The organism is Streptomyces sp. NPDC057137, assembly GCF_042670825.1.
Classification (GTDB): domain Bacteria; phylum Actinomycetota; class Actinomycetes; order Streptomycetales; family Streptomycetaceae; genus Streptomyces.
Window position 1 is genome coordinate 1 of the sequence record NZ_JBHUUW010000064.1, and the last position, 43,355, is coordinate 43,355.

The 43,355-nt window shown below is 72.1% G+C and carries 38 protein-coding genes and 1 rRNA gene; 8 read left to right on the forward strand and 31 right to left on the reverse strand.

Translation table 11 applies throughout. The features are described from left to right. Positions 1-34: 34 nt before the first annotated feature. The 5 genes from der to aroH all read right to left on the reverse strand — a co-directional run bounded on the left by der (position 35) and on the right by aroH (position 4,690). Entirely contained in the window at positions 35-1,495 is a 1,461-nt protein-coding gene (gene der / locus ACFT9I_RS33035) for a ribosome biogenesis GTPase Der (protein WP_382570476.1), read from the reverse strand. Positions 1,496-1,546: 51 nt separating this feature from the next. Beyond that, the gene (locus tag ACFT9I_RS33040; protein ID WP_382570551.1) at positions 1,547-2,197 is read right to left on the reverse strand and encodes a lysophospholipid acyltransferase family protein; all 651 of its coding nucleotides are present in this window, start codon (positions 2,195-2,197) and stop codon (positions 1,547-1,549) included. Between the two features lie 83 nt (positions 2,198-2,280). Further along, a complete protein-coding gene (gene cmk, locus ACFT9I_RS33045) occupies positions 2,281-3,006 on the reverse strand; it encodes a (d)CMP kinase (RefSeq protein ID WP_382570479.1) in 726 nt (241 codons plus the stop codon). A 239-nt stretch (positions 3,007-3,245) separates the two neighbouring features. Next, complete coding sequence (locus tag ACFT9I_RS33050; RefSeq protein WP_382570482.1) at positions 3,246-4,331, reverse strand: prephenate dehydrogenase; 1,086 nt, start codon at positions 4,329-4,331, stop codon at positions 3,246-3,248. Next, positions 4,328-4,690 carry a chorismate mutase gene (gene aroH / locus ACFT9I_RS33055; protein WP_382570484.1) on the reverse strand — a complete coding sequence of 121 codons (363 nt, stop codon included), beginning with the start codon at positions 4,688-4,690 and terminating at the stop codon, positions 4,328-4,330. Before aroH ends, ACFT9I_RS33050 begins: the two co-directional genes overlap by 4 nt. Before the next feature lie 135 nt (positions 4,691-4,825). Here aroH and ACFT9I_RS33060 point away from each other — a divergent pair, with 135 nt between their 5' ends. Further along, positions 4,826-5,593, forward strand: coding sequence for a DNA polymerase beta superfamily protein (locus ACFT9I_RS33060; protein WP_382570486.1), 768 nt, complete (start codon positions 4,826-4,828; stop codon positions 5,591-5,593). Here the strand turns inward: ACFT9I_RS33060 and ACFT9I_RS33065 are convergent. The 14 genes from ACFT9I_RS33065 to ACFT9I_RS33130 all read right to left on the reverse strand — a co-directional run bounded on the left by ACFT9I_RS33065 (position 5,525) and on the right by ACFT9I_RS33130 (position 22,407). Then, on the reverse strand, positions 5,525-6,445 hold the full coding sequence (locus tag ACFT9I_RS33065; RefSeq protein WP_382570489.1) for a DNA polymerase beta superfamily protein: 921 nt from the start codon (positions 6,443-6,445) through the stop codon (positions 5,525-5,527). The genes ACFT9I_RS33060 and ACFT9I_RS33065 overlap by 69 nt on opposite strands. 3 nt (positions 6,446-6,448) lie before the next feature. After that, positions 6,449-7,495 (reverse strand): ADP-ribosylglycohydrolase family protein, encoded by a 1,047-nt coding sequence (locus ACFT9I_RS33070; protein WP_382570492.1) that lies wholly within the window; start codon positions 7,493-7,495, stop codon positions 6,449-6,451. Next, positions 7,492-8,247, reverse strand: coding sequence for an NUDIX domain-containing protein (locus ACFT9I_RS33075; RefSeq protein WP_382570494.1), 756 nt, complete (start codon positions 8,245-8,247; stop codon positions 7,492-7,494). The genes ACFT9I_RS33070 and ACFT9I_RS33075 overlap by 4 nt, the downstream gene beginning before the upstream one ends. After that, the gene (locus ACFT9I_RS33080; RefSeq protein WP_382570497.1) at positions 8,244-9,326 is read right to left on the reverse strand and encodes an AAA family ATPase; all 1,083 of its coding nucleotides are present in this window, start codon (positions 9,324-9,326) and stop codon (positions 8,244-8,246) included. The genes ACFT9I_RS33075 and ACFT9I_RS33080 overlap by 4 nt, the downstream gene beginning before the upstream one ends. Continuing rightward, on the reverse strand, positions 9,323-9,976 hold the full coding sequence (gene pnuC, locus ACFT9I_RS33085; protein ID WP_382570499.1) for a nicotinamide riboside transporter PnuC: 654 nt from the start codon (positions 9,974-9,976) through the stop codon (positions 9,323-9,325). The genes ACFT9I_RS33080 and pnuC overlap by 4 nt, the downstream gene beginning before the upstream one ends. Positions 9,977-10,132: 156 nt before the next feature. After that, a complete protein-coding gene (locus ACFT9I_RS33090; RefSeq protein WP_382570501.1) occupies positions 10,133-11,353 on the reverse strand; it encodes a pseudouridine synthase in 1,221 nt (406 codons plus the stop codon). Then, positions 11,353-11,988 carry an SMC-Scp complex subunit ScpB gene (gene scpB / locus ACFT9I_RS33095; RefSeq protein WP_382570504.1) on the reverse strand — a complete coding sequence of 212 codons (636 nt, stop codon included), beginning with the start codon at positions 11,986-11,988 and terminating at the stop codon, positions 11,353-11,355. The genes ACFT9I_RS33090 and scpB overlap by 1 nt, the downstream gene beginning before the upstream one ends. Continuing rightward, the gene (locus ACFT9I_RS33100) at positions 11,985-13,160 is read right to left on the reverse strand and encodes a segregation and condensation protein A (RefSeq protein WP_382570507.1); all 1,176 of its coding nucleotides are present in this window, start codon (positions 13,158-13,160) and stop codon (positions 11,985-11,987) included. Before ACFT9I_RS33100 ends, scpB begins: the two co-directional genes overlap by 4 nt. 49 nt (positions 13,161-13,209) lie before the next feature. Further along, complete coding sequence (locus ACFT9I_RS33105) at positions 13,210-13,800, reverse strand: hypothetical protein (protein WP_382570509.1); 591 nt, start codon at positions 13,798-13,800, stop codon at positions 13,210-13,212. Beyond that, positions 13,797-14,921 (reverse strand): ParA family protein, encoded by a 1,125-nt coding sequence (locus tag ACFT9I_RS33110; protein ID WP_189111708.1) that lies wholly within the window; start codon positions 14,919-14,921, stop codon positions 13,797-13,799. The genes ACFT9I_RS33105 and ACFT9I_RS33110 overlap by 4 nt, the downstream gene beginning before the upstream one ends. A 369-nt stretch (positions 14,922-15,290) precedes the next feature. Next, complete coding sequence (gene ald / locus ACFT9I_RS33115; RefSeq protein WP_382570554.1) at positions 15,291-16,406, reverse strand: alanine dehydrogenase; 1,116 nt, start codon at positions 16,404-16,406, stop codon at positions 15,291-15,293. Positions 16,407-16,548: 142 nt separating this feature from the next. Continuing rightward, positions 16,549-18,897 carry a tetratricopeptide repeat protein gene (locus ACFT9I_RS33120; protein ID WP_382570512.1) on the reverse strand — a complete coding sequence of 783 codons (2,349 nt, stop codon included), beginning with the start codon at positions 18,895-18,897 and terminating at the stop codon, positions 16,549-16,551. Positions 18,898-20,018: 1,121 nt separating this feature from the next. After that, complete coding sequence (locus ACFT9I_RS33125; protein WP_023542672.1) at positions 20,019-20,645, reverse strand: NUDIX hydrolase; 627 nt, start codon at positions 20,643-20,645, stop codon at positions 20,019-20,021. A 103-nt stretch (positions 20,646-20,748) separates the two neighbouring features. Then, positions 20,749-22,407, reverse strand: coding sequence for a CTP synthase (locus tag ACFT9I_RS33130; protein ID WP_382570515.1), 1,659 nt, complete (start codon positions 22,405-22,407; stop codon positions 20,749-20,751). A 741-nt stretch (positions 22,408-23,148) separates the two neighbouring features. Between ACFT9I_RS33130 and ACFT9I_RS33135 the strand changes: the two genes are divergently transcribed. Both ACFT9I_RS33135 and ACFT9I_RS33140 read left to right on the forward strand, forming a co-directional pair. Next, positions 23,149-24,957 (forward strand): glycoside hydrolase family 15 protein, encoded by a 1,809-nt coding sequence (locus ACFT9I_RS33135; RefSeq protein WP_382570556.1) that lies wholly within the window; start codon positions 23,149-23,151, stop codon positions 24,955-24,957. A 102-nt stretch (positions 24,958-25,059) separates the two neighbouring features. Then, positions 25,060-26,691: a PucR family transcriptional regulator gene (locus ACFT9I_RS33140; RefSeq protein WP_382570517.1), complete on the forward strand. Its 1,632-nt coding sequence runs from the start codon at positions 25,060-25,062 to the stop codon at positions 26,689-26,691. An 85-nt stretch (positions 26,692-26,776) separates the two neighbouring features. Here ACFT9I_RS33140 and ACFT9I_RS33145 read toward each other — a convergent pair whose 3' ends face one another. From ACFT9I_RS33145 to ACFT9I_RS33165, 5 genes are all read right to left on the reverse strand, one after another. Next, positions 26,777-27,886: a glycosyltransferase family 4 protein gene (locus tag ACFT9I_RS33145; RefSeq protein WP_382570518.1), complete on the reverse strand. Its 1,110-nt coding sequence runs from the start codon at positions 27,884-27,886 to the stop codon at positions 26,777-26,779. A gap of 213 nt (positions 27,887-28,099) precedes the next feature. Beyond that, positions 28,100-29,821 carry a DNA repair protein RecN gene (gene recN, locus ACFT9I_RS33150; RefSeq protein WP_382570559.1) on the reverse strand — a complete coding sequence of 574 codons (1,722 nt, stop codon included), beginning with the start codon at positions 29,819-29,821 and terminating at the stop codon, positions 28,100-28,102. Positions 29,822-30,036: 215 nt separating this feature from the next. Continuing rightward, positions 30,037-30,945 carry an NAD kinase gene (locus ACFT9I_RS33155; RefSeq protein ID WP_382570561.1) on the reverse strand — a complete coding sequence of 303 codons (909 nt, stop codon included), beginning with the start codon at positions 30,943-30,945 and terminating at the stop codon, positions 30,037-30,039. Between the two features lie 80 nt (positions 30,946-31,025). Then, positions 31,026-31,841, reverse strand: a complete 816-nt coding sequence (locus tag ACFT9I_RS33160) for a TlyA family RNA methyltransferase (RefSeq protein WP_382570521.1) — start codon at positions 31,839-31,841, stop codon at positions 31,026-31,028. A 7-nt stretch (positions 31,842-31,848) separates the two neighbouring features. Continuing rightward, a complete protein-coding gene (locus ACFT9I_RS33165; protein ID WP_382570524.1) occupies positions 31,849-32,172 on the reverse strand; it encodes a hypothetical protein in 324 nt (107 codons plus the stop codon). Positions 32,173-32,214: 42 nt separating this feature from the next. Here ACFT9I_RS33165 and ACFT9I_RS33170 point away from each other — a divergent pair, with 42 nt between their 5' ends. Further along, a complete protein-coding gene (locus tag ACFT9I_RS33170; protein WP_382570527.1) occupies positions 32,215-32,562 on the forward strand; it encodes an SCP2 sterol-binding domain-containing protein in 348 nt (115 codons plus the stop codon). 18 nt (positions 32,563-32,580) lie between these two features. On the opposite strand, the gene ACFT9I_RS33175 is transcribed toward ACFT9I_RS33170, so the two are convergent. From ACFT9I_RS33175 to ACFT9I_RS33185, 3 genes are all read right to left on the reverse strand, one after another. Beyond that, positions 32,581-33,396, reverse strand: a complete 816-nt coding sequence (locus ACFT9I_RS33175) for an ABC transporter ATP-binding protein (RefSeq protein WP_382570529.1) — start codon at positions 33,394-33,396, stop codon at positions 32,581-32,583. A gap of 119 nt (positions 33,397-33,515) precedes the next feature. Then, positions 33,516-34,640 carry a FecCD family ABC transporter permease gene (locus ACFT9I_RS33180; RefSeq protein ID WP_382570531.1) on the reverse strand — a complete coding sequence of 375 codons (1,125 nt, stop codon included), beginning with the start codon at positions 34,638-34,640 and terminating at the stop codon, positions 33,516-33,518. Then, positions 34,637-35,695 carry a FecCD family ABC transporter permease gene (locus ACFT9I_RS33185; RefSeq protein WP_382570533.1) on the reverse strand — a complete coding sequence of 353 codons (1,059 nt, stop codon included), beginning with the start codon at positions 35,693-35,695 and terminating at the stop codon, positions 34,637-34,639. The genes ACFT9I_RS33180 and ACFT9I_RS33185 overlap by 4 nt, the downstream gene beginning before the upstream one ends. Positions 35,696-35,759: 64 nt before the next feature. On the opposite strand from ACFT9I_RS33185, the gene ACFT9I_RS33190 reads away from it, so the two are divergent. Genes ACFT9I_RS33190 through ACFT9I_RS33200 form a run of 3 tightly spaced genes read left to right on the forward strand, consistent with a single transcriptional unit; the run spans position 35,760 to position 38,673 of the window. Then, positions 35,760-36,803, forward strand: a complete 1,044-nt coding sequence (locus tag ACFT9I_RS33190; protein WP_382570536.1) for an ABC transporter substrate-binding protein — start codon at positions 35,760-35,762, stop codon at positions 36,801-36,803. Continuing rightward, complete coding sequence (locus ACFT9I_RS33195) at positions 36,803-37,837, forward strand: ABC transporter substrate-binding protein (protein WP_382570538.1); 1,035 nt, start codon at positions 36,803-36,805, stop codon at positions 37,835-37,837. Before ACFT9I_RS33190 ends, ACFT9I_RS33195 begins: the two co-directional genes overlap by 1 nt. Continuing rightward, a complete protein-coding gene (locus tag ACFT9I_RS33200; RefSeq protein ID WP_382570540.1) occupies positions 37,837-38,673 on the forward strand; it encodes a siderophore-interacting protein in 837 nt (278 codons plus the stop codon). The genes ACFT9I_RS33195 and ACFT9I_RS33200 overlap by 1 nt, the downstream gene beginning before the upstream one ends. 70 nt (positions 38,674-38,743) lie before the next feature. Here the strand turns inward: ACFT9I_RS33200 and ACFT9I_RS33205 are convergent, their stop codons facing one another. Then, on the reverse strand, positions 38,744-39,772 hold the full coding sequence (locus ACFT9I_RS33205; protein WP_382570543.1) for an HAD-IIA family hydrolase: 1,029 nt from the start codon (positions 39,770-39,772) through the stop codon (positions 38,744-38,746). An 82-nt stretch (positions 39,773-39,854) separates the two neighbouring features. Between ACFT9I_RS33205 and ACFT9I_RS33210 the strand changes: the two genes are divergently transcribed. Beyond that, complete coding sequence (locus ACFT9I_RS33210) at positions 39,855-41,174, forward strand: DUF1015 family protein (RefSeq protein WP_382570546.1); 1,320 nt, start codon at positions 39,855-39,857, stop codon at positions 41,172-41,174. An 86-nt stretch (positions 41,175-41,260) separates the two neighbouring features. On the opposite strand, the gene ACFT9I_RS33215 is transcribed toward ACFT9I_RS33210, so the two are convergent. The 3 genes from ACFT9I_RS33215 to rrf all read right to left on the reverse strand — a co-directional run. Next, positions 41,261-41,998 carry a hypothetical protein gene (locus ACFT9I_RS33215; protein ID WP_382570547.1) on the reverse strand — a complete coding sequence of 246 codons (738 nt, stop codon included), beginning with the start codon at positions 41,996-41,998 and terminating at the stop codon, positions 41,261-41,263. Continuing rightward, positions 41,998-42,846 (reverse strand): hypothetical protein, encoded by an 849-nt coding sequence (locus ACFT9I_RS33220; protein ID WP_382570549.1) that lies wholly within the window; start codon positions 42,844-42,846, stop codon positions 41,998-42,000. Before ACFT9I_RS33220 ends, ACFT9I_RS33215 begins: the two co-directional genes overlap by 1 nt. 421 nt (positions 42,847-43,267) lie before the next feature. Next, positions 43,268-43,355 (reverse strand): 5S ribosomal RNA (rrf, locus tag ACFT9I_RS33225); the annotation flags it as partial.

The window sequence follows — 43,355 nt, forward strand, 5'->3', positions numbered from 1 at the left end:
GCCCACCGGCTTCTTCACGACAGGTCGGAGACCGTCACTTCTTGCGGCCGCGCTTCTCCCGCACCCGCACCGAGATATGGATCGGCGTGCCGTCGAAGCCGAACTCCTCGCGGAGCCTGCGCTCCACGAAGCGCCGGTAGCCCGCCTCGATGAAGCCGGACGCGAAGAGCACGAAGCGCGGCGGCCGGGTGCCCGCCTGCGTACCGAACAGGATGCGCGGCTGCTTGCCGCCGCGGATCGGGTGCGGGTGGCCGGCGACCAGCTCGCCGAGGAAGGCGTTGAGCCTGCCGGTCGGCACGCGCGTCTCCCAGCCCGCGAGCGCCGTCTCGATCGCCGGGACCAGGCGCTCCATGTGGCGTCCGGTGCGCGCCGACACGTTGACGCGGGGCGCCCACGCGATCTGCGCCAGCTCGGTCTCGATCTCGCGCTCCAGGTAGTAGCGGCGCTCCTCGTCGAGGGTGTCCCACTTGTTGAAGGCGACGACGAGGGCGCGGCCCGCCTCGACGGCCATCGTGATGATGCGCTGGTCCTGGACGCTGATGGACTCGCTGGTGTCGATCAGGACGACGGCGACCTCGGCCTTCTCCACGGCGGCGGCCGTACGGAGCGAGGCGTAGTAGTCGGCGCCCTCCTGGAGGTGGACGCGGCGCCGGATGCCCGCCGTGTCGACGAACTTCCAGACCGTGCCGCCGAGTTCGATCAGTTCGTCGACCGGGTCACGGGTGGTGCCCGCGATCTCGTTGACGACGACGCGCTCCTCTCCCGCGACCTTGTTCAGCAGCGAGGACTTGCCGACGTTCGGGCGGCCGATCAGCGCGATCCGGCGCGGGCCGCCGATGGTGGTGCCGAACGTCTGCTCGGGGGCCTCGGGCAGCGCCTCCAGGACGGCATCGAGCATGTCGCCCGTACCCCGGCCGTGCAGCGAGGACACCGGGTGCGGCTGGCCGAGACCCAGCGACCACAGCGCCGTCGCGTCGGCCTCGCCGCTCTGGCCGTCGACCTTGTTGGCGCAGAGCACGACGGGCTTGCCCGCCTTGCGCAGCAGCCTGACGACGGCCTCGTCGGTGTCGGTGGCGCCGACCGTGGAGTCCACGACGAAGACCACCGCGTCGGCGGTCTGGATCGCGTACTCGGCCTGGGCGGCGACGGACGCGTCGAGTCCGAGGACGTCCTGCTCCCAGCCGCCGGTGTCGACGAGCTTGAAGCGGCGCCCGGCCCACTCGGCCTCGTAGGTGACGCGGTCGCGGGTGACGCCGGGCTTGTCCTGGACGACCGCCTCACGGCGGCCGATGATGCGGTTCACCAGGGTCGACTTGCCGACGTTGGGCCGGCCGACGACGGCGAGGACGGGCAGCGGGCCGTGACCGGCCTCGCCGATCGCGCCCTCGATCTCCTCGGGGTCGAATCCCTCGTTGGCGGCGAGCTCCATGAACTCCGAGTACTCGGCGTCGCCAAGCTCTCCGTGCTCGTCGCCGGAGTCAATGTGGTCGTTCATGAAGTCCGTACCTCGTTCATCGTGATCGGTGCGCCGCGACTGCGCGGTGCACTACTCAAGTCCTGCCCGGCGCCCGGTGAGGCGTCTGGCGTTGTCCAGATGGGCGGTCAGCCGCTTCTGGATCCGCAGCGTGGCGTCGTCCATCGCCTGCCGCGTGCGCCGGCCGCTCCCGCCCGCCCGTCGCCCACCACCACCCTTGGCCGAGCTTCGCACCTCTTCTTCTTGCGCGTCGAAGGCGTCCCCGAAGACGACGTCGATACGGCTGCGCAGCGGTGGCAGCGCGCCTATCAGCCGCCCGCGCCGCTCCGTGCTCCCCAGCACCGCGACCGGGACGATCGGCGCCCCCGTGCGTACGGCGAAGTACGCGAGCCCGGACCGCAGGGAGGCGAAGTCGCCCTCTCCCCTGCTGCCCTCGGGGAAGATCCCCAGGACCCCGCCGCCCTGGAGCACCCCGAGCGCGTCGGTGACGGCCGCGCGGTCGGTGGTCGTACGGTCCACCTTCAGCTGTCCGATGGACAGCAGGAACGGGTCGAGCGGACCGATGAAAGCTTCTTTCTTGATCAGGAAGTGCACGGGCCTGGGCGCGGTGCCCATGAGCATCGGCCCGTCGATGTTGTGCGAGTGGTTGACGGCCAGGATCACCGGGCCGGCCGCGGGGACCCGCCAGGCGCCGAGCACCCGCGGCTTCCACAGGCCGTACATCAGTCCGATGCCGATCCCGCGGCCGACCGCCGCGCCCTTCGGGGAGGGTGAGCGGGTCGGTGCGCCCTTCCGGGAGGGTCCGGTCACCGGGCCGCCCGCTTCTCCTCGACAAGGGTGACGACGCACTCGATGACCTGCTGGAGCGTGAGGTCGGTGGTGTCCACCTCGACGGCGTCGGCCGCCTTGGCCAGCGGGGACGTCTTACGGCCGGAGTCGATCGCGTCCCGCCTGATCAGGGCTTCCTTGGTGGCGGCGAGGTCCGTGGACTCCTTGCCCTTGAGTTCGCCGCTGCGGCGGGCGGCGCGCGCCTCGGGCGAGGCGGTGAGGAAGACCTTCAGGTCGGCGTCGGGCAGCACGGTCGTGCCGATGTCACGGCCTTCGACGACGATGCCGGTCGCGGCGCCGGCGGCGATGGAGCGCTGCAGCTCGGTGATGACGGCCCGTACCTCGGGGACGGCGCTGACCGCGCTGACCTTGGCCGTGACGTCCTGCGTGCGGATGGGGCCCGAGGCGTCCACGCCGTCGACGGTGATCGTCGGGTTCGAGGCGTCGGTGCCGGACACGATGACCGGCTTGTCGGCCGCCATGGCGACGGCCGAGGGGTCCTGGACGTCGATACCGTTGCTGATCATCCACCAGGTGATCGCCCGGTACTGCGCGCCCGTGTCCAGGTAGCTCAGTCCGAGCTGGGTGGCCACGGACCGGGACGTGCTCGACTTGCCGGTGCCCGCGGGCCCGTCGATGGCGACGATCACGGCGGCCGGGGCGGTCCTGGCGTCGGTTGCAGCGGTTTCCACGGGGGCGGACACCTTCCTGGTTCACGGGGCGCGGAGTCGTACGCGAAGTGGTTCGCGGGACAGTCGCGACAGTCTCGGGACGTTCGAGGGGGCCGGTTCAAGACGCCCAGACGTCAGCACGCCCCCGCACTAAGGTTACCGAGTACTGGGGCCGTCCCTTACACCCCCGCGAAAGCCCGCCCGCGCACCGCCGCGCGAGCCGCCGCGGTCACCCCGCCGTCACCACGCGTCACCACGCCGTCACCGCGCCGTCACCGCCGGATCGACCAGCCGCGCTCGCGCAGCGCCGCGCTCAGGACGGGGGCCGACGCGGGCTCGACCATCAGCTGCACCAGACCCGCCTCCTGCCCGGTCGCGTGCTCGATCCGGACGTCCTCGATGTTGACCCCGGCGCTCTCGGCGTCCGCGAAGATACGGGCCAGCTCGCCCGGCCGGTCGCTGATCAGGACGGCGACCGTCTCGTACGACGCCGGGGCCGCGCCGTGCTTGCCCGGTACCCGCACGCGGCCCGCGTTGCCGCGCCGCAGGACGTCCTCGATGCCCTCGGTGCCGCCGCGCCGCTTGGCCTCGTCGGCGGACTGGAGCGCCCGCAGCGCCTCGACGGTCTCGTCCAGGTCGGCGGCCACGCCCGCGAGGACGTCGGCGACCGGCCCCGGGTTCGCGGTGAGGATCTCGACCCACATACGGGGGTCGGAGGCGGCGATACGGGTGACGTCGCGGATGCCCTGGCCACAGAGCCGTACGGCCGCCTCGTCGGCGTCCTCCAGGCGTGCGGCGACCATCGAGGAGATCAGCTGCGGGGTGTGGGAGACGAGGGCGACGGCCCGGTCGTGGGCGTCGGCGTCCATGACCACCGGCACCGCGCGGCAGAGCGCGACCAGTTCGAGGGCGAGGTTCAGCACCTCGGTGTCGGTGCCGGGCATGGGCGTCAGCACCCAGGGGCGGCCCTCGAAGAGGTCGGCGGTCGCGGCGAGCGGGCCCGAGCTCTCCTTGCCGGCCATCGGATGCGTACCGATGTACGCGCCCAGGTCGAGGCCCAGCGCCTCCAGCTCGCGCCGGGGGCCGCCCTTGACGCTGGCGACGTCCAGGTAGCCGCGCGCGCTGCCCGCGCGCATCGCGGCGGCGAGCGTGGTGGCGGTGTGCGCGGGCGGTACGGCGATGATCGCGAGGTCGACCGGGCCGGCCGGCGGCTCCTCGGTGCCGGCGCCGAGCGCCGCCGCCGTCCGCGCCCTGGCCGGATCGTGGTCCACGAGGTGGACGGCGACGCCGCGCCCCGCGAGGGTCAGGGCGGCGGAGGTGCCGATCAGGCCGGTACCGATGACGAGGGCGGTTCTCACTGGGCGATGTCCTTGCGGAGGGCTGCCGCGGCGCCGAGGTAGACGTGCGCGATCTCGGAGCGGGGGAGGTCGGACTCGATATGGGCGAGGATACGGACCACGCGCGGCATGGCGCCCTTGATGTCCAGCTCCTGCGCGCAGATCAGCGGTACGTCCACGATGCCGATCCCGCGGGCCGCGGCGGCCGGGAAGTCGCTGTGCAGGTCGGGGGTGGCCGTGAACCAGATACTGATCAGGTCGTCCGCTCCCAGGCTGTTGCGCTCCAGGATGGCGGAGAGCAGCAGAGCGACCTGTTCGTCCATGTGTCCCGGCTCGTCCCGCTCCAGCTGGACGGCCCCTCGGACAGCTCGTACCGGCACGTCGTGCTCCTCGTCCCGCTCAGTGATCGTGTGCTCCGTCCAGGTTAGACAGATGGGCGGCGGTACGGACGGGGCGACCGTTGCGCGAGACGCCGGGCGGGTGGTGCGTACGGCGCTCCCGTAATCTGCGTGCCCATGAGACCTGTGGACCTCGTACGTGACCACACCGTCTACGCGTGCGTCATGGGCTCCCGCGCCTTCGGTCTGGCCACCGAGGGCAGTGACACCGACCGCCGGGGCGTGTTCCTGGCGCCGACGCCGCTCTACTGGGGCTTCGAGAAGCCCCCGACCCATGTCGACGGGCCGGCCGACGAGCAGTTCTCCTGGGAGCTGGAGCGGTTCTGTCTGCTGGCGCTGCGCAGCAATCCCAACGTGCTCGAATGTCTGCACTCGCCGCTGGTCGAGTCCGTGGACGACACGGGCCGTGAACTCCTCGCCCTGCGCGACGCGTTCCTCTCCCGGCAGGCCCACGAGACCTTCGTCCGTTACGCGATCGGCCAGCGCAAGAAGCTGGAGGCGGACGTCCGGCAGCACGGCGCGCCCCGCTGGAAGCACGCCATGCATCTGCTGCGGCTGCTGGGCTGCTGCCGTGACCTGCTGCGTACGGGGCGGCTGGTCATCGACGCCGGTGAGCAGCGCGAGCCGCTGCTGGAGGTCAAGCGCGGCGAGGTCCCGTGGGCCGAGGTGGAGCGGCGGATGAACCGTCTCGGCGAGGAGGCGGACGCCGCGCTCGCCGGCACCGCGCTGCCGGCCGAGCCCGACCGTGCGCGCGTCGAGGACTTCGTGATCCGCGCGCGGCGGGCGTCGGCGCTGCGGGCGCCGGCTCCCCGGGCGTCAGCTCTCCAGGCGGGTGCGGACGACGAGGTCGTGGAGCGCCTCGTACCCGGCCGGGGAGTCGGGTAGCCGGGTCTCGGCCCTGGCCTCGGCCAGGACCTCGTGGAGCGCGTCGACGTCGCTCTGCAGCCGGGTCGGGGCGAGGCCCGTCGCCGCGCCGTGTTCGGCCTCCGCCTTCGCCTCGATCAGCTCGGGCAGATAGTCCGGCGCGCTCACCTCGGCGAGCAGCGTGGGCAGATGGGCCTGCACCTCGCCGCTGCGCATCAGATGGACGCCGGTGAGCAGCGCCCTGAACGTGTAGAGCAGCGGCTTGAGTTCGCCGGTCTTCTCGAAGAGACGCCACTGGGTGGCGGCGAATCCCCGGTAGTGGTGGGCGTGGTGGCCGGTGAGCACGCCGGGGGCGAGCGAGAGCAGTTCCCGGTGCGCGTCCGTCGAGTGCACTATCAGCGGTGAGTGCAGCTGTTCCAGTACGTAGCCGTTGCGCCGCATCATCATGCGGACGAACTTGCGCAGGTCATGGCTGACCAGGTCCATCTCCACGCCGTCCTGGTCCCACATCCGCGACCGGGTCTCGTCCGGCTCGTGCAGTCCGATGAGTTCGGCCACCGGCAGCAGGTGGGCACCACGCAGGTCGACGTCCGAGTCGGTGGAGGGGAATCCGTAGAGGTGGGCGCCGGAGACGGTGGCGAACAGCAGCGGATCCGACTCCGCGGCGAGGACCGGACCGAGGTCGGTGATGGGCAGTCCGGCGCGCTCCAGACGCGCGGCCCGCTCCTGGCGCCGGGCGTGCTCGGCCGAATGCTCGTCGGAACGCTCGGCCGAATGCTCGGCGATGGAGGGGTCCGGGAAGTGGTCCGGGGAGTCGTCCGGGGAGTCGTCCGGGGCGCCGTCGTCCGCCATGTGTTCGTCATCCGTAGGCATGGATCAAGCGTCCCAGAGTGCCCCGAGTTCCAGCAGCTCCTCGCGGTACTCGATCCGGTCCGCCCACTCCTTCGGCCAGGCACCGGCCCCGAGGTGCGCCCCCGCGAACGCGCCCGTCAGACAGGCGATCGAGTCCGAGTCGCCCTTGGTGCAGGCGGCCCGGCGCAGTGCCGTGACCGGCTCCTCGGGGAAGAGCAGGAAGCAGAGCAGTCCGGTGGCGAACGCCTCCTCGGCGATCCAGCCGTCGCCGGTCGCCAGGCAGGGGTCGGTCTCGGGTGACGGTGTGCGCAGGGCCTGTTGGAGCCGTTCGAGCACGGCCAGGCACTCGTCCCAGCCCCGCTCGATGAAATGCTCGGGGGTCGGGTCCTGGCTGTGGGTCCACAGGTCGCCGAGCCAACTGTGGTGGTAGCGGGACCGGTTCTCGTACGCGTAACTGCGCAGCAGCCCGACCAGGCCCAGCGGTTCGGTCCCCCGCGCCAGCAGGTACACCGCGTGCGCGGTGAGGTCGGAGGCGGCCAGGGCGGTCGGGTGGCCGTGGGTGAGGCCGGACTGCAACTGCGCGGCGCCCGAGCGCTGTTCGGCGCTCAGACCGGGGGCGAGCCCGATGGGTGCGACCCGCATGTTGGCGCCGCAGCCCTTGGAGTCGATCCGGCTCGCCTGCTGCCAGGGGCGGTCGCTGTCGAGGAGCTGACAGGCCGTCATGCAGGTGTTGCCGGGGGCCCGGTTGTTCTGCGGGTCGTGGAACCAGTCGACGAACTCCTCGCGCACCGGCCGGGTGAGGCGCAGCGGTCCGAGCGGGCCCCGGCCCATGGCGGTGCGCAAGCCCCGGCCGAGCGCGAGTGTCATCTGGGTGTCGTCGCTGACGATCGCGGGCTTCAGCAGCGGCAGCTCCCGCCAGGGACCGAACTTGGCGAGGATCGACGGCACGTCGTTGAACTCGGTGGGGAAGCCGAGGGCGTCGCCGAGCGCGAGCCCGGTCATGGCGCCGGTGGCGGCTCTCTTGGGGGCGGTGCCCGAGGAGGTGCCCGAAAAAGTGTCCGAGGAGGTCATGAGGTGGTCCGTCCTTCCGGTCGAAGCAGCGGCGGGTGGAGTGCGGTGGCGGTGCCCGCGCGGTAGAGGGCGGCCGGTTTGCCCCGGCCGCCGGTGCGGCGCGGCGGGCCTTCCACCGGTTCGACGAAGCCGGGTGAAGTGAGCACCTTGCGGCGGAAGTTGGGCCGGTCCAGTTCGACGCCCCAGACCGTCTCGTACACCTGCTGAAGCTCACCGAGGGTGAATCGGGGCGGGCAGAACGCCGTGGCGAGGCAGGTGTATTCGAGCTTGGCGCCGATCCGGCGCCGGCCGTCGGCCAGGATCAGCCCGTGGTCGAAGGCGAGTTGTCCGAGTTCGCCGTCGTCGTAGCGGGTCCAGCGGGCCTGCGTGGCGTCGCCGCCGCCACGTGGCTCGGGAAGGTCGGGCACGAGCGCGGTGTACGCGACGGAGACGACGCGCATCCGGGGGTCGCGGTCCGGGTCGCTGTACGTACGCAGTTGCTCGGGGCGCAGTCCGGCGACGGTGTCGGGCGACAGGCCGGTCTCCTCGGCGAGTTCACGGCGCGCCGCCTGCCCGGCGGACTCCCGGGGCCGTACGAAGCCGCCGGGCAGCGCCCAGTGGCCCAGGTACGGCTCCTCGCCGCGTTCGACGAGCAGGACGTGCAGGCTGCTCTCGCGGACCGTGAAGACGGCGAGGTCGACGGTGACGGCGAACGGCACGAAGTCGGCGGGGTCGTAGTTCTCGGGCAGACGGGGCTGCCGGGCAGGGCTCATCGGTTCTCCGGCAGGGGTGCGGCGAAGTACCAGCCCTGGTCCAGCAGGGCGTCCACGGCGGCGACCGCGTCGGCGAGTCTCTTCTCGCGCGGTCCTTCGAGCGCCACGAACGTCCGCCCCGTGCGCGTCAGTTCGGCCCTGAACCGGTCGGTCATCCAGGGCCGCAGCTCCTCGCCGTCGCGCAGCCCGTCGTCCTCGAAGGCGACGCCCTCGTGGCCGGTGAGCAGCCACAGCTGGTGCGCAACCCGGTCGGCGACCTCCTCGACGAGCGGGTTGCGGCCACCGACGTACCGCTCGTGCCAGACGGTGGTGGCGAAGGAGTCGGTGTCGCAGAAGAGGACGGGTGAGCCGGTGCGGGCGGCCTCCTCCTCCGACGCGTTCTGCCGCTCGGCGATCAACGGGAAGTCCTCGGTGGCGAGTTCGACGTCCTCCCACTGCGCGCCGGGCCATCGCTGGCGCAGGGCGGCGAGCTTGCGCTCGCTGAACTCCCGTCCGTACTCGGGGACGTAGCGCGTACGGGCCCACACACCGCCGCGCGCCCGGTAGTGCTCGGCGAGCGCCAGCGCGAGGGTCGTGGTGCCCGTGGACTCGGCGCCCAGCACCACGACGCGGCGGGTGAGCGCGGCCCTGACGGGCGGGGCGAGGAAGTCCCAGCAGCCGACGGGGTCCTTGCGGACGGCCGTGCCCGACACCGGGTGGAGCGTGCGGTCCGGGTCCACGGTGACGGACTCGGCGCCGAATCGGCGGGCGAGTTCGGCACCGTACGACTCCGAGGTGAAGACGGCGTCCACGGGCTCGGGGACGGCGGCGCGGAAGACCGCCATGTGCGCGTCCCAGATGGCGGGGTCACGCAGATCCATCCGGGTGTCGTCGACGGCGCCGACGACCCGGACGTCCGGGTGGACCTCGCGCATCCAGGCGACGCGGTCCTCCAGCGGCACCGACTCCACGGAGGCGGCGCAGACGAGGACCGTGAGCCGCTCGCAGCGGTCCTGGGCGGTCCGTACGAGATGGTGGTGACCCGTGTGCGGAGGGTAGAACTTGCCGAGGACCAGGCCGTGTTCGTACGTCGCGCTCATGCCGTGACCGCCGGCGAATCGGCCGGGCGCCGGTCGAGGTCGCGCGACCAGTTACGCAGTCCGATGACGCACAGGGTCATGAAGCCGACGTAGAGGATCGACGTCAGATAGAGGTCCTTGTGCGCGTAGAGCGGGATGTAGACGATGTCGGCCGCGATCCACAGCCACCACGACTCCAGTCGCTTCCGGCACTGCCCGTACGTCGCCATCAGCGACAGCGCGGTGGTGACGGCGTCCCAGAACGGCACCGTCGACGAGGTCTGGTGGTCGAGGAGCAGCGTCAGCCCGAGAGTTCCCACCGCCCCCGCCGCGAGCAGCCAGCCCCACTCGGTGCGCGTGGTGCGCCGCACCGGGAGGTACGAGGTCCCTGGTCCACCCCCGTGGGTCCAGGTCCACCAGCCGTACACGGCGAGGGCGATGAAGACGACCTGCAGCCCGGCGTCGGCGTACAGGCCGGCCTGGGTGAACAGCAGGATGAAGAACAGGTTGTTGGCGATGCCGATCGGCCAGTTGGCGAGGTGCTGGCGGGCGACGAGCCAGACGCAGAGCGCGCCGCTGCCGAAGCCCAGCACCTCGGTCCAGCTCACCGGGGTGTCGAGGACGGTCACCAGCGGCTGCTGCAAAGGGTCGAGGAAATCCGCGAGACTCACGCCCGCCTCCTTAATGGTCAGGTTGACTATAAAGGTGAACCGGCCCGTGCCACAAGCAGAAAAGCCCGCGGCCTGGGGCCACGGGCTTTCTTCACTCGACGCGGTTCTTGCGGTGCGGTTCTTGCCGAACAGGTCGAACGGGCCGAACAGGTCGGCCTACAGACCGACTTCCTTCATCAGCATGCCGACCTCCGTGTTGGTGAGGCGGCGCAGCCAGCCGGACTTCTGGTCACCCAGCGGGATCGGGCCGAACGACGTCCGGACCAGACGCTCGACGGGGAAGCCCGCCTCGGAGAGCATGCGGCGCACGATGTGCTTGCGGCCCTCGTGGAGGGTCACCTCGACCAGGTAGTTCTTCCCGGTGTTCTCCACGACGCGGAAGTGGTCGGCGCGGGCGTAGCCGTCCTCCAACTGGATCCCGTCCTTGAGGCGCTTGCCCAGATCGCGCGGCAACGGGCCCTGGATGGCGGCGAGATACGTCTTCTTCACGCCGTACCTGGGGTGCGTGAGGCGGTGGGCCAGCTCACCGTGGTTGGTGAGCAGGATGATGCCCTCGGTCTCGGTGTCCAGCCGGCCCACGTGGAACAGCCGGGTCTCGCGGTTGGTGACGTAGTCGCCGAGGTTCTGCCTGCCGTCCGGGTCGCCCATCGTGGAGACGACACCGGCGGGCTTGTTCAGCGCGAAGAAGAGATGCGACTGGGTGGCGACGGTCAGACCGTCGACCTTGATCTCGTCCCGGTGCGGGTCGACGCGCATGCCCTGCTCGACGACGATCTCGCCGTTGACCTCGACACGGGACTGCTCGATCAGCTCCTCGCAGGCCCGGCGTGAACCCATGCCGGCCCGCGCGAGGATCTTCTGCAGCCGCTCGCCCTCCTGCTCGGCGCCCGGGTTGGTCCTGGGGGTCCTGATCTCCGGCTTGTCCGCGTACCGGTCGCGGTTGCGCTGCTCGATCTTGGCGTCCAGCTCGCGCGGGCGGGCGGGCTTGCCCGCCATCCGGCGCTTGGCCGCGATGCTCGGGGCCTTGGGGCCGCCCTTGGCGCCGCCGCGTGCGGAGGCGCCACGGCTGCCGCCGCCGGCCGAACCGCCCGAACCGCCGGAGCCGCCCTGGCCGCCACCCTGACCGGCGCCGGGACCACCGGAGCGGCCGACGTCGTAACGGCGCTCCTCGGGACGAGGCTTGCTCTCACGCTTCGGCTGCTTGTCGTCCCGCGCACCGGCGCCGCCGCCGCTCCCCCGGCTCCCGGCGCTTCCCCCGTTGCCGCCGCGTCCCCCGCCGGCCCGCGACTGGGGCTTGCCGCCCGCGGCTCCCCGGCCGCCGCCACCGCCGCTCCGGTTGCCGCTGCCGCTTCCGCTGTTCCTGCCGTTGCTTCGCATCAAATGTCCGTCTTGTCGTCTGCGTGAGTGTCCGGGGCGTACGGTGCGTCCGGATCGAACGACGGAACGCCTTCCAGGCTGTCGGCCTCGATCGCGTCCGCCTCCGGAAGGAAGGGCGCGAGTTCCGGAAGCTCGTCCAGACCGCGCAGGCCCATCCGCTCCAGGAAATAGTTCGTCGTCCTGTACAGGATCGCACCTGTTTCGGGTTCCGCTCCCGCCTCCTCGACCAGACCGCGCTGGAGGAGGGTCCGCATGACCCCGTCACAGTTCACTCCGCGTACGGCCGAGACCCGCGACCGGCTGACCGGCTGGCGGTACGCCACGACCGCCAGGGTCTCCAGCGCGGCCTGCGTGAGCCGGGCCTGCTGGCCGTCGAGCACGAAGCCCTCTACGGCCTCCGCGTACTCGGGCCGCGAGTAGAAACGCCAGCCGCCCGCGACGAGCCGCAGCTCGAATCCGCGCCGCTGGACGGTGTACTCGTCGGCCAGCGCGCGCAGCGCGTCGGCGACCGCCCGGCGCGGCCGGTCCAGGACCTTGGCCAGGTGTTCCTCGGTCGCGGGCTCGTCGACGACCATGAGGACCGCCTCCAGAGCGGGCCCCAGATCGAGGTCGGCGACCGTCCGTTGCTCACTCACGCCTTCTCCTCGCTCGCGTCCGTCGTTTCCTTCGATTCCTTCGTTTCCTTCGGGTCCTTGACGTCCACGGGGTCGGGCGGGCGGTCGAACTCGTCCGTCACCCGCGGCGCCTCGTCGTCGTCCCCGCCCGTCCAGCGCACCATGAGCGGCCCCAGGGCCTCGTCCTGGTCCAGGGCGACGGCCTTCTCCCGGTACAGCTCCAGCAGCGCGAGGAAGCGCGCCACGACGGTGAGTGTGTCCGGGGCGCCCTCGGCGAGTGTCGCGAAACTCACCTCGCCGGCCGCCCGCAGCAGCGCCACGACGATCCCCGCCTGCTCCTGGACGGAGACGAGCGGCGCGTGGATGTGGTCGATGTACACCTGCGGCTTGGGCTTGGGCTGCATCGCCTTGACCGCGAGCCGCGCGAAGCCCTCGGGGCCGATGCTGATGACGACCTCGGGGAGCAGCGCGGCGTGGTGGGGTTCCAGGCCGACGGTACGGGGGTAGCGCCGCGACTCGGAGTCCAGCCGGGCGCTGAGGATCTCGGCGATCCGCTTGTACGCGCGGTACTGGAGCAGCCGGGCGAAGAGCAGGTCCCTGGCCTCCAGCAGCGCCAGGTCGCCCTCGTCCTCCACCTCGGCGGACGGCAACAGGCGCGCGGCCTTGAGATCGAGGAGCGTCGCTGCGACGACCAGGAACTCGGTGGTCTGGTCGAGGTCCCAGTCGGGGCCCATGGCGCGGATGTGCACCATGAACTCGTCGGTGACCTTGGAGAGCGCGACCTCGGTGACGTCCATCTTGTGCTTCGAGATCAACTGGAGGAGCAGATCGAACGGCCCCTCGAAGTTCGCGAGCCGGACGGTGAACCGCCCGTCGTCGGGCTCGGATTCGGGAGCGGTGTCCGCGTCGCGTACGGAGGCGGGCTCGGGTTCCGGCGCCAGCTCGGGCTCGGGTACGGGCGCTGCCGCGCGATCGGTTTCCGGCGCGGGCTCAGGCTCAGGCTTCGTCGGCTCGGGTACGACGGGCTCCGGCGGCTCCACGGGCACCACCACCGGCTCCACCGGCGGCACCACCACCGGCTCCACGGCCACGGGCTCCACGGCCACCGGCTCGACCGCCGCGCCGGCCGCCCCCGGCCCGCGCCCCAGCGCACGGCGGGACGAGCGGGCGGTGGAGTCGTCGGTCGGCGGCATGGCGGTCCTGGAGGCGGGAGGGGCGGGGCTCGGCCCGCCGAGGCTACCTTCAGCGCCCGCGCAGGCGCCGTACGAGGATGCTCGCGTCGCCGCGCGACTCCAGGTCGGCGAGGACCACGGCGACCGCCTCGCGGACGATCCGCCCCCGGTCCACGGCGAGCCCGTGCTCGCCCCGCAGCACCAGACGCGCGTGCTCCAGGTCCATCAGCTCCTCGGCGGAGACGTAGACCGTGATCTTCTCGTCGTGCCGCTCGCGCCCGCTGGGGCGGCGGTTGGCACCGCGGCCCCCTCGGCGACGCTGTCCGCCCTGCTGGCCGACGGTGGGCGTACCGGCGCCGTTGCCACCCCCATTGCCGCCGCCGTCCTGCGAACCCTGCGGCCGGCGCTGCTGCTCCTGGTCGGGAGTGCGGCTGCGGGACGTCGCCGACGAGTCCGCGTCGGTCGCCGAGTGCTCCTGGGCCGGTGCCGGTGCCGCCGCCTTCGCGGCCCCCGACTGTTCGGCGCCCTGGTCGCTCTCCTGGGCCGGTGCCGGGACCCGCGGCTCACCGTTCGCGGTACGCCGCCGGTCGCCCGGTGAGGAAGCCTGGAGCGCCATGCCCCCGGTCGTACGGAACAGCTCGTCGGCCCCGGGCAGACTCACTCGGCGTGACACCGGGCGAGCACCTCCCTGGCGAGCTGGCGGTAGGCGGCGGCGCCGACGGAGTTGGAGGCGTAGGTGGTGATGGGCTCACCGGCGACCGTGGTCTCCGGGAAGCGCACGGTCCGGCCGATCACCGTGTGGTAGACGTGATCGTCGAAGGCTTCGACGACCCGCGCCAGGACCTCGCGGCTGTGCACCGTGCGGGAGTCGTACATCGTGGCGAGGATGCCGTCGAGCTCCAGCTCCGGGTTGAGCCGCTCCTGGACCTTCTCGATCGTCTCGGTGAGCAGGGCCACGCCGCGCAGCGCGAAGAACTCGCACTCCAGCGGGACGATCACCTTGTGCGCGGCGGTCAGCGCGTTCACGGTCAGCAGACCGAGCGACGGCTGGCAGTCGATCACGATGTAGTCGTAGTCCTGCATCAGCGGCTTGAGCGCCCGCTGGAGCGTGGACTCCCTGGCCACCTCGCTCACCAGCTGCACCTCGGCGGCCGAGAGGTCGATGTTGCTCGGGAGCAGGTCCATGTTGGGCACGGCGGTCTTCAGGAGCACCTCGTCGGCCGACATGCCCCGCTCCATGAGCAGGTTGTAGACCGTGAGGTCGAGCTCCATCGGGTTGACGCCGAGACCGACGGACAGGGCGCCCTGCGGGTCGAAGTCGACGAGCAGCACCCGCCGTCCGTACTCCGCGAGCGCGGCGCCCAGGTTGATGGTCGACGTGGTCTTGCCGACGCCGCCCTTCTGGTTGCACATCGCGATGATCTTCGCGGGGCCGTGGTCGGTGACCGGGCCGGGGATCGGGAAGTACGGCAGGGGACGCCCGGTCGGGCCGATTCGCTCGCGGCGCTGGCGTGCTGCGTCGGGGGCGAGGGTGGCCGCGTACTCGGGGTCGGGCTCGTACTCGGCGTCGGGGTCGTAGAAGTGCCCCTCGGGCACCTCGTCGAAGTCGGCGAAGTGGGTGGACTCTCGGCCACTCTCGTTGCCGGCCATGGCGTTCACGTGTTGGCCGTCCATCGTCTGGTGGGCTGTCGTCATGTGCTGATGGGTGGTGAAGGTGCGGACAGCGACGGAGCCGACGGCCTCTAGCCCGGACGACGGGCTCTGGTGGCCCATCGCAGGCATTCCTGGTTGACCACCCCCGGGAGTAAATGTCGACTCATTCACAAGTCGTCTTACCTCCTTGGACGTGACCAGGAAACTTATCGATAGGTCAGCGTGGCACCATGCCGACGGTTGGCGACTCTATGGCGTGTCACCACTCCGCAGCAACACAATCCGCCGGACCCGGCCCGATGTGTCGGCAACCGAACACCCTTGTGTCAAGGGCGCGCAGACCTCCGTCGAGGCGTTTCACACGGGTGCGAAAGGGTTAAAGGGTTACGTTCGAGGCGAGTTGAGCGCGGGCCCGGAAGTGGCGGGACACACAGCCGGCCGGACCTTGCCGAGCAAGATCCGGCCGGGGGCGCGAGGTTGACGGACGCCGTTGACGGGTCAGGCCAGAACGGTGGCCAGTTCGGTGTACGGAAGGTCGTGGGCCTCGGCCACGGAACCGTAAGTGACCTGCCCGTCATGGGTGTTGAGGCCCTTGGCGAGTGCCGGGTCACGGCGCAGCGCCTCGGTCCAGCCGAGGTCGGCGAGAGCCACGATGTAGGGGAGCGTGGCGTTGGTCAGCGCGTAGGTCGACGTGTTCGGCACGGCACCCGGCATGTTGGCGACGCAGTAGAAGACCGAGTCGTGGATCCGGAAGGTCGGCTCGGCGTGGGTGGTGGGGTGTGAATCCTCGAAGCAACCACCCTGATCGATTGCAATGTCGACAAGTACACTTCCGGGCTTCATCTTGGCCACGAGCGCGTTGGTGACCAACTTCGGAGCCTTCGCGCCGGGGATGAGAACGGCGCCGATGACGAGGTCGGCCTCGACGACCGCGCGCTCCAGTTCGTACGTGTTGGAGACGATGGTCTGGACCTTCGTGCCGAAGATCTTGTCGGCCTCGCGCAGCTTGTCGATGTCGCGGTCGAGCAGCGTCACATGGAAGCCCATGCCGACGGCGATCTGCGTGGCGCTCCAGCCGGAGACACCGCCGCCGATGACGACGGCGCGGCCCGGAGCGGTACCGGGAACGCCGCCCGGCAGCACGCCACGGCCGCCGACGGAGCGCATCAGGTGGTACGCGCCGACCTGCGGGGCCAGCCGGCCTGCGACCTCGGACATCGGGGCGAGCAGCGGGAGCCGGCGGTTCGCGGTCTCGACGGTCTCGTACGCGATGGCGGTGGTACGGGACTTCAGCAGGGCGTCGGTGCACTCGCGGGAGGCGGCGAGATGCAGGTACGTGAAGAGGGTCTGGTCCTTGCGGAGGCGGTGGTACTCCTCGGCGATGGGCTCCTTGACCTTCAGTACGAGGTCGGCGGTGGCCCAGACCTCGTCGGCGGTGGGCAGGATCCGGGCGCCGGCGGCGATGAACTCGGCGTCCGTGATGGAGGAGCCGGCGCCGGCGTCCCGCTCGATGGCGACCTGGTGACCGTGGCGCACGAGCTCGTGCACTCCGGCGGGGGTGATGGCCACCCGGAACTCGTTGTTCTTGACCTCGCGGGGGATGCCGACGAGCACGGTGATCACGGTCCTTGGCTCAGGGGTTACTCGGGCAATGCCCCCCAAACCCACACGCCCAGGGCGCATCGGAAGGCACCGTTGCCGGTTACGACAGAGCCAGTCTAATGAAGGACTTCCCGCTGTCTAGCCTTGCAAAGCATCAACCTTCAGCCGAGGGGCTACGGATTTCGTAGGTGGAGGTGTCGGTTCCGAGCAGACGATCAGAGGCGTTGCGGTGCAGTCGGGCCGCCGTCGGGTCGCCGAGTCGGTCCAGCGTGTCCGCGAGCCGGAGCTCCAGCGCGGCCTGGAGACGCGTGTCACCGGCCAGCCGCGCGTACTCCACGGCCTCCTGGCAGGTGTGCAGCGACTCCTCGGGGCGGCCCGCGTACTCCTGGACCCTGGCGGCCTCGCTGAGGGCGCGGGCCTGACCGGAGAGGTCCTGGAGCCTGCGATGGCCCGCCGCGGCGGCGCGCCAGTGGCGCAGCGCCTCGCCGTAGCGGCCCGCGTAGGTGTGGACGGTGCCGAGCCGTCCGTACAGCCGTGCCTCGTCGGCCCGCTCGCCGCGGCTGAGCCGCTGCGCGAGGGCGCGGCCGTACCAGTCGGCGGCGCGGTGCCAGTCCTGGAGTTCCTGGTAGGCGCCGCCTACGGATTCCATCGCGCGGCCGGTGGCGTAGTGGTCGTTCGCGGCCCTTCCGGCGTCCAGGGCGGACCGGTAGCGGGCCAGCGCGTCGTACGTACGGCCCGACCTGGCGTCCAGATCGCCGATGTTGAGCAGCGCGGCGGCCTCCTCGCGGTACAGCCCCTGGCGCTCGGCGACACCGAGGACGAGCTGGTGGAGCCCGTACAGGTCCGGCGCGGCCGCGTCCGTGCCCTGGTGCGCGGCGAGCGCCCGTACGAGGGCGGAGACCAGCCTGCGGGCGAGGGTGTCCAGCTCGCCGTCGGCCACGGCGAGCCGGGCGGACGCCAGCAGGGCGGGCCTGCGGGACCGCAGCCAGTCGGCGGCGGCCCGCGCGGTCTCGAAGCGCACGGCGCGGGGCAGCGAGGCGAGCTTCTTACGGGCCGGGGAGCCGTCGGGCTCGGTGACGGCGCGGCACGACTGGAGGAGCCGTACGGTCCGCTCCAGCATCCGGGCCCTGGCGAGCTGCACCTCGGCGGGCCGGTCCTTCTCCGCCATCAGCGCGCGCGTCAGGGGGGCGAGGGCGCCGGGGATCTCGTACTGCTCCCCCACCGGCCGAAGCAGGTTCAGCGCGGCGAGATCGTCCAGCACCGCGCCGGCGGCGGAGACGGAGCAGCCGGCCAGCGCGGACGCGATGGGGGCGTCGGCGAGCCCGGCGGGGGCGAGTGAGAGCAGCCGCAGCATCCCGGCGGTGGAGGGCGGCAGGCCCTCGTACACGAACCGGAAGGCGCGCGCCAACGGGCGGGCGCCCTGCGGTTGTTCGAAGTCCTCGGGGACGGAGCGCAGCCGCTTGGCGACGTCGGCGACCGAGACCCTGGGGTTGGCGGCGAGCCAGCCGCCGACGAGCGCGATCGCGGCGGGCCGGCCGGCGCACTCCTCCGCCAGGGACTCGGCGGCCTGCGGGTCGACGGTGATCCGTACGGATCCGGTGAAGGTGCCGAGGAGTTCGATGGCGGACTTGGCGTCCAGGCCGCCGATGGTGCAGGGGCGGATGTCGGGGATACCGGTGAGCGGTCCGCGCGCGACGGCGACGACGAGGCAGTCCGGGTTCTCGGGGAGCAGGAGGTCGACCTGCTCGGCGTCGTGGGCGTCGTCGAGGAGGAGCAGGACACGGCGTACGGCCAGCGCCTCACGCACCATCTCGGACATCTCGTCATCCCCGGCGCCGGCCGGCACGTCGATGCCGAACTCACCGAGGAGGTCGCGTGCGGTGCGCTCGACGGGTACGGGCTCACCGCCGGGCTCGGTGAGCCGGATGTGCAGCACCCCGTCGGGATACCGCCGCCCCACCTGCCGCGCCAACTCCCGCGCGAGCGCGGTCCGCCCGGATCCCGGCTGCCCGGCGATGAGCAGCACCCGGGTGTGCGCGGCCTTGCGCCCGGCGATGGTGTTGAGCCCGGCGCGCTCGATGTCGGTGTGCAGGGCTTTCAACTCCCGCTGCCGCCCGAAGAACCAGCGGGCGGGGCTGGGCGGCGCGATACCGGTCGCGGCACGGGCGGGGGGTGACGCGGCGCTCCGCCGCTCAGCCGGGGGCACGACCCCACCGGCAGCCGGGCCGCGGTCGGAGACGGGCCGGGCGGGCGCGCCGGCTTCCGGCGCGGGCGCGCGGCGGGTGACTGCCGACACGGCGCCGGCCGCGTGGCTGGCGTGCGCCTCGGCGCGTCCGCGAGAACCGTCGACGGCCGAACCCACAGAACCGGCTTCCGTCGCCTCACGCACCGACGCGCGGCCGGCGGCGGCCTCCGCCGTGGCCGGAACCGGGGAGCGGGGTTCCATCGTCCTGACCGGGTCACCGCCCGCCAAGGCGCGGTCGTCGCCGTACGACGGAGGCACGGCCGCAGGAACCGACGGGCCGACTTCCGGCGCGGGCGCGCGGCCGACGTGCGCTTCGGCGCTCCGCCGGTCGGGCGGGGACACGGAACCACCGGCAGCCGCGCCGCGGTCGGAGACGGGCCGGGCAGGCGTGCCGACGTGCGGACGTTCATCGCCGTGCGGCGCGGGCACGGCCGCAGGAACCGACGGGCCGACTTCCGGCGCGGGCGCGCGGCCGGCGTGCGCTTCGGCGCTCCGCCGGTCAGGTGGGGACACGGAACCACCGGCAGCCGCGCCGCGGCCGGAGACCGGCCGTGCAGGCTGGGCCGAGGGGCCGGCTTCCGTCGCCTCACGCACCGACGCGCGGCCGGCGGCGGCCTCCGCCGTGGCCGGGTCGCCGCCCGCCGAAGCTCGGGCCGTGGTCGCCGGCCCAGCACCGTCGAGCGGGGCGCGAGGCTCCTCCCGCGCGGTCGACACTTGGTCGGCGCCGCGTGAGCCTGACTTCTTACGCCCGGCGCTCACCCCGTCAGGCGCCGCAGCCGGGCCGTCAGCCGTCGGTGCGGGGTCAGCCGGTACGCCGGTTTCCGGTGCCGTGGCCAGGTCTCCGGGCTTCGGCGCGCGGTCGGAGGCCGCCCGCGCACGCGCAGTCGTCGAAGCGCGGCGAGCGCGGGGCTTCTTGGCGCCGGTGGTGCCGGTGGCGGCGTCCGGCGTCGGCGGGGCTTCGGCTCCCGTGGCCGAGACGTCCGGAGTTGACGGGGAGTCAGAGACCGGTCGGGTCCCGGCACTCCGGCGGCGGGCGGGTCGCGGGGCGTCAGGCGGCCCCGTATCCACCGGAGTCGTGTCCCCGCCGCGCGACCTCGCAGGGCCGCCGTCCAAGTCCACCGCCTGGTCCGTCACGGCCACGCTCCTTCCCTCGCCCGTTCGGCGGGGTGCGCACGAGTCGAGCCCGGCGGGTGTCCGCACGGGTGATTCGAGCGTAGTTCACGCTGTGCGACGAACCGCGCGGGCGCGGCGACAAATCCCCCAATCGGATCAGCAGTTCGTCCTACTGAAGGACCGCACGGACTCCGTGCTCACCGGCCACGGCGACTGGCCGATTCCGGCCTCCGTCGCTCCACCAGCTCCACCAGCTCCGCCCGCCCTCACGCCTCGAACGGCCGCGCCGGCCACTCCGCGTCCGCCGGACGCAGCGCGTCCAGACCGTCCCCCGCCAGCGCCGCCGTCAGCGACATCGCACCCACCACGAGCGCGTTGTTGTGCAACTCGCCCGCCAGTACGCCCCGTACCAGCTCCGCGAGCGGCACCCGCGCCTGCTCCATGTCCGCCTCCTCCTCGGAGACGTCGAAGCGCTCGCCCTCCGCCTCCGACAGGTCGCGCGCCAGGAAGATCCGTACGGACTCGTCGCAGCCGCCCGGCGTGGTGTAGACGTCCGTCAGCACCCGCCAGTCCTCCGCCTTGACGTGCGCCTCCTCGTACAGCTCCCGCTGCGCCGCGTGCAGCGGGTTCTCGCCGGGGATGTCGAGCAGCCCGGCCGGGATCTCCCACAGCTTCTGGCGGACGGGGTGCCGGTACTGGCGCAGGACCAGCACGCGGTCCGACTCGTCCAGGGCGAGGATCGCGACCGAACCGGGGTGGACCTGGTAGTCGCGGCGCGCGACCGAGCCGTCGGGCATGACCACGTCGTCCGTACGGACGCTGGTCTTGTTGCCCCGGAACGGCGTCGCCGTGGCCGTGATCCGCCACTCCTCGGGGGTGTCCTTGATCGTCATCGAAACCTACCTCCGCACACGCCCGGACAGTGAAAGACCGAGGCACGGATCCCGGTGCCGGGAAGCCGTACCTCGGTCCACGTTATCGCCTCGGGCCGATGCCCTACGCGCCCTGCTGACGCTCCACCGCGGCCTTGACCAGGCCCGCGAACAGCGGGTGCGGCCTCGTCGGACGCGACCGCAGCTCCGGGTGCGCCTGAGTGGCGACCAGGTACGGGTGCACCGTGCGCGGGTACTCCACGTACTCGACGAGCTTGTTGTCGGGCGATGTGCCCGAGAAGACGAGGCCCGCCTTCTTCTCCAGCTCGGCGCGGTACGTGTTGTTGACCTCGTAGCGGTGCCGGTGACGCTCCTCCACGTACGGCTGGTCGTCGTAGACGCCCCGCACGATCGAGCCGTCCGCGAGCTTCGCCGGGTACAGGCCGAGCCGCATCGTGCCGCCGAGGTCGCCGGCGCCTTCCACGTAGGCGAGCTGCTCCTCCATCGTGGAGATCACCGGATGCGCCGTCGCGGCGTCGAACTCCGTGGAGTTGGCGTCCGGGTTCTCCAGGAGGTTGCGCGCGGCCTCGATGATGATGCACTGCAGGCCCAGGCAGATGCCCAGCAATGGGATCTTCTGTTCGCGTGCGTACTGGATCGCCCCGACCTTGCCGGTCACCCCGCGCTCGCCGAATCCGCCGGGGATCAGGATGCCGTCGACGTCCCCGAGCTGCCGCGCCGCGCCCGCGGGCGTCTTGCAGTCGTCCGAGGTGACCCACTTGACCTTGACCCGCGCCTTGTTGGCGAAGCCGCCGGCCCGCAGCGCCTCCGTCACCGACAGATACGCGTCGGGCAGGTCGATGTACTTGCCGACGAGCGCGACGGTGACCTCGTGGTCGGGGTTGTGCACCCGGTCCAGCAGGTCGTCCCAGACGGTCCAGTCGACGTCGCGGAACGGCAGGTCCAGCTTCCGTACGACGTACGCGTCCAGGCCCTCGGTGTGCAGCACCTTCGGGATGTCGTAGATGGACTTCGCGTCGATCGCCGCGACCACGGCCGCCTCGTCCACGTCGCACATCAGCGAGATCTTGCGCTTGATCGAGAGCGGCACCTCGCGGTCGGCGCGCAGCACGATCGCGTCCGGCTGAATACCGATGCTGCGCAGCGCCGCGACCGAGTGCTGGGTCGGCTTGGTCTTCAGCTCGCCGGAGGGGCCGATGTACGGGAGCAGCGAGATGTGCACGACGAAGACGTTGTCGCGGCCGACCTCGTGGCGGACCTGGCGGACGGTCTCCAGGAACGGCTGCGACTCGATGTCGCCGACCGTGCCGCCGACCTCCGTGATGACGACGTCGACGTCGTCGGTCGCCATGCGCCGGATGCGGTGCTTGATCTCGTTGGTGATGTGCGGGATGACCTGGACGGTGTCGCCGAGGTACTCGCCGCGCCGCTCCTTGGCGATGACCGTGGAGTAGACCTGGCCGGTGGTGACGTTGGCCGAGCCGTCGAGGTCGACGTCCAGGAAGCGCTCGTAGTGCCCGATGTCCAGATCGGTCTCGGCGCCGTCGTTGGTGACGAACACCTCACCGTGCTGGAACGGGTTCATCGTTCCCGGATCGACGTTCAGATACGGGTCGAGCTTCTGCATGGTGACCCGCAGGCCCCGCGCCTTGAGGAGGGCCCCCAGGCTGGAGGCGGTCAGGCCCTTGCCGAGGGAGGAAGCGACGCCCCCGGTGACGAAGATGTGCTTGGTCGTCGAGGAGGTCGAGGATCGGTTCGGCATGGCCAAGAGGGGGCTCCCGTGGTCGCGGTCTGAGGTGCGTACCGGCGCCCCTGTCCGGTGGATCACCGGTGCGAACCGGAGGATCTGGAGGGGTGCCGTCGCTGCGGTTCGGGGCCCCTGAGAAGCGCTGGGGGGCCATCCGTCCACGGGCCACCAGGGTATCAGCGACGGCGGGGGCACGTCCCCGTCGTCCACGCGCCGGACCCGCTCCGACCGCGCGTCCACCCCTACGAACGGACGCGCCGCGTGAGCGCGGGCGCGCCCGGGATCGCCTCGCGACGGCTGCCCGGCCACGTCGACACCGGGGATTTATCAGGGGCATATCAGGGGCGGTTTCCAGCCACCGCGCTATGCGCGTCGATGACCTTCCGGGGCCTCCCGGCGTCCATCCAAGATCACAAGTTGATCAACCCTGTGAGCCCGCGTGATCAGCGGACGGTCACCGGTCGATCACCTCAGGGTCACCGGACCGTCGGCACTCAGTTGTCGGCCCGTTACCGCACGTCATCGGACCTGCGACGGCCGTGGCTGTGTCACTCTTGGCCCACTCGTTCGGCTCACTTGTGTTGCCGGGACACCTGCGCGGATCTCCGAGGTGCGTCGTATCCTGCTCGGACATTCGCTGCCGAGTCCGGCCGGCAAACGGCACTATCCCCGCCCGTGTTCCCGGAAAAAGAGCTCGTCAACGACCCTTGACCGCAGTAAGCGCCCCGAGGGGCGAACGTGGCCGTTCGACTGGAGATGCACGTGGCCGGGCGCATCGAGGATTACGCACTCATCGGAGACATGCAGACCGCCGCCCTGGTCTGCCGGGACGGCACAGTCGACTGGCTGTGCCTGCCCCGCTTCGATTCACACGCCGTGTTCGCGGCGCTGCTGGGAACCGACGAACACGGTTTCTGGCGGCTCGGACCGGCCTCCCCCGCGGGAGCCGAACCCCCGCGGGCCGACAGGCGCCGCTACGTGGGCGACTCCCTGATCCTGGAATCGGAATGGGACACGCCGCGCGGCACGGTCAGAGTGACCGATTTCATGCCCCCGCGTGACGGCGCGCCGCAGCTGATCCGGATCGTGGAAGGCGTCAGCGGCCGGGTGCCGATGCGCTCCGCGCTGCGGATGCGTTTCAGCTACGGCCGGGTCGTGCCCTGGGTTCACCAGGTGGACAACCGCACCGTCGCCGTCGCCGGGCCGGACTCGATCTGGCTCGACACCGAGGCGGACACGTACGGCAAGAACCTGACGACGTACTCCGACTTCACCGTGGCGCCCGGCGACCGCGTCGCCTTCACCATCAGCTGGCAGCCCTCGCACCGGCAGCCGCCCGCGCTGCCGGACCCCGAGGGATCGCTGACGCTGACGTCGGACTTCTGGCGGGAGTGGGTCGAGCACTGTACGTACCACGGCCCCTACCGCGAGGCCGTCGTCCGCTCGCTGATCACGCTGAAGGCCCTGACGTACGCGCCGACCGGCGGGATCGTCGCCGCGCCCACGACGTCGCTGCCCGAGGAGATCGGGGGCGTACGGAACTGGGACTACCGCTACACCTGGCTGCGCGACGCCGCCATCACCCTCTCCTCGCTGCTGCGCACCGGCTACCGCGAGGAGGCCCGCGCCTGGCGCGAATGGCTGCTGCGGGCCGTCGCCGGCGACCCCGAGAATCTCCAGATCATGTACGGGATCGCGGGCGAGCGTGAGCTGGGCGAGGCGGAGCTGGACTGGCTGCCGGGGTACGAGCAGTCGGGCCCCGTCCGGGTCGGCAACGGCGCGGCGCACCAGCTCCAGCTCGACGTGTACGGCGAGGTCACCGAGGCCCTGCACCTGGCGCACATGACGGGTCTGGCGCGCAACGACTACGCCTCGCTGCTCCAGCTCAAGCTGATCGAGTATCTGGAGACGCACTGGGACCAGCCGGACGAGGGCATCTGGGAGGTGCGCGGGCCGCGCCGCCACTTCGTGCACTCGAAGGTCATGGCGTGGGTCGCGGTCGACCGGACGATCAAGCTGATCGAGTCCGGCGACGCGGACGGCCCGCTGGAGCGCTGGCGCGAGATGCGCGACGACATCCACCACGACGTGTGTGAGAAGGGTTACGACAAGGAACGCAACACCTTCACACAGTCGTACGGCTCCAAGGAGCTGGACGCCTCGCTGCTGCTGATCCCGCAGATGGGCTTCCTGCCGCCGGACGACAAGCGCGTCATCGGCACCATCGAGGCGATCCAGCGCGAGCTGTCCACGGAGGACGGCTTCGTCCTGCGCTACCCGACCTCGGGTGACGACGCGGGCGTGGACGGTCTGGAGGGCGACGAAGGCGCGTTCCTGGCCTGCTCGTTCTGGCTGGCGGACGATCTCGCGATGATCGGCCGGGTCGACGAGGCCCGGAAGCTCTTCGAGAAGCTGCTGGCGCTCCGTAACGACCTGGGGCTGCTCGCCGAGGAGTGGGACTCGCGGCTGCAGCGGCAGGTCGGCAACTTCCCGCAGGCGTTCAGCCATGTGCCGCTGATCGACACGGCGCTGCGGCTGACGGCTTCGGGGGCGTACGGGGGCTAGGCCCTGTCCGGCGGATCTTCGGGGGCCCGCGCGGGTTCGGGGACGTCTCCGGAGACATCCGGAGACGGACACCGGCGCGCGGGCCGGGTAGCGTCCGATCCCATGGACGATCAGGCCGGAATCACCGTGCGACGGGCCCTGGAGCTGCCGGGGCTCCGTGGCGGCCTCCCCGAGGTCGTCGCCGGGGCCGACCGGCTGCACCGCACCGTGCGCTGGGTGCACGCGGGCGAGGTGCCGAACATCGCGTCCCTCCTCAAGGGTGGTGAGCTGCTGCTCACCACCGGCATCGGGCTGGGCACCCGCCCCGCGGAACAGCGCGCCTTCGTACGCACCCTCGCCGACCGTGGCATCGCGGCGCTCGTGGTGGAGCTGGGGCCGCGGTTCGGGCGGCTGCCCGCCGCGGTCGTGGAGGCGGCGCGGGCGGCCGGGCTGCCGCTGGTGCAGCTGCACCGCGAGGTCCCGTTCGTCTCGGTGACCGAGGAGGTCCACACCGAGATCGTCAACGGCCACTACGCGCTGCTGCGCCAGGCCGAGGAGGTCCACCGGCGGTGCACGGACGCGCTGCTCGACGGCGGTGGCGTACCCCAGGTGCTGCGTATCCTCGCGGACTTCGCGGGCAACCCCGTCTTCCTGGAGACCGCCGACGGGCAGTTGCTGTACGCGGCGGCCGGCGCGTCGGGGCCGCCGACGGCCGCGGAGCCGCTCCAGGTGTGGGAGGGGCTGCGGGCACAGCGGGCCGACCGCGAGGCGGGGCCGCCGGCGGGCACGGTGCTGGTGGACGTACCCGGTGGCGGGCACGGGGCCGGTGCCGTACGCGCCCGGCTCGTACTGCCTCCGGTGTCGACCCCGCTGCTTCCGGTGCACCGGATGGCGGCCGAGCGGGCGGCGGGCATCCTGGCGGTAGTTCTGATGCAGGCGCGTCAGGAGGACGAGCTGGCCGCGCGGGGCCGGGGCGACTTCCTCACCGACCTCGCGGAGGGCCGTGTCGCGGCGGACGACGCGCCCGCGCAGGCCGCCGTGCTGGGCTTCCGGCCGGGCGCGGGGCCGCTGCTGCCGGTGGTGATGCGGCTGGGCCCCGAGCCGGCTCCGTCGGGCAACTGGGCGCCGCTGGCACGGGCCGTACTGGAGGAGCTGGCGTCCCTGGGAGTGCCGGTGCTGCTGGGCGTACGTCCGGTGGAGGGCCGGATCCCGCTGCTGATCGCCCTGCGCTCCGAGTCCGAACGCGCGGCAGTGGCCGACCGGGTGGCCGCGGCGCTGCGGGCGGGCGTGGAACGGGCCGGACTGGAGCGTCCCGGCGGCCGGCGGCCCGTGGTGGTCGTCGGGGTCCCGGGCGGCTGGGCGGCGGCGAGCGCGGGCCTGCGTCACGCGGCGGAGACCGCGACGGCGGCGGGCGGCCTGCCGGACCGGCCGTGGCACGACGCCAGGCGGCTGGACATCGACCTGCTGCTGTGGCGGCTGCGGGACCACCCGGACCTGTCGGCGTTCGTGGACCGCGCGATCGGCCCGCTGCTCACCCACGACCGCACGTCCCGGGCTCCGTTGCTGCCGACGCTGACGACGTTCCTGGACCACGCGGGCCGCAAGGCGGAGACGGCGCGCGAACTGCACCTGAACCGGCAGACGCTCTACAACCGGCTGGCCCGCATCTCCGAACTGCTCGGCACGGACCTGGACGACCCGCAGACGGTCCTGGCCCTGAGCCTGGCGTTGCGCGCGCGGCGGCACGTGCGCTGAGGACGAACCCGCCACCGGGCGAAACCGGCCGGCCGGCGCCAGGTGCCACAAGCCCGAGCGATCCGCCGGACAGGCCCCCGCCTGGTCAGCGCGGTGGCGTCGGCTGCGTCAGTTCGTCGTAGACGCTGAGCACTTGGGCGATCGTGTGGTCCTCCGTCGGCCACGTCGCCGCCCGGACCGGGCCCGCCGCCGCGAGTTCCGCGCGGCGGTCGGGGTCGGCCAGCAGGCGGGTCACCGTGTCCGCGAGGGCGGTGGCGTCGCCGTACGGGATCAACTCCGCCGCGTCGCCGACCAGTTCGGGGACGGCTCCGACCGCCGTGGCGACCAGGGGGACACCGAGTCGTAGCGCCTCCTGGGCCAGGAGCGACCGGGCCTCCCAGCGGCTGGGCAGCAGCGCGATGTCCGCGGCGGCGAGGAGTTCCGTCACGTCGTCGCGGCGGCCGACGAGGCTGACCGGCAGACCCTCGTTGTCGATCCTCCCCTGGAGCGCGGCCCGTTCGCGGCCCTCGCCCGCGATGACGAGCAGCGGTTCGGGATCGAGGCCGCGCCACGACCTCGCGGCGTCCAGCAGCGTGCCGTATCCCCGGTCCGGTACGAGGCTGCCGACCGCCATCAGCAACGGCCGCCCCACCACGCCCAGTTCGGCGCGGGCCTTGCAGCCCTCGTCGCGCTCGGCGTCGTCGCCGGGCGCCGAGGCCCGGCGCGGGGCCGGGACCGCGACCGGCGCGAGGCGGGCGTCGCGGGCGCCGCGCCTGCGGGCCCGGTCGACCAGTTCGGACGAGGCGCCGAGCACAACGGCCGCCGCCCGCACGGCCCTTCGCTCCAGCAGCCGCAGCAGATGACCGCGCGGCCCGTCCGCGTGTACGCGGGTGTGCCAGGTGACGACGAGCGGCACGCGCTGCCCGCCGAGAGCGACCGCCGCGCGTACGGCGGCGTGCAGTCCGTGCGCGTGCACCACGTCGGCGGCGGCGCACGCGGCCCGCAGCGCCCCGAGCGAGACGGGATCGCCGCGCCGGGCCACCGGCACGTGGTCGGCGCCGCAGCCCCGGAAGTCGTAGACCCGCTCCAGCGAGTCCGGCGCGCAGACGGTGACCCGTACGCCCCGGGCGACGAGCCCGGCCGCCAGCGACCTGACGTGCGCGCTGCTGCCCGCGCTGCCACCGCCGAGCACTTGGACCGTACGCAGCTGTGTCACGTGTCCAAGGCTCCTGTTCCGGTGGTGTGTGCTGCGCCAAGGATGCCAGCCGGTACGGACCATCCGGCACCGAGGGGGCGTCGCGGGTGTGTCGGTCGCCCCGCTCCCCACCCGACATCACTCACACGAGTGACCCGGCGACGCGCACCACGTACGCCACCGCCGGTCCGAGACCCCGAGGCCCGCGCTGCGCGTGCGCCCCGCGCGTCCGCCTCACGCGTCCGCGCGGGCCGTCGCCAGCAGTTCCTCGGCGTGCGCGCGGGCCGTCTCGGAGTCCTCCTGGCCCGCCAGCATCCGCGACAACTCCCGTACCCGGTCCTCGCCTTCGAGGACCGTCACACCGGACCGCGTCACCGAGCCGTCGTTCGTCTTCTCCACCAGCAGCTGCCGGTCGGCGAAGGCCGCGACCTGCGGCAGGTGCGTCACGACGACCACCTGCGCGGACTTGGCGAGCTTCGCGAGCCGCCGGCCGACCTCGACCGCCGCCTTGCCGCCGACGCCCGCGTCCACCTCGTCGAAGAGGTACGTCGGTACCGGATCGGACCCGGCGAAGACCACCTCCACCGCGAGCATCACGCGCGACAGCTCACCGCCGGACGCGCCCTTGGCGATGGGCCGCGGCTGGGCGCCGGGGTGCGGGGCCAGCAGCAGTTCGACCTCGTCGGCGCCGGACGAGCCGTACGCCACCGGGCGGCCGTCCACCTCGACACCGTCCGGGTCCTCGGTCTGCGTCACGTCGAACGAGACGCGCGCGTGCGGCATGGCCAGGGACGCGAGTTCGGCGGTGACGGCTTCCGCGAAGCGTGCCGCCGCCTCCGTCCGGGCGTCGGTCAACGCCTGTGCCAGACCGGAGAGTTCACTCAACAGAGTGGTGTGCTCGGCGGTCAGTTCGCCGATCCGCTCGTCGTCACCTTCGAGTTCGGTCAGACGCGCGGCGTTCTCCTGGGCCCAGGCCAGTACGCCGTCGATGTCCTGGCCGTACTTGCGCGTCAGCCCGGTGAGCGCCGCCCGCCGCTCCTCGACCGCCGCGAGCCGCAGCGGGTCGGAGTCCAGGTTGTCGGCGTAACCGGCGAGTTCACCGGCCACGTCCGCCAGCAGGATCGCGATCTCGCCCATCCGGTCGGCGAGCGCGGCCAGGGCCGGGTCGTGGGCCCGTACGGCCTCCAGGGCGCGTCCCGCACCGCCGACGAGCGTCGTCGCGTCGCCGCCCTCCGCCGGGTCCTCGGGGTTCCCGGCGAGCGCCGCGTGCGCGACGGACGCCGCGGACGCCAGCGCCTCGGCGTGGCCGAGCCGTTCGGCCTCGGCGGCCAGTTCGGTGTCCTCGCCCGGCAGGGGCTCGACGGCGGCGATCTCGTTCAGGCCGAAGCGCAGCAGGTCGGCCTCCTGCGCCCGTTCCCGGGCGCGGGTGGTCAGCTCCGCCAGTTCGGTGGCGACAGCCCGGAGCCGCCGGTAGGCGTCCGTGTACTTGGCGAGCGGCCCGGCGACCGCGTCCCCCGCGTACCGGTCGAGCGCCTGCCGCTGCCGCGCGGGCCGCAGCAGGCCCTGCTGGTCGGTCTGGCCGTGCACGGCGACGAGGTCGTCCGCCAGCTCGGCCAGCACGCCCACGGGCACGGAACGTCCTCCGATGTGGGCGCGCGAGCGCCCCTCGGCCGAAACGGTCCGGCTGATCAGCAGCGCGCCGTCGTCGAGTTCGGCGCCGGCCTCTTCCGCACGCCTGGCCGCCGGGGCGTCGGCGGCCATGGTGAGCCGCCCCTCCACCACCGCGGCCTTGGCACCGATCCGCACCAGGGCGGCGTCGGCGCGACCGCCGAGCAGCAGCCCCAGGCTGGTGACGACCATGGTCTTGCCCGCGCCGGTCTCACCGGTCACCGCAGTGAAGCCCGGCGACAGCTCGACCACCGCGTCGTCGATGACCCCGAGCGACCGTATCCGCATCTCCTCCAACACGGACACGACCTTACGAGGTCCGGAGCCCGCTGTGCGACGGCCCCCGCCCTCCGGTTCGGTCACGGGGTCACCCGGGGGGCCGGTATCGGTTGATCTCGCGGCCGGGGCGCGGGCAGGGCGCGGCGGAGGAGTCGTACGTACGGCATCCACTGTGACCTGCGAACCCCTTCCGCGCGGTCGCCCGGCGGTGCGGGTTCCCGCAGCTAGTGCGGCGCCCCGCGCCACCCCGCCACCGGGAGGGCGAACTTCGCCACCAGCCGGTCCGTGAACGACGCCTGGTGGAGTCGCGCCAGCCGTACGGGCACCGCCCCGCGCCGTACCTCCACCCGCGCGCCCGCCGGCAGTTCCACCGTCCTGCGGCCGTCGCACCACAGCACCCCGTGCGGCGTGTGCGGCTGCACCTCCACCGCGAGCACCGACTTCGGTGACGTCACCAGCGGCTTCGCGAACAGCGCGTGCGCGCTGATCGGCACCATCAGCAGCGCCTCCACCTCCGGCCACACCACGGGGCCGCCGGCCGAGAAGGCGTACGCCGTCGAACCGGTCGGCGTCGCGCACACGATGCCGTCGCAGCCGAAGCCGGTCACCGGCCGCCCGTCGATCTCCAGGACGACCTCCAGCATCCGCTCGGGCGAGACCTTCTGCACGGCGGCCTCGTTGAGCGCCCAGTCCCGGTGCACGACGGTGCCGTTGCTGCGCACGAGGACGTCGATGGTCATCCGTTCCTCGACCTCGTACGCGCGGGTCACGACCCGGTCGACGACCTTGTCGAGGTCGTCGCGCTCCGCCTCCGCGAGGAAGCCGACACGGCCCAGGTTGACGCCGAGCATGGGCACGCCCGAAGCGCGCGCGAAGGCGGCGCCGCGCAGCAGCGTGCCGTCGCCGCCGAGCACGATCAGCAGTTCACAGCCGTTCAGCGCGCCGGACGTGGCCGCCGGGACGGTTTCGACGGATCCCGGAAGCGGCAGATCCGCCGCCTCGGTGGCCAGCACACGGACACCGAGGCCGTGGCGCAGCAGTCCCTGCACCACCAGTTCGGCGCTGCGGATCGCGGCGGGTCTGCCGGTGTGGGCCAGCAGGAAGACGGTGCGGCCCTCCGCACCGGTCTCCACGCCCGGTCCCACGTCCAGTCCCACGTCCGGCCCCACACGCGGCTCCGCACCGGTCTCCGCGCTCTGTTCTGCGTTCGTCGTCAACGGGGTCCCTCCGCCACAGCACGGTCGACATCGGCCGGGTCGACATCGGGCGCCCCGGCGGTGAGCCACAGGAAGTATTCGACGTTCCCGGCGGGTCCGGGCAGCGGGCTCGCGGTGACACCGCAGGTCCCGAGGCCGAGTTCCGCCGCCTTGCGCGCCACTGTCCGTACGGCCTCGGCCCGCAGCTCCGGGCTGCGCACGACGCCGCCGCTGCCGAGGCGTTCCTTGCCGACCTCGAACTGCGGTTTGACCATCAGCACCAGGTCCGCGTCGGGCGCGGCGCACCGCGCCAGCGCGGGCAGCACCAGACCCAGCGGAATGAACGACAGATCTCCCACGATCAGGTCCACCGGCTCTCCTTCGATGATCTCCAGCGTCAACTCACGTACGTTCGTACGGTCCTTGACGGTGACGCGTTCATCGCTCTGCAGGGACCAGGCGAGTTGCCCGTAGCCGACGTCGACGGCGACGACCTGCCGGACCCCGGCCCGCAGCAGTACGTCGGTGAAGCCGCCGGTCGAGGCGCCCGCGTCCAGCGCCCTGCGGCCCTCGATGCGCAGGCCCTGGGGCACGAAGGCGGCGAGGGCGCCCGCGAGTTTGTGGCCGCCGCGCGAGACGTACCCGGGATCGCCACCGTCCTCGGCGACGACCAGGGCGGCGCTCTTCTCGACCTGGGTGGCCGGCTTGGTCGCGGTGGCGCCGCCGACGGTCACCCGTCCCGCGGCGATCAGTTGGGTCGCGTGCTCGCGTGAGCGTGCGAGTTTGCGGCGTACCAGCTCGGCGTCGAGGCGTTGGCGTGCCACTCCTGCCACGTTCGGTTCAGCTCCTGTGGTCGTACGACGGCGAGGGGCCGGGTCGGGGGGCGACCTGGCCGGGTGCGGGGCGTACGTCGAGCGCGGTCAGCGCGTCGCGCAGGCCCCGGTGCACATCCTCGTACACGTCGAGGTGGCCGTCCGCCGGGAGGTGGTCGGCGTCGCCCAGTCTGGCCAGATTCTCGTCCACCTCGGGGCTGCCGGTGGGGACGCGCTCGACGCCGAGCGGCGCGGGGGCCGCGGGGGCCGCGGGGTCGTGGACAGCGGCTGGGGGCTCCGGTGGAGGGGAGGCGTGCTCCTGGTCGGCCGGGCCCGCCGTCTCGTCGCTCATACCCAGACGCTACCGCGAAGCCCTGCGGTACCGTCGATCACGATGGCGACGAAGGAGGAGTGCCGCAGCGCACTCGACAAGCTCTCGGACAACATGGCACAGGCGGACGACGGGATCCGCGGGGCGAGCGGTTTCGACCGCTCGTTGAGCTGCCACATCACGGACCTCGACACGACCTTCACCGGCCGGATCGACGACGGCCGGATCGAGGTGCTCGACACCCACGACGGCCCGCCGCGTGAGAAGGCGCAGATCAGGCTCGCCATGGCGGGCGACGATCTGGTCGCCATGGTGGACGGCGAGCTGAACTTCGCCAAGGCGTGGGGCTCGGGGCGGGTCAGACTCGAAGCGGGCTTCCGCGATCTGCTGCGGCTGCGCTCGCTGCTCTGACGCGGCCTGCCCCATGGCTCACTTGGACAGCCCCACGGGCACGCTGTGCCGCGCCCGGCGCGCGGCCGGGACGACCAGCGGGGTGCCCGTCTCGGGGTCGTCGATGACCTGGCAGCGCAGTCCGAAGACGCGCTCGACCAGCTCCGCCGTCACGACCTCGGCCGGCGGCCCCTCGGCGTAGATCTCGCCCTCGCGCATCGCGATGAGGTGGGTGGCGTAGCGGGCGGCGTGGTTGAGGTCGTGCAGGACGGCGACGAGCGTACGGCCCTGGGTCTCGTGCAGATCGGCGCAGAGGTCGAGGACGTCGATCTGGTACTGGATGTCCAGGAACGTGGTGGGCTCGTCCAGGAGCAGCAGCGGGGTCTGCTGGGCGAGTGCCATGGCGATCCAGACCCGCTGCCGCTGGCCGCCGGACAATTCGTCGACATACCGATCGGCCAGCTCGCCGATACCGGTCGACGCCATCGACTCCTCGACAATCCGTTCGTCCTCCGGGGACCACTGGCGCAGCAGCGCCTGGTGCGGATAGCGGCCCCGGGCGACGAGGTCGGCGACCGTGATGCCGTCCGGGGCGATGGACGACTGCGGGAGCAGTCCGAGCGTCCGGGCGACCTTCTTGGCGGGCATGGAGTGGATCGCGGCGCCGTCGAGCAGGACGCGGCCGCGGGAGGGCTTGAGCATCCGTGACAGGGCCCGCAACAGGGTTGATTTCCCGCAGGCATTGGGGCCGACGATCACGGTGAACGAGTTGTCGGGGATCTCGACCGACAGATCGCGCGCGATGACCCGCTGGTCGTAGCCGAGGGTCACCGTTTCCGCCGTGAGTCGCTGCATGGTCGTACTCCTGGAATCGGGATTGCTGGAAGACGGGACAGGGAGAGGGAGAGGGGCCGAGGCAGCGGCCCGGCCGGAGAACGGCACTGGGACTTCGGGCAGTTCGGGGACTTCGGGGCTCATATGCGCCCCGCCTTGCGCTCGGTGACCAGCAGCCAGAGGAGATAGCAGCCGCCGAGCACCCCGGTCACGACACCGGCCGGCAACTGGCGGTCGCCGAACGCCGACGTCGCGGTCCAGTCGGCGACCAGCAGCAGCAGCGCGCCCATCACCGCGGCCGGGCCGAGGTTGGGGCCCGGCGAGCGGGTCAGCCGGCGCGCCAGCTGCGGCGCGCTGAGGGCGACGAAGGTGATGGGCCCGGCCGCGGCGGTGGCCACGGAGACGAGCAGCACGGCGGCGCCCATCAGGACGAGCCGGGTGCGTTCGACCCGTACACCGAGCGCGTACGCCGCGTCGTCGCCCATCTCCAGCATGCGCAACGGCCGTCCGTACCCGAGCGCGAGCGGGATCAGTACGGCGCAGACGGCGAGCAGCGGCCAGACCTGCGCCCAGTCCCGGCCGTCGAGCGATCCCGTCATCCACAGCACGGCGCGCGTCGCGTCGACGAGGCTGGCCTTGGTGATGAGGTAGTGGTTGACCGCCGTGAGCATGGCGGCGACGCCGATGCCGATGAGGACCAGCCGGTAGCCGTGCACGCCGCGCTTCCAGGCGAGCAGATAGATCCCCGCTCCGGTCAGCAGGCCGCCGACGACGGCGCCGCCCGCGACGGCGGCCGAGCCGCCCCGGAAGACGACGATCGCGGTCAGCGCGCCGACGGTCGCGCCCTGGCCGAAGCCGATGACGTCCGGACTGCCCAGCGGATTGCGGGAGATGGACTGGAAGACCGCGCCGCCGACGCCGAGGGCCGCGCCCACGAGCAGCCCCACCAGGATCCTCGGCAGCCGCAGGTCCTGGACGATGAACTCCTGCGCCACCGTGCCGTTTCCGAGCAGGGTCGCGACGACATCGCCGGGCGCCATCGGGAAGTCGCCCTGTCCGATGAGGATCACGGACATCGCGCACACGGCGACCAGGAGCAGCAGGACGACGAGACCGGAGCGGACGTCGAACCGGAGGGAGAGGCCGCCGGGCGAACGGACCGCGCGCGCCGGTCGCTTCTGCCCGCCCTTTCCGACGGCAGCGGTGGCAGCCGTGGCGGTGGCAGCGGTGGCGGTGGCGGCCTTCGTGGTCAGGTCTTCGCTCACAGCTGGGCCATCCTCTTGCGACGTACGAGCTGGATGAAGACGGGCCCGCCGACGATCGCGGTGACGATGCCGACCTGCACCTCGGCCGGCCGCGCGACGACGCGCCCGAGCACGTCGGCGCCCAGCAGCAGGACGGGCGAGAGCACGGCGGCGTACGGCAGGATCCACCGCATGTCCGGCCCGGTGACGGCCCGTACGAGATGCGGCACCATCAGCCCGACGAAGACGATCGGCCCGCAGGCCGCGGTCGCCCCGCCGCACAGCAGCGTGACGCAGGCCATGGCCAGGACGCGCGTACGGGTCAGGTTGGCGCCCAGCGATCTGGCGGTGTCGTCGCCCATCTCCAGCGCGTTCAGCGGCCGTGCGATCAGCAGCGCCAGCACGATGCCGACGGCGATGAACGGCCACACCTTGCCGACGGTCGACATGTCGGCCGACGCGAGGGATCCCACGGTCCAGAAGCGCAGCCGGTCGAGGGCCGCCGAGTCCAGCAACTGCACCGCGTTGACATAGCCGAAGAGCGCCGCCGTGGCCGCGGTGCCGGCGAGGGCGAGCCGTACGGGTGTGGCGCTGCGGCTGCCGCCGAGCGCGTACACGACCACGGAGACGACCGCCGCCCCGGCGAACGCGAACCACACGTAGCCGCTGATGGACGTGACGCCGAAGAAGCTGATGGCCGAGACCACCGCGGCGGCGGCGCCGGCGTTGACGCCCAACAGTCCCGGTTCGGCGAGGGGGTTACGGGTGAGCGCCTGCATCACCGCGCCGGCGAGGCCGAGCGCCGCGCCCACGAGCAGCCCGAGCAGCGTCCTGGGCAGCCGGACGTCGACGACGATCACGTCGTTGCCGGTGCCGGAGTTGTGGAACAGGCCGTGCCATACGTCGCCGAGCGGTATCGACTTGGCGCCGACGGCGATACCGGCGGCGCAGACAAGCAGCAGGACGCCGACGGACACCAGCAGCCCGGCGGCGCGCAGCGTACGGCGCTTCCGGGTCACGGTGAGCGGTACGGGCTCCGCGCTCTGTTCGGATTCGGGGGGACTGTCGACCAACACGAGGTTAGGTTAGCCTACCCTCACACATGATCCTCAAGAGGGAAGTCACGAGGGAAACACCGTAATGAACAGTCCCCCTCCGGTTCCGGCCGGGCTCCCCCTCACCCGGCGGCGACTCCTGTCCGTCACCGGCGCCCTCGGACTCGGCGCCCTGCTCACCGCCTGCGGCGACAGCGAGAGCGGCGACAACCACGAGAAGACGGCGAACGCCGGCAAGGGCTGGAGCTTCAAGGACGACCGCGGCAGGACCGCGACCGCGGACAGTATCCCGCGCAAGATCGTCGCCTACATCGGATCCGCCGCCGCGCTGCACGACTTCGGCGTCGAGGTCACCGGGGTCTTCGGCCCGACGAAGCTCAAGAACGGCGAGCCCGACGTCCAGGCGGGCGGTGTCGATGTCGACAAGGTGACCGTCATCGGCAACGCGTGGGGCGAGTTCAATGTCGAGAAATACGCATCGCTCCAACCCGACCTGCTCATCACGAACATGAACGTCGCGCCGACCCTCTGGTACGTCCCGGAGGAGAGCGGGAAGAAGATCGAGGCGCTCGCGCCGACCGTCGGCATCCTCGCCGCGAAGACCTCCCTCCTCACCGCGATCGGCCGGTACGCCGAGTTGGCCGAGTCCCTCGGCGCCGACCTCAAGGCGACGAAGGTCACGGACGCCAAGGCCCGCTTCGAGGCGGCGTCGGAAGCACTCCGCAAGGCCGCGAAGGCGAAGCCGGGCCTGAAGGTACTGGCCGTGGCCGCCACGCAGGACCTCTGTTACGTGGCCGCGCCGGCCGCCTTCGCCGATCTGCGCTACTACCAGGAGCTGGGTGTCGAGTTCGCCGAACCGGCCAAGCCCGCCGCCGACGGTTTCTACGAGGAACTGAGCTGGGAGAACGTCGGCCGGTACGGCGCCGATCTGCTCCTGGTCGACAAGCGCACCGGCAATCTCCAGCCGGCCGACCTCGCCAAGGACAAGCCGACCTGGCGCTCGCAGCCCGCCGTCAAGGCCGAACAGATCACCTCGTGGCACAACGAGGCGCACTTCAGCTACGCCGGATACATCCCGCTCCTCGAAGCACTCACCCAGGCCGTCCGGGCCGCGAAGAAAGTCCTCTGATGCGCGACTCCTCAGCTCTGACCCGCCGTTCCCTGCTCACCGGAGCCGGCGCCCTGGGAATCGGCGCGCTCCTCACCGCCTGCGGCTCGGACGGCGAGAAGGCGAAAGCGGCTTCGGCAGGCTCCGCCGACAACGGCCCCTGGAGCTTCAAGGACGACCGCGGCAGGACGGTGAGAGCTGACCAACCGCCCAAGAAGATAGTCGCGTTCATCAGTACCGCCGCCGCGCTCCACGACTACGGCGTCGCGTGCGCGGGCGTCTTCGGCCCGACCGATCCCGTCGCCGGCAAGCCCAACCCGCAGGCGGGCGACCTCGATCTGACGAAGCTGACCAGCCTCGGCAAGGCGTGGGGCGAGTTCAACATCGAGAAGTACGCGGCCCTGGAGCCCGACCTGCTGATCAGCAACATGTTCCCGCCGCCGGACCTCTGGTACGTACCGGCCGAGAGCGCGAAGAAGATCGAGGCCCTCGCACCGAGCGTCGGCATCACCGGCGGCCGGGTCAGCCTGCTCCAACCCCTCAAGCGCTACACCGAGTTGGCGGAATCCCTCGGAGCGGATCCGACGGCGAAGAAGGCCGTCGCCGCCAAGGCCCGCTTCGACAAGGCGGAGCAGACACTGCGCGAGGCGGCGGCCGCGAAGAAGAAGGACGGCGGCCTCAAGGTCCTCGCCATGACGGGTGACGCCGAGCAGATGTACGTCGCCGTACCCGACTCGTACTGCGACCTCAACTACTTCAAGGATCTCGGGATCGAGTTCGTCGAGGGCAAGAAGTCCGACGAGTTCGGCTTCTGGGAATTCCTCAGCTGGGAGAACGCCGACAAGTACCACGCCGACCTGATCATGGTCGACAACCGCTCGACCGCCCTCCCCACCACCGAACTCGCCAAGCGGCCCACCTGGAACCGGCTGCCCGCCGTCAAGGCCGACCAGATCACCCCCTGGTCCATGGAGGAGCGCTACAGCTACGCCGGTTACGCACCGGTGCTCGAACAACTCGCCGCCGCGATCACGAAGTCGAGGAGCCTGGCCTGATGACCGACGCGCCGTTCCAGTTCTTCACCCTGCACGTACTGCGTACGACACGCCCCACCCCCTCCTTCGTCCGCGTCACCTTCGGCGGCGACGACGTCGCGCGCATGGCGACGGCGGGCCGGGACCAGCGCGTGAAGCTGTTCCTGCCACGGCCCGGCCAGGACGCCCCGGTCCTGCCGGGCCCGGACGACGGGCACTGGTGGGACGCGTGGCGCGCCCTCGACCCCGCCGTACGGGGCGTCATGCGGACGTACACGGTGCGCGAACTGCGCCGCGATCCGCAGGAGTTGGACGTCGACTTCGCCGTGCACGAGCTGCCGCCGGGATCCGAGGAGGGACCGGCCACCCGGTGGGCGCTGAACGCCGCACCCGGCGGCCGGGTCGGGATTCTCGCCCCGATCCACGACGAGAACGCGGGCTACGACTTCCGGCCACCGGACGGCACCGACTGGATCCTGCTGACCGGCGACGAGTCCGCGCTCCCGGCGGTCGCCGGCATCCTGGAGTCCCTGCCGGACGGCATGCCCGCCCGGGTCTGGATCTCGCTCCACCACACCGCCGACCGGTGGGAACTCCCCACCAAGGCCGACGCGCACGTCACTTGGCTCGTACAGGACGAGTCCGCGCCCACCACCGAGGACGCGATCCGCGCGGCCGACGACCTGCCGGAGGGCACGCCGTACGCCTGGATCGCGGGCGAGTCGGCGACCGTCAAGGCCGTACGCAGACACCTCGTCGGCGAGCGCGGCATCGACCGCAAGGTGGTCAGGTTCACCGGCTACTGGCGGCGCGGGACCTCCGAGGACGAGCTGCTGCGCTCCGGCGAGGACGCGTAGCGACGCGACGCGGGACACCGGGGCGCGGGCGCCGGGCGGGCTCCATCGGGCCCGCCCGGCGATCGACGCGCTACAGCCCCAGCTTCGCCAGCACCTTGACCGCGTCCAGGGCGCAAGCGCCGTCCCCCGCGTTTGTCCAGGCCGCGGCGCACAGCGCCCGCAGCCCGTCCATGGCCGCCCCGTCCCCGTCGAGCACCAGCGCGTCGTCGCGTACGGAGGCGGTCCACCCGCCGCACCCGAACTCGCCGTCCCGGACGTCCACTTCGGGCTGCCCGGTCAGCAACCCCCGCAGATCCGCGTCCACATACGTCGGCCGGTGCTTCGGCTCGGCGGCCAGCAGCTGAGCCCCGTCCGTCACCCCGGTCAGCACGAGCAGCGAGTCCACACCGCCGTTGAACGCGCCCTCGATGTCGGTGTCCAGCCGGTCCCCCACGACGATCGGCCGCTTCGCCCCCGTACGCAGCACCGTCTCCCGGTGCATCGGCGGCAGCGGCTTGCCCGCGACCTGCGGATCGGCGCCCGTCGCGATCCGTACGACCTCGACGGCCGCCCCGTTGCCCGGCGCGATGCCGCGCGCGCTCGGAATGGTCAGGTCGGTGTTGGACGCGAACCACGGCACACCGCGCGCGATCGCGTACCCGGCCTCGGCGAACCGCCCCCAGGCCAGGTCCGGCCCCCCGTAGCCCTGTGCCACGGCGGCCGGGTCGTCGTCGGCCGACTCCACCGGCTCAAGTCCCCGCTCGCGCAGGGCGACTCGCAGCCCCTCGCCACCGATCACCAGCACCCGCGCACCGGCCGGCACCTGCTCGGCGATCAGCCGCGCCACCGCCTGCGCCGACGTGATCACCTCGGCGGGCTCGGCGGGCACCCCCAGCTCCGTCAGATGCGCGGCGACGGCGTCCGGCGTCCGCAGCGCGTTGTTGGTGACGTACGCCAGGTGCATCCCGCCGTCCCGGGCCGTGATCAGCGAGTCGACGGCGTACTCGATGGCCTCGCCGCCCGCGTACACCACGCCGTCGAGATCCAGCAGAGCCGTGTCGTACGCCTCGTTCAGCGCCGTCGCGCTGCCGTCGGGCCTGGTCCTGCTCGGCTGACTCATCAGTCTCCCGCTCCCTCTTCCGCCCCGTGACCGGGCTCTCCCCCGATCATCGCTCATGCCCGCGCCCGCATACGATGCGGAGATGAACACCACAGGACCGGCGGAGAAAGGCCTCCGTCTGATCCCGTTCCGCGGACTGCGCTACGTCCCCGAGCGGGTGGGCAGCCTCGCCGCCGTGACCTCGCCGCCGTACGACGTCGTCGTACGTCCCGACGGACTGCTCCACCTGGAGTCGGCCGACCCGCACAACATCGTCCGGCTGATCCTGCCCCAGGCCGCGACCGCCGCCGACCGGCACCGCCAGGCGGCGAGCACGCTCCGGCGCTGGCTCGCGGAAGGCGTCCTCGCACCGGACGCGGAACCGGCGTTGTACGTGTACGAGCAGCGCAAGGGCGACCTGCTCCAGCGCGGCGTCATCGGGGCCCTGGCCCTGTCCACGCCCGCCGAAGGCGTCGTCCTGCCGCACGAGGACGTGATGCCGGACATCGTCGAGGACCGCGCGGCCCTGATGCGGGCGACCGCCACCAATCTGGAGCCGCTGCTCCTCACGTACCGCAGCGAGGACGGCGCGACGGCCGCAGGGGCAAGCGGCACGACCGCGGTCATCGAACGCACCGCGCTGCGCACGCCCCTGCTGTCCACCACCACCGAGGACGGCTTCAGCCACCGCCTGTGGTCGGTCAGCGACCCCGCCGAACTGGCCGAGATCGAGAACGACCTGGCGGACCGTCAGGCGCTCATCGCCGACGGCCACCACCGGTGGGCGACCTATCTCCGGCTGCGCGACGAACACCCGCCGGGCGCGGCCGGACCCTGGGCCTACGGCCTGGTCCTGCTGGTCGACACCGCGCGCCATCCCCTCCAGGTCAAGGCGATCCACCGGCTGCTGCACCGACTGCCGGTCGCGGACGCCCTGGCGGCGCTGAGGGCCGAACCGGGCTCCTTCCGGGTCCGCACGGTCGACGGCACACTGCCGGAGGCCGTCGAGGCTCTGGCCGAGGCGGCCACCGCGGACAACGGCACGGCCAACGCCTTCCTGCTGGCGGGCGACGGCCGCTTCCACCTGATCGACCGCCCCGACCCGGCGCTCCTCGCCCGTACGGTGCCGGCCGACCGCCCGGAGGAGTGGCGCGGCCTCGACGCGACCGTGCTGCACTCCACGCTGCTCGACCACATCTGGCGGATCCCGGACGCGCCCGAGCACATCTCGTACATCCATGACACGGAGGCCGTCGTGGAGCAGGCGGAACGCCACGGCAGTACGGCGGTCCTGCTGCATCCGGTACGCGAAGAGGTCGTACGGGAGTTGGCACGCCAGGCGGTCACGATGCCGCGCAAGTCGACGTCGTTCGGCCCGAAGCCGGCGACAGGTCTGGTGCTGCGGAGCCTCGCGGACGGCTGAGAGACGAAAGAGAAACGAAAAAGAGGGCGGCACCCCCTGGTGGGGATGCCGCCCTCTTTCACGGTGCGGTCGTCGTCGTTGTCGGATCAGGACTTGTCGTTCTCCGGATCCGACTCCTCGTCGGCGACGTCGTCGTCCTCGTCCAAGTTCGCGAGAGCGTCCGTGTCGCTGTCGTCCTCGCCGTCGTGCTCGCCGTCGTCTTCGTCCTCGTCCACGTCGACGAACTGGACGCCGTCCAGAGCCGCGAGACGGTCCGAGGCGTCCGTGGCGCCGTCCTTGTCGGCCTCCAGGGCCTTGGCGAACCAGTCGCGCGCCTCGTCCTCGCGCCCGGCCGACAACAGCGCGTCGGCGTAGGCGTAACGCAGACGCGCGGTCCACGGCTGTACGGAGTTGGAGCCCAGCTCGGGCCCCTGCAAGGTCACGATGGCGGCGTCGATCTGCCCCATGTCCCGGCGCGCACCGGCGGCGACCAGCCGCATCTCGACCTGGCCCGCCTTGTCGAGCTTCAGCACCTCGGGCTCACCGGCCATGGTCATGGCCCGCTCGGGACGGCCCAGGCCGCGCTCGCAGTCCGCCATGACGGGCCACAGGTCGACGTTGCCCGTCATCCGCCGTGCCGCCCTGAACTCGGCAAGCGCCTCGCCGTACTTCTGCGTCGCGTACGCGGCGAAGCCGGCGGCCTCCCGCACGGCGGCGACCCTGGAGGCGAGCCGCAGCGCCACACGCGAATAGGCGTAGGCCTGGTCGGGGTCCTCGTCGATGAGGTTGGCGACCATGACGAGGTTCTTGGCGACGTCGTCGGCAAGCGTCTTGGGCAGGCTCATCAGCTCCTGCCGCACCGCCTTGTCGATCTCGTCGCCGGTGACGTCCTCGGGGATCGGCAGCCGCTTGATGGGCTCCCGGTCACGGTCACGGTCACGGTCGTCACGACGCCCGTACCCACCGCGATCGTCGCGGTCGTCGCGCCCGCGGAACCCGCCACGCTCCCGGTCGTCTCGCCGACCGTAACTGCCGCCACTGCTGCTGGGACGACCGCCGCTGGTGGGCCTGCCACCACGGTCGTCGTCACGGCGCGGACCGCTCGGCCGCTCATCACGCCGGTCGTCACGACGGAACGAGGGACGCTCATCACGCCGGTCATCGCGGCGCGGACCACTGGGACGCTCATCACGCCCACGGAACCCACCACCACTGCCACCGGAACTGCTTGCCGGACGGCCACCGCCGGTGGGACGACCGCCACTGGTGGGCCTGCCACCACGGTCGTCGTCACGACGCGGACCACTGGGCCGGTCGTCACGACGGAACGAGGGACGCTCATCACGCCGGTCATCGCGACGCGGACCACTGGGACGCTCATCACGCCCACGGAACCCACCACCACTACCGCCGGAACTGCTTGCCGGACGGCCACCGCCGGTGGGGCGGCCACCGCTGGTAGGACGACCGCCACGGTCGTCGTTACGGCGCGGACCACTGGGACGCTCGTCACGTCCACGGAAGCCGCCGCCACCGCCGGAGCTGCTGGCCGGCCGGCCACCGCCAGTGGGTCGGCCACCGCCGACGGGACGCCCGCCGCCGGTCGGCCGACCACCACGGTCGTCGTCACGATCCCGACGCGGACCGCTCGGGCGGTCGTCACGACGGGAGGAGGGGCGCTCATCGCGTCCACGGAAGCCGCCGCCACTGCCGGAGCTACTGGCCGGACGGCCACCGTTCGCAGGACGACCACCACCGGTGGGACGACCACCGCTGGTCGGACGACCGCCACTCGCGGGACGACCACCGCTGCGGTTGTCGCTTCGGGCTACGTAGTCACCGACGCCGCCGCCTTTGCCGGTGGGACGGCTGCCACCACGGTCGTCACGACCGCCACGGGAACCGCTCCGGTCACCACCGTCACCGTCCCTACGACGTGATTCGCGCTCCGGACGGTCGTCGGGAGAGTTGGGGGACATCGGCACGGCTCCTGTCTTCGGGTACCACAGTCATTCTCACGCAGCCGGCGATCGGCCGCGCTTCCTACAAAGCAGAGAAAACAAAAAAGACCCCTGGTCCAGCGTGAACGCTGGACCAGGGGTCCATGAAAGATTGTTCGGCGGCGTCCTACTCTCCCACAGGGTCCCCCCTGCAGTACCATCGGCGCTGAAAGGCTTAGCTTCCGGGTTCGGAATGTAACCG

Coding starts and splice junctions, on each gene's coding strand:
- der (WP_382570476.1), bottom strand. CDS start 1,495: ATGAACGACCACATTGACTCCGGCGACGAGCACGGAGAGCTTGGCGAC.
- ACFT9I_RS33040 (WP_382570551.1), bottom strand. CDS start 2,197: ATGTACGGCCTGTGGAAGCCGCGGGTGCTCGGCGCCTGGCGGGTCCCC.
- ACFT9I_RS33060 (WP_382570486.1), top strand. CDS start 4,826: ATGAGACCTGTGGACCTCGTACGTGACCACACCGTCTACGCGTGCGTC.
- ACFT9I_RS33065 (WP_382570489.1), bottom strand. CDS start 6,445: ATGCCTACGGATGACGAACACATGGCGGACGACGGCGCCCCGGACGAC.
- ACFT9I_RS33070 (WP_382570492.1), bottom strand. CDS start 7,495: ATGACCTCCTCGGACACTTTTTCGGGCACCTCCTCGGGCACCGCCCCC.
- ACFT9I_RS33075 (WP_382570494.1), bottom strand. CDS start 8,247: ATGAGCCCTGCCCGGCAGCCCCGTCTGCCCGAGAACTACGACCCCGCC.
- ACFT9I_RS33080 (WP_382570497.1), bottom strand. CDS start 9,326: ATGAGCGCGACGTACGAACACGGCCTGGTCCTCGGCAAGTTCTACCCT.
- ACFT9I_RS33090 (WP_382570501.1), bottom strand. CDS start 11,353: ATGCGAAGCAACGGCAGGAACAGCGGAAGCGGCAGCGGCAACCGGAGC.
- ACFT9I_RS33100 (WP_382570507.1), bottom strand. CDS start 13,160: ATGCCGCCGACCGACGACTCCACCGCCCGCTCGTCCCGCCGTGCGCTG.
- ACFT9I_RS33110 (WP_189111708.1), bottom strand. CDS start 14,921: ATGCCTGCGATGGGCCACCAGAGCCCGTCGTCCGGGCTAGAGGCCGTC.
- ACFT9I_RS33125 (WP_023542672.1), bottom strand. CDS start 20,645: ATGACGATCAAGGACACCCCCGAGGAGTGGCGGATCACGGCCACGGCG.
- ACFT9I_RS33130 (WP_382570515.1), bottom strand. CDS start 22,407: ATGCCGAACCGATCCTCGACCTCCTCGACGACCAAGCACATCTTCGTC.
- ACFT9I_RS33135 (WP_382570556.1), top strand. CDS start 23,149: ATGCACGTGGCCGGGCGCATCGAGGATTACGCACTCATCGGAGACATG.
- ACFT9I_RS33140 (WP_382570517.1), top strand. CDS start 25,060: ATGGACGATCAGGCCGGAATCACCGTGCGACGGGCCCTGGAGCTGCCG.
- recN (WP_382570559.1), bottom strand. CDS start 29,821: ATGCGGATACGGTCGCTCGGGGTCATCGACGACGCGGTGGTCGAGCTG.
- ACFT9I_RS33165 (WP_382570524.1), bottom strand. CDS start 32,172: ATGAGCGACGAGACGGCGGGCCCGGCCGACCAGGAGCACGCCTCCCCT.
- ACFT9I_RS33170 (WP_382570527.1), top strand. CDS start 32,215: ATGGCGACGAAGGAGGAGTGCCGCAGCGCACTCGACAAGCTCTCGGAC.
- ACFT9I_RS33175 (WP_382570529.1), bottom strand. CDS start 33,396: ATGCAGCGACTCACGGCGGAAACGGTGACCCTCGGCTACGACCAGCGG.
- ACFT9I_RS33190 (WP_382570536.1), top strand. CDS start 35,760: ATGAACAGTCCCCCTCCGGTTCCGGCCGGGCTCCCCCTCACCCGGCGG.
- ACFT9I_RS33195 (WP_382570538.1), top strand. CDS start 36,803: ATGCGCGACTCCTCAGCTCTGACCCGCCGTTCCCTGCTCACCGGAGCC.
- ACFT9I_RS33200 (WP_382570540.1), top strand. CDS start 37,837: ATGACCGACGCGCCGTTCCAGTTCTTCACCCTGCACGTACTGCGTACG.
- ACFT9I_RS33205 (WP_382570543.1), bottom strand. CDS start 39,772: ATGAGTCAGCCGAGCAGGACCAGGCCCGACGGCAGCGCGACGGCGCTG.
- ACFT9I_RS33210 (WP_382570546.1), top strand. CDS start 39,855: ATGAACACCACAGGACCGGCGGAGAAAGGCCTCCGTCTGATCCCGTTC.
- ACFT9I_RS33215 (WP_382570547.1), bottom strand. CDS start 41,998: ATGAGCCTGCCCAAGACGCTTGCCGACGACGTCGCCAAGAACCTCGTC.